Raw genomic sequence first — 56,291 nt, forward strand, 5'->3', positions numbered from 1 at the left:
TGAATGGCACCACGGCAACGCCCTGGCGGGTGGCCCAGCGGCAGAGCGCCGTCACCAGCGTGCTTTTGCCGGCGTCGGAGGTGGTGCCCTGCACCATTAAAGTGGTCATGCTGGTTTGTTTTCCATAGAGCGTTGCAGGGCGAATGCTTGCAGGGCTTGCTCAAGGCGCGCTTCGTCGGCGGCATCGGCGGGCAGCCCGAAACGCAGGCTGCTGTTGTGCGCGAACAGGCGCAGGAGAATGCCGCGGCGGGCCATGAATTCGTGCAACGCGGCGGCCTGTTCGGTGATCAGCCACTGAAACAGCGCGCAGCCGCCCTGCGGCTTGAAACCGGAACGTTCGAGCAGCGCAGCCAGCCGCTCGCTGGCCTCGTCGCTGCGGATGCGCTGGCGGGTGTGGCCTTCGGTGTCTCGCAGGCAAGCCTGACCCAGCACCCGGGTCGGCCCGCTGACTGCCCAGGGCCCAACCTGTTCGGCCAGCAACCTAAGCAACTTGCGCTCGGCCAGCACGAAGCCCAGCCGCACACCGGCCAGACCGAAAAACTTGCCGAACGAACGCAGCACGATCAATCCCACTTGATGCGCATGCGGGGCGAGACTCAGCTGCGGCGTGTTGTCCATGAACGCCTCGTCGACCACCAGCCAGCCGCCGCGCTGGGCCAGCCGCGCATGCCAGTCGAGCAGGCGCGCCGGGGTCAGGTTCAGGCCCGTTGGATTGTTCGGATTGACCACCACCAGCACGTCGAGGCTGTCGAGAAAGAAATCGACTTCCTGCTCCAGCACCTCACGCACGATATAGCCGCTGCGGCGCCAGGCTTCGGCATGCTCGGCATAACACGGCGACAGCACGCCGACCTTGCCGGCGCGACGCAATCGCGGCAGCAGTTGAATGGCCATCTGCGAACCGGCCACCGGCAACACCTGGCTGGCACCGTAATAATCGCAGGCGGCCTGCTCCAGACCGTCATCGTTTTCCGGCAAACGCGCCCAGGCCCGCAACGGAATCTCCGGGACCGGAAACGGCCACGGCGCAAGACCCGTGGACAGGTCGAGCCAGTCTTCTTCCGCGATGCCGTATTCGAGCGCCGCCCTGCGCAACCGGCCACCGTGCTCAAGCATAGAATTCAGCCCCCACGCAGAGAATCAGCAGCCATAACCATACCCCGCGCCGGACCAATTGCCAGCCGCGATCAATGGAATCGGCATCCGCCGGTGCGCCCTCGCCCAGTTGCGGACGCTCGTGCAGCTCGCCGTGGTAAATCGCCGGCCCGCCCAGTTCGACGCCCAAGGCACCCGCGCCGGCAGCCATCACCGGGCCGGCGTTCGGGCTGTCCCATTTCGGCGCCTGGGTCCGCCAGCATTTCAGCGCCAGTCGGGTTTTGCCCAGCAGCGCGTAGGTCAACGCCACCAGCCGCGCAGGAATGTAGTTGAGGACATCGTCGATTTTTGCCGCTGCCCAGCCGAATCGCTCAAAGCGTTCGTTGCGATAGCCCCACATCGCGTCGAGCGTATTGCTCAGGCGATAGAGCACCACGCCCGGCGCACCGGCCACGGCAAACCAGAACAGCGCGGCGAACACCGCATCGCTGCCGTTCTCCAGTACCGATTCAGTGGCGGCGCGGGCGACGGCGGTGCTGTCCAGCTCATCGGTCTGACGACTGACCAGATAACCCACACGCTTGCGCGCCTCTTCCAGATCATCGGCGCGCAAGGCCTTGGCCACCGGCTCGACGTGCTCACCCAGGCTGCGCATGCCGAGGGCGCAATACAGTGCAAGAATCTCGACGATCCAACCCACGTAAGGCGCCCAGGAAAACGCCGTGGCCAGCAGGGTCAGCGGCAGCACCGCGATCACCCACGCCGTGACGCCATGGCTGCGCCAGCCACGACCAGCACTATTGAAACGTTGCTCGATGCGCCCGGCGAAATTGCCGAACGCCACCAGCGGATGCCAGCGTTTCGGTTCACCCAGCAGCGCATCCAGCGCAACCGCGGCGACACTCAACAACGCCACACTCATTGACTCACTCCCCAAAAATTTTCATACAGCAGCTCATTGAGCGGACGCGCCTGCGCCCACCCTTCGAGTACCAGCATCGGCGCCGGATAGAATTCCTTGACCGGCCCCAGGCAAAGCACCGCCAGCGGCTTGGCCCCGGCCGGCAGTTTCAGCAGATCGGCCAGCGCCTGTGGCTCGAACAGCGACACCCAGCCCATGCCCAGGCCTTCGGCACGCGCGGCGAGCCAGAGATTCTGGATTGCGCAGGACAGCGACGCCATGTCCATTTCCGGCAGCGTGCGACGACCGAAAATATGCCGCTCGCGATCGTCCATCAACGCGGCAACCAGCACTTCGGCGCAGTCGTTGATGCCTTCGACCTTAAGCTTCATGAATTCGTCACTGCGCTCGCCGAGGGCTTCGGCGGTGCGCACACGTTCTTCTTCAACAAGGTTCTGGATCTGGCCACGTAGCGCGCGGTCGCTGATACGGATGAAGCGCCACGGCTGCATCAGGCCGACACTCGGCGCCTGGTGCGCGGCTTCAAGCAAACGGCGCAACAGTTCAGGGTCGACCGCGCCACCGCTGAAATGGCGCATGTCGCGGCGTTCGGCGATGGCGCGGTAGACCGCTTCGCGCTCGGCGTCAGTGAAGGCGTTGTCGGTCATGGCACCAACAGCGCGGCAATCGCCGACGGATTCGACGGGAAATAGAAGTGAACGTACGAGGCGGTCATCCGCCCTTCCCGGTAAACCACCTCCGCGCCACGCCCGCCGTTGGGGCTGTGGCCACGGGCAATCGGCGTCAATTCGGTGGTGGTCAGGGAATGGTGATAGGTGTGGCCGCGCAACAGGCCTTCCGGCAGGTCGACCTCTTGCAAGGCCAGTGCGGCGAGGCGCTTTTGCATCACGGCGTCACCACTCAACAGGCCGACCAAATCAGCGCGGGTGCCTTCGACATCGGTTAGCGAGTCGAGCAGATACAGCATGCCGCCACATTCGGCGAGCAGCGGTTTGCCGGCCGCATGATGCGCGCGGATCGCTTTGAGCATGTCGGCGTTCTGCGACAAGGCAACGTGGTGCAATTCCGGATAACCGCCGGGCAGATACAGGCTGTCGGCGTCGGGCAATTGCGCATCGCGGATCGGCGAGAAAAAACTCAATTCCGCACCCATCGCCCGCAGCAAGTCGAGACTGGCGCCGTAGGTGAAAGCAAAGGCTTCGTCGCGGGCGACGGCAATTCGTACGCCTTCGAGCAACCTTTCGGTCTTCACGATTTCTGGGGCGGCGAATTCCACGGCCGGTGGCAGCGCTACCTCGCAAGTGCCGGCCAGTGCTTCGGCGGCGGCGTCGAGGCGCACGTCGAGGTCATTGAGTTCGCTGGCCTGCACCAGACCGAGATGGCGGCTCGGCAGTTCGATCCCGGTTTCCCGGGACAACGCGCCGTACCAGCGCAGGCCTTCGGTGAGGCTGCCTTCCAGCAACTGCGCATGGCGCACGGTGCCGACGCGGTTGGCCAGCACGCCGGCGAACGGCAGGTCCGGCTGATAGCGCGCCAGGCCTAGCGCCAGTGCGCCGAAGGTCTGGGCCATGGCCGTGCCGTCGATCACTCCGAGCACCGGCACGCCGAAATGCCGGGCCAGGTCGGCGCTCGACGGCGTGCCGTCGAACAAACCCATCACGCCTTCGATCAGGATCAGGTCGGCTTCGGCGGCGGCTTCCCACAAAAGACGTCGACTTTCCTGCTCGCCGACCATCCACATGTCCAGTTGATAGACCGGCGCACCGCTGGCGCGCTCGAGGATCATCGGGTCGAGAAAGTCCGGGCCGCACTTGAATACGCGAACCTTGCGCCCCTGATTGCGATGCAGACGGGCCAGCGCGGCGGTGACGGTGGTCTTGCCCTGACCGGAAGCCGGCGCGGCGATAAGTACCGCCGGGCAGTGACGTGGTTGATTCAAAGTTCGACGCCTTTCTGCGCTTTGATGCCGGCCTGGAAGGCGTGCTTGATCATGCCCATTTCGGTGACGGTGTCGCCCATCTCGATCATTTCCGGCTTGGCGGCGCGGCCGGTGACGATCACGTGCTGCATCGGCGGACGGGCCTGCAGATCGCTGAGCACCTGATCCAGATCGAGGTAACCGTGCTTGAGCGCGATGTTCAGTTCATCGAGCACCACCAGACCGATCGATGGATCGCGCAGCAGTTCGCGGGAGACTTCCCACGCTGCCTCGGCGGCGGCGATGTCGCGCTGGCGGTCCTGGGTTTCCCAGGTGAAGCCCTCGCCCATCACATGAAAACGCACTTGCTCGGGGAAACGGCGGAAAAACAGCTCTTCGCCGGTGCTGTTGCGGCCCTTGATGAACTGCACCACGCCGCACTGCATGCCGTGGCCCATGGCGCGAGCGAGCATGCCGAAGGCCGAGCTGCTTTTGCCTTTGCCATTGCCGGTCAGCACCAGCACCAGGCCGCATTCGTCTGGCGAATTGGCGATGCGTTCGTCGATCACGGCTTTTTTGCGCTGCATGCGCGCCAGATGGCGCTCGTCGCGTTCGGGGGAATCAGTCATGGGGGAGCTCTCCGTTGAGGCTGGATAACGGCGGGCAGGCACAAGAATAGACGGCAACAAGCCTGGCATCGCCCACCGTGATGCCGCTGGATGGATCAGGCCGGTCTCCGGGCTCATGAGCGGCGTTGGCCTGGCTGCGCGCCTTCCCGCTTTTAGGCAGTGGCATCAGACGCAGCTTTTACTCATTTACCGTTGCGGGGGCAGCGCCGGGATCGTGAGGGTTCATCGCTTGAAGACCCGCCTCACCGGCTTCCCTGTTTCACTCTGTCGACATGCGCCACAGAGCACCTGAAACAAGCCGCGAAGGTTAGAGGGTTGGGGGTGGAGCGTCAATTGAAGAGGGGCTTGTGCGGCGAATAACTGCCGCCGATCAATTAACTGACGCCAATCTTGTGCCACACTGTCATGAGTGATATCAAAGAGCCATGCTTTTTGACTGCAGAGAGCACATCACAATAACAAGGGAGAGCACCATGCAAGGCATGATCATCAGCAATCCGCGGCTGGAATTCCTGCGCCCGGTGCTGGAACGCTGGTTTGACTGTATCGACCGCTACAACGCCGTGCGCGGCGACAATGACACGCCCTACTGGCACGACGAAAAAGCCAACCTCGGCCTGCTGTCGGCCGCTGCCTGGATGGCCGAACTGGTCACCCTGCGCGACACCGCCACCCGCAAACAGAACGAGGAAGGCGAGCGCAATGCCCGCGCCGACCTGTTCCTGGCTGGCGCTGAAGATCGCGCCTTCATTCAGGCCACCCAACGCTGGCCGCGCGTCACCAGCCTGAATCTGACGCAGGCCCTGGCGGATATCACCAGCGACGCCAAGCGCATCAGCTACGCCAGCGACCTGAAACTCGGCTGCCTGTTCGTCGCCCCGCAAAAGGCCCAGCACAGCGCCAGCCCGGAAGAGTTGCAGGACATGGTCGACGACCTGCAAAAGGAACACACCTGCGCCGTCGCCTGGTACTTTCCCTACGCCTACCGCAAATTGCGCAGCGAGGCCGGCAACTATCACCCCGGCATTGCCGTGCTGTTCAAGGAAGCCCGCGGCTGAGGGTTGAACCATCGGGCTTGTGCGCTTCTCTATGATTAAGAATGCATTCATAGGGAAGATCAGCAATGCGCAAGCCCCAGCTCGTTTTCGTCATCGTGCTCGCCGGAGGGCTCGCCGCCTGTGGTGAATCCTCCAGCCTGCAAGTCTCCGACGGCACCGGCCCGTCTCCCCGATTGCCCGAACCGAACAAGACCCTGATCCCGACGGTGAACATCGCCCCGGCCATCGGCTGGCCGGCCGGCGCGAAACCGACGGCAGCGGCAGGCACGCAGGTGGCAGCCTTTGCCGAGAATCTCGATCACCCGCGCTGGCTGTACGTATTGCCCAATGGCGACGTGCTGGTGGCGGAAACCAACGCCCCGCCCAAACCCGACGACGGCAAGGGCATTCGTGGCTGGGTGATGAAGAAAGTCATGGGCCGTGCCGGTGCCGGCGTTCCCAGCCCGAACCGCATTACCCTGCTGCGCGACGCCGATCATGACGGCGTGGCCGAAACCCGGACGGTGTTCCTGCAGAACCTCAACTCGCCGTTCGGCATGACCCTGGTCGGCAACGATCTGTACGTGGCCGATACCGATCGCCTGCTGCGCTTCAACTACGAGCCCGGCGCGACCGAAATCAAGAGCCAGCCAATCAAGGTCGTGGATCTGCCGGGCGGCACGCTCAACCACCACTGGACTAAAAACGTTATCGCCAGCAAGGACGGCAGCAAGCTGTACGTCACTGTCGGCTCGAACAGCAACGTCGGCGAAAACGGCCTCGATCAGGAAGAAGGTCGCGCAGCGATCTGGGAAGTGGACCGTGCCACCGGCAACCACCGGATCTTCGCCTCGGGCATCCGCAACCCCAACGGCCTGGCCTGGGAGCCTCAAAGCGGTGCGCTGTGGACTGCCGTGAACGAGCGCGACGAAATCGGCAGCGATCTGGTGCCGGACTACATCACGTCGGTCAAGGACGGGGGCTTCTATGGCTGGCCGTTCAGCTACTACGGCCAGCACATTGATGTTCGCGTGGAACCACAGCGGCCGGACATGGTGGCCAAAGCCATCGCTCCCGACTACGCCGTCGGCCCGCACACCGCGTCACTGGGCCTGACTTTCGCCGAAGGCAATCGTCTGCCGGCGCAGTTCAAGGAAGGCGCATTCATCGGCCAGCACGGCTCGTGGAACCGCAAGCCGCACAGCGGCTATAAGGTGATCTTTGTGCCGTTTGCCGCTGGCAAGCCGAGCGGAACGCCCGTGGACGTGCTGACAGGTTTCCTCGACAAGGACGAGAACGCTTTGGGTCGCCCGGTCGGCGTGGTGATCGACCAGCAAGGCGGACTGCTGGTAGCCGATGACGTGGGGAACAAGGTGTGGCGGGTGTCAGCGACCCGCTAGCGTATTGCAGGCATAAAAAAACCCGTGGGAGCCATTCCGCTCCCACGGGTTTTTATGTATTTGGACTACGGGTTGTGCGCCAGATGCTCTGGCTGCAGAACGCGCTTGGCGCTCAGATAAGCCTTCTGCCAATACGCTTTCGAGAGGCTGTCCAGCTTCACCGTGCCGCCGGTGGCGGGCGCATGAACGAAGCGCCCTTCCCCAACGTAGATTCCGGCATGACTGACCTGCGAGCCGCCATTGGTGGCGAAGAAGATCAGGTCGCCGGTTTGCAGCCCTTCCTTGCCGACATTCGGCGCCTGCATGACGATCATTTCGCGGGTTGAACGCGGCAGACTGATGCCGGCGGCATCGCGGTAGACAAACCCGATCAGGCCGCTGCAATCGAAGCCCGAATCCGGCGTATTGCCGCCCCAGCGATAAGGCGTGCCCACCAGCCCGAGCGCGCGGAACAGCACGTCTTCGGCAGCGGGGGAAAAGGCCTGGGAAGATCCGAACACGATCGGAGCGCGAACCACCGGCGCAGGCGGCGGAGTGCGGCTGGCGCAGGCGCTGAGCAGCGCGGCGAAGAACATCAAGGCAAAGCGGGCCGACATCGTCATATGCAGAACATCCTGATCTGGCTGAGGCTTTGACTGCCGATTCGACAGAAAACAAAACCGCCTGCGTTGGGACGCAGGCGGTTTGCCATCAATATAGATCAGGATTCTAGCGGCTACGCGGCAAACTTCAAGTAAGACTTTAACTTCACCTTGTAAAGTTTAAGTCTATTGCCTCTGAAGGGCCGCTTGTCGCCACGAGCGTGGCGACAAAAGCGTGATTACTTGCGAGCGGTAACCACGGTTGGAGCGTTCGCCAAAGCGCGTTTGGCTTCGATGAAAGTCTTGCTCCAGTAGCTGTCGCCCAGGCTGTCGATGCGAACACCGCCGCTGCGACGAGAGCTGGAATGGATGAACTGGTTGTCGCCCAGGTAGATCCCGGCGTGGCTTACACGACCGCGACGACCATTGGTGGCGAAGAACAGCAGGTCGCCCGGCTCGAGGTTGCTGCGCGAAACCAGCGGCGCATCAACGTTGATCATTTCGCGGGTGGAGCGCGGCAGGTTCATGCCGGCTTCTTCGCGGAACAGGTAGCCGATGAAACCGCTGCAATCGAAACCGGCTTCAGAGGTACCGCCGAAACGGTAACGGGTACCGATCAGGGACATGCCGCGTTCGAGGATGCTGTCGGCCAGAACCGGAAGCTGGTAAGGCTTCTTGCCGTTGAAGTCGGCGAGTTCTTTTTCGGTGTCCAGCTCTTCCTGGTAAATAACGGAAGACTGGGCGGTGGCAGAATTTTTAGCCTGTTGTTGCTGCTCTTGATTAACAGGTGAATGAGCAGCGCAACCGAACAACAGGGTGACGAGTGCGAGAGGCACGAGGGGTGCGAAGCGCTTTAGCATGGGCACGACCGTGGCTGATAGTTGTAAAGAAGCCGAGACTATGCCCGCTATCAGCCTCATTTGCAAATTCAATCGATCTTTTTGTGACTTCTCGGTTTCTCGTTAACATCTAAGCGCTTAAGCCTATTTGAATCGAGACGCGGCCTGTGCAACCCACAGGAAAGCGGGTTTTCTGGCGCCTGAAATATGCCGAAACCGGCTGAAAGCCCCCGGTTTTACCAGCCCAGAGTTTCTTTCAGGAAAGGAATGGTCAGCTTGCGCTGAGCCTGCAAAGAGGCCTGATCGAGCTGCTCCAGCAGATCGAAAAGCGCGCTCATGCTGCGAGTACCGCGAGTCAAAATAAAATGCCCGACTTCGTCGGTCAGGTGCAGACCACGACGAGATGCACGCAATTGCAGGGCACGCAATTTGTCTTCATCGGAGAGAGGACGCATCTGGAAGATCAGCGCCAGGGTCAGGCGCGATTTCAGGTCGGCGAGTTTGATCGGCAGTTCACGCGGCGAAGTGGACGCCGCAATCAGCAGACGCCGGCCGCTGTCACGCAGACGGTTGAACAGATGAAACATCGCTTCTTCCCAGTCCGCCTTGCCGGCAATCACCTGCAAGTCGTCCAGACAGACCAGTTCGTACTGTTCGAGGTTGTCGAGGATTTCGATGCCGCGATCCATCAACTCGGCCAGCGGCAGGTACACCGCCGGCTCCCCCATCTGTTCGAAGCGCAGGCACGCGGCCTGCAACAGATGCGTACGCCCTACCCCGTGCTTGCCCCACAGATAGATCAGGCTTTCGGTCCAGCCGGCGTCGGCTTCGCATAGACGCTCGACATAGCCGAGTGCAGCGGCATTGGCGCCTGGGTAGTAGTTGATGAAGGTGGCGTCGTCACGCAGACGCACACCTAGGGGCAGCTGAATCGGTTTCATGCTGACTGAACAGTTCCCAAGGAACCGTTAGTGGCCTCTGTGTAAAGTGAGCGAAGTTTATACCCGTGAAGCGGAGCGCACAATGCGACAGACCCCAAGCAAAATCAAAGGTTTGCGTTAACGTGCTGGTTTTATGACAGTTTCTTTGGCGCCATGGCCTGCATGAGACGGGCCAACCCGGCAATCCACCGGGCAGCCCGCGCGTCACGATTACAACTCCGGCTCATCCACCCCGCTATAGATGTCGGAATCCTTGTACAGATCATGGACATGCCGCACCAACACCATGATCACCGCCGCCACCGGCAACGCCAGCAGCACACCGGTGAAGCCGAACAGCTCGCCACCGGCCAGAATCGCGAAGATCACCGCCACCGGGTGCAGACCGATCCGGTCCCCCACCAGCAACGGCGTCAGCACCATGCCTTCCAGGGCCTGGCCGACCATGAACACCGCGACGATCCCGATCATCGGATACAAATCGCCACCGAACTGGAACAACCCGGCAATCAACGCCGCACCGATGCCGATCACGAACCCCATGTACGGCACAATCGCCGCCAGCCCTGCGATCAGACCGATCAACAGGCCTAGCTCCAGCCCGACAATCATCAGGCCGGCCGCGTAAATCACACCCAACGCCAGCATCACCAGCAACTGCCCGCGCACGAACGCGCCCAGCACTTCATGGCACTCACCCGCCAGCGCCACCACGCGCTCTTCGCGATCACGCGGCAACAGGCCACGGATCTTGGCCATCATCACGTCCCAGTCGCGCAGCAGGTAAAAGCTCACCACCGGGATCAGCACCAGATTCGCCAGCCAGCCGATCAGCGCCAGGCTCGAAGCCGTCGCCTGACTCAGCACCACACCGACGATGTCGGTGGTCTGGCCCATGTGTTCGCTGATCGCGGCCTTGACCTTGTCGAACTTCCAGAAGCCGTCCGACAGTCCCAGCTTCGATTGCGCCCATGGCACGGCGGTGTGCTGCAACCAGTCGAGCATTTGCGGCGCCAGTTCGTAGAGCCGCAGCAATTGCTTGGCGAGCATCGGCACCAGTACCAGCAACAGCGCGGTGACGATCAGGGTGAACAAGGCGAACACCGTGATCACACCCCAAGTGCGCGACAACCCCAGGCGCTCCAGACGATCAACAAGCGGATCGAACAGATACGCGAGCAGCAGCGCCACCAGAAACGGCGTGAGGATCGGATGCAGCAACCAGACAAACGCGCAGAGCAGGAGCACCCCACCGAGCCAGAACCAACGCCGCGTATCGGCCATGTAACACTCCATTGCTTATATATAAGAAAGAAAACCTACCAGCGGAACCGCAACGACGGCGCCACCGGTGTCGGCGTCGGCGCAGCAACTGGCGGCGCCCCGGCGACCGCAGGCTGAGGCGCAGCGACCGGAACCGGCGCCTCGGCCGGCAGCTCCTGCAGCTTCGCCAGCGACAATTGCGCCCGCAACTGATCAGCGCTGCCGTTGACCCGATACAGGATGCGATCGGCATCGACACTCTGCAGACGCACGCCGAACGGTTCGAGTAACCGCAGCAGCGCCGCGTAGTGCTCCAGATTCATGCCCTGCACTTCCAGGGTCTGCTGGCCGGACGCGCCCGGCTTGGCCACAAAGCGTGGCGCCAGGCGTTCAGTGACCGCCAGCATCACCGCATCGGCCACGGCGGCCTGATCCGCGCCCTGCACGTTGCCCGCCTCTTTTTTATCGCCCAGCCACAATTGCCATTTGGCCTGCCATTGCCCGCCGTCTTCGCGGGCATGCACGGCGAGCAAGGCGTCAGCGTTGTAGCGTTCGGAAGCATTGCGCAAGGGCGCCGGGTCGGCACCCTCGATCGCCGGCGCCGTGGCGACCAATTGCTCGCTCAAGTCCGCCAGCGGCAGGCGCAACGGCAAACCACGGTGCTGGGCCGCACGACGCAAAGGCGCGGCGCTGGCCTGACCGTCGCCCACCAGACTCGCCCCCTCGGTCGAATCATTCAGCCACCAGCTCAGGATCGAGGGCCGATTGGCACCCCACAGCGCCAGCCCGGCGCGGCGTAACGCCTGCTCGGTGGTTCCTGGGTCGAAATCGACTTTCAGCACTTCCGGCGGCCCCGCATCGAAACCGAACTGACTGATGATCTGCTGCGGATCCTTGCGAACCGGCGCCAGCCCCGGGTTCTGCGGGGCTTTCGGGTCGCCGGTCAGGCGCAGCACCAGCGTATCCAGCGCAGCCTGGGTCGCGCGATCGCGCTCCTCCGGCGACTGACCCGTGACCGGTTCGCGCACCTGATAAAGACCTTTGAGATTTTCGGCCTGGCTCGCCAGGCTGATCAGAGACAAGCCACCTACTAACAGCCATTTACAAAAACGCATGGAGAATTCCCGTCGACAAGAGCGGCTGGAACAGGCCGCGTGTACAGTTGTGGCAAGCCTGTGACCACAGGCCGTCGCAAAACATTCACACGCGGTCGGTAAGTTTTTGCACAGTCCTAACGATAGACGGTTCCTTATACAGGCACCCGTGATGTCATCCACAGCGTCAATTGCAAAATTTTTCCATCGATATGCCCCTGCCCGTCGGCGTGAGGATGGCCGCTGCCCCTCAAGCCTGATAAAATCGCGCGCCTTCGCAGACCGGCAACAGCCGGGCACCCCGAACTTCGCGTGAGGCAATCGCCCCTGTCGGATTCGGCGCTCCCGCTGAACTCGGTCGTTACCCCTGAATCCCCTCCCCTAAAGGCCTGGATCATGAGCAAGCAACCCTCCCTGAGCTACAAGGACGCCGGTGTAGACATCGACGCCGGTGAAGCATTGGTCGAACGCATCAAGAGCGTCGCCAAGCGCACTGCGCGCCCGGAAGTCATGGGCGGCCTGGGCGGTTTCGGCGCCCTCTGCGAGATCCCGGCCGGTTACAAACAGCCGGTGCTGGTTTCCGGTACTGACGGCGTCGGCACCAAGCTGCGCCTGGCGCTGAACCTGAACAAGCACGACAGCATCGGCCAGGATCTGGTCGCCATGTGCGTCAACGATCTGGTGGTGTGTGGCGCAGAGCCGCTGTTCTTCCTCGACTACTACGCCACCGGCAAACTGAACGTCGACGTAGCGGCCACCGTGGTTACCGGTATCGGTGCAGGCTGCGAACTGGCTGGCTGCTCGCTGGTCGGCGGCGAAACCGCTGAAATGCCTGGCATGTACGAAGGCGAAGACTACGACCTGGCCGGCTTCTGCGTCGGCGTCGTGGAAAAAGCCGAAATCATCGACGGCTCGAAAGTTGCCACCGGTGACGCCCTGATCGCCCTGCCATCGTCCGGCCCGCACTCCAACGGCTACTCGCTGATCCGCAAGATCATCGAAGTGTCCGGTGCCGACATCGAAACCGTTCAGCTCGACGGCAAGCCGCTGACCGAACTGCTGATGGCCCCGACCCGCATCTACGTGAAGCCGCTGCTCAAGCTGATCAAGGACACCGGCGCCGTCAAGGCCATGGCCCACATCACCGGTGGCGGCCTGCTCGACAACATCCCGCGCGTTCTGCCAAAAGGCGCTCAGGCCGTGGTTGACGTGGCCAGCTGGAACCGCCCGGCCGTCTTCGACTGGCTGCAAGAGAAAGGCAACGTCGACGAAACCGAAATGCACCGCGTGCTGAACTGCGGCGTGGGCATGGTGATCTGCGTGGCTCAGGAGCACGTTGAAGTGGCCCTGAACACCCTGCGTGACGCCGGCGAGCAGCCTTGGGTCATCGGTCAGATCGCTGTCGCTGCCGAAGGCGCGGCCCAGGTCGAACTGAAGAACCTCAAGGCTCACTGATGCCAAACACCTGTGATGTCGTGGTGCTGTTGTCCGGCACCGGCAGTAACTTGCAGGCCCTGATCGACAGCACGCGGACCGGCGACAGCCCGGTCCGCATCGCTGCGGTGATTTCCAACCGCGCCGACGCCTACGGCCTGCAACGCGCCAGTGACGCGGGTATCGCCACCCGCTCGCTGGATCACAAGGGATTCGAGGGCCGCGAGGCCTTCGATACCGCTCTGATCGAACTGATCGACGAATTCAACCCCAAACTCGTGGTACTGGCCGGCTTCATGCGCATTCTCAGCGCTGACTTCGTCCGTCACTACCATGGTCGCCTGCTCAACATCCACCCGTCGCTGCTACCCAAATACAAAGGGTTACACACGCATCAGCGCGCGCTGGAAGCCGGCGACGCCGAACACGGCTGCTCCGTGCACTTCGTCACCGAGGAACTCGATGGCGGACCACTGGTCGTACAGGCAGTAATACCGGTAGAGTTGCACGATTCGCCGCAAAGTCTGGCGCAACGGGTTCACGTTCAGGAACACCTGATCTACCCGATGGCCGTACGCTGGTTCGCCGAAGGACGGCTGAGCCTCGGCGAGCAAGGTGCTTTACTGGATGGCCAGCTACTCGGGGCCAGCGGTCACTTGATTCGAAACTAGGAGATTTTATGCGTCGCGCCCTGCTCTTCGCTTGCGCTCTGCTCGCCCTGCCTTTTGCCCAGGCGGCAGACCTTCAACCGTTCTCCGCCAGCTACACCGCCGACTGGAAGCAGTTGCCCATGAGCGGCACTGCCGAACGCAGCCTGACCAAACAGGCCAACGGCGTCTGGAAGCTCAGCTTCAAGGCTTCGATGATGATTGCCAGCCTGTCCGAGGAAAGCACCCTGACCCTGGACAAGGACACCCTGCTGCCACAGTCCTACCACTTCGAACGCGGTGGTCTGGGCAAAGCGAAGAAGGCTGATCTGGACTTCGACTGGGCCAACAAGCTGGTGACCGGCACCGACCGCGGCGACGCGGTGAAAATCCCGCTCAACCGCGGCATGGTCGACAAATCCACCTATCAACTGGCGCTGCAGCATGACGTGGCCGCCGGCAAGAAAAGCATGAGCTATCAGGTGGTCGATGATGGTGAAGTCGATACTTACGACTTCCGCGTGCTGGGTTCGGAGAAAGTCGAAACCAAGGCCGGCCAGATCGATGCGATCAAGGTCGAGCGCGTCCGCGATCCGACACAAAGCAAGCGCATCACCGTCCTGTGGTTCGCCAAGGACTGGGATTACCTGCTGGTTCGCCTGCAACAGGTCGAAACCGACGGCAAGGAGTACAACATCATGCTCCTCGACGGCACGGTCAACGGCAAGACGGTCAAAGGCAGCTGATCCGACGCAAAATCAAAAAGCCCCGCAAACGCGGGGCTTTTTTTCGCCTGTCGAACGCTGATCAGACCGAGAACTTGGCGACCATGCTGTTCAGGTCCACCGCCAGCCGCGACAGCTCCTGACTCGCGGCACTGGTCTGATTGGCCCCGGCAGACGTCTGCATCGCCAGGTCACGGATGTTCATCAGGTTGCGATCCACTTCCCGCGCCACGGCCGCCTGCTCTTCCGACGCACTGGCAATCACCAGATTGCGCTCGTTGATCAAGGTGAATGCCGAAGCAATTTCCTCCAGCGCCACGCCAGCGGCTTTCGCCAGCTCCAGGGTCGAGCGCGCCCGGACGTTGCTCTGCTGCATCGAGCTGACCGCCGAATCGGTGCCTTGCTGAATGCCGCCGATCATCTGTTCGATTTCCTGAGTCGACTGCTGAGTGCGATGGGCCAGCGCCCGCACTTCGTCCGCCACCACCGCAAAACCCCGTCCGGCATCACCCGCCCGGGCAGCCTCGATTGCCGCGTTCAACGCCAACAGATTGGTCTGCTCGGCAATCGAGCGGATCACATCCAGCACTTTGCTGATGCTGTAGACCTTCTGCGCCAGTTCCTCCACCTGCGTGGCATTCGCCGTGACATCGTCCGCCAGCAACTCGATCGACGATACGGTCTGCTGCACCTGCTCGCGGCCATGCTGGGCAATGCGATCAGACTCACGGGAAGCCTCGGAAGTCGCGACGGCATTGCTCGCCACCTCTTCCACGGCGGCGGTCATCTGATTGACCGCCGTGGCGGCTTGTTCAATTTCCAGACTCTGCTGGTGCAGCCCTCGCGTCGCATCTTCGGTGACGCAGCTTAGCTCCTCCGAGGCCGAGGCCAGTTGACTGGAGGACTCCGAGATTCGGCGGATGGTGTCGCGCAGGTTGTGCTGCATGCTCTTGAGCGCGTGCAGCAACCGCGCCGGTTCGTCTTTGCCGGAAATGCTGATATCCCCCGTCAGATCGCCACCGGCCACCACTTCCGCCACATTGAGCGATTGCGACAGCGGCAGCACGATGCTGCGGGTCAGCAACAACGCTAGGGCGATGGTAATCAGCGCGGTGATGCCGATCATCACACCGACCCAGACCCGGGAATTGGTGAACACCAGCCGTGCAGCCTCAGTGGCGAGGTTGGCGTTGTGCTTGTTCAGCTCGACCAGCTCACGCAGGCTCACCGCAATTTCATCCGCCAACGGACTCATCTGTCCGTTGAGAATGGCGGCGGCCTCTTCCACTCGTCCCTGAGCAGATAACGTCATCACCTGCGCCTGAAGCTCCAGGTACTTGTGTTCGGCAACCTTGAAGCGGTCGAACAGCGCGCGCTCTTCGGGCAATACGATCAGGATGTCGTAACGCTGCTGGGCTTCGCTCAGCACACCGCGCAAATCATTGAGCTTGGCGACATTCTGATCCAGCGCCTGCGGATCGCGATTGAGCAACAGGCGCATGGTCAGCGCACGCAAGCGCAACATGTCCTGGCTCATCTCGCCCACCGCCATCACGCTGGGTAGCCAGTTGTTGTCGACCTCGTCGGACTGCGCTCGCATGTTCGACATCTGCAGCAGGGCGAACGCGCCAAGGGCAAACACCATCAGCGCCAGCACGCCAAAACCCAGCCCGGCCCGGGGCGCAATATTGAGACTACGGATACTCATTGCTCTGGTTCCTTCCAAAAGCGCTGCATCAACCCTGCAGCTGGTTGCTCTAGAAGGTATCGGCCCTTTGGAAAATTGCGTAAGATCAAAACGTGATATCAAAAGGCCTCGATACTTCGAACCTGGCGCATTAACGATTCAGCGCGGGTTTGCCGGACTTGAGCGCTGTTCGCGGCAAGATCGCCAGGAAGTTGTCCCGTGCGACTTTTTTCGCGACTGCCTCAGGCAACGCGTCGAGAAACGGCTGGAAGCCATGGATTTCCTTGCCGAGTTTGTTGAACCGCCCGACCACGTCCGAACCGATCATGAAGCGATCCGGATAGCGCTCCACCAAATGCACCCATTCCGCTCGCGGTTGACCTTTTTCGTCCAGCAGATAAGGCGTCAGCAGGCTCCACGACAGATCAATGAACAGGTTCGGGTACGCCTCCAGCATTCGCGTCAGGGTCGGCAGCAGAAAATCCAGTTGCGTCTGATGACGATGGATTTCGGCACTGGTGCCGGCATGCGCCCAGATAAACCGGGTGTGCGGATGATTACGCAGCGGCTCTTCGATTTCCTTCAGGTACAGCGGATTCTTCTCACGCTTGGAGGTGATGTTGGAATGCAGCATCACCGGCAAATCGTTTTCGGCGGCCAGGTGATAGATGCGGGTCATGGCCTCGTTGTTGGCGCGTGGCGTGTCGCCGGAGGTCAGTGCGGTGAGGTCGTCGTGACGGGTGAAGACCTCGCCGATGCCCTGCCACAAGCCGGGATACAGATCGAGCATGCGCTGGATGTGCGCGGCAGAGTTCTTGTCGTTGGGGTTGAAGCCTGAAAGAAACGGGTGAAAGTACTGGCGTTGCTCAGGTGTCAGTTTCTGCACCGCGTCGGCGACGATCACGTCAGTCGCGCTGTACCAATAGGCATCGGCATCATCGCCAGCGTAATAGCGCGGGCGCTTCGGCTCGTCTTCATGCCATTTCTTCGCCACGGGTATGCCGGAAATCATCACGTGCTCGATGGAATTTTCCTTCATGGCCGTCAGCAATTTCGGCATGCCGGCGGTTTCCTGGAAAAAATCCACGTAATGCAGGTGCGCGTCACTGTAGGTGTAATCCCGGGCACTGGCGGCGCCGGTGAAAACCATCAGGCAGGCAAGACTCAAACGAAACACGGACACAAGCATTCTCCGGCAGACAGGCATAGCCTAGACCCTCGCCGGGCAACGAGGGTTCACCCGGCAAGAAAGTGGAACGCGCCTGTGTGGGAATGCTCTATACCTGCAAGGTCTTTTTTGATCGAATCCCTTTTCCTACAGCTTGCGAGGTTCACATGACCGTTACCGTCAATACCGTGTCCGCCGAAGGTTTTCGCCACACCGTACAGATCGATGAGCATGAGCTGTTTGCCGATGTCCCGACCACTGCCGGCGGCGAAGGCTCGGCTCCGGAGCCGCACGATTACTTCGACGCCGCTCTCGGCGCCTGCAAGGCTCTGACCCTGAAGCTGTACGCGAAGAAAAAGGACATCCCGCTGACCGGCGTCGGCGTTGAGGTCAAACGCGACAACAGTCAGGAACAGAAAGGCAAATACGCCCTGCACGTGACCCTCACCCTCAAAGGCGTGCTCACCGATGCCCAGCGCGAAGAACTGCTGCGCGTCGCCGATCGCTGCCCGATCCACAAGCTGATGACCACCAGCGAAGTCACCATCGAAACCCACGCGCCAGTCGGCTTCGACAGCCAGTAATCACCCCGACGACACCGGCGGGTTATGCTCCACGCATCACCCGCCAAGCCTGGAATGGAACATGGACACCCAACCCCTGATCATCCGCCCGCGCGCCGAAGACGTCGAAGGCCAGCCGATTCTGCGCCCGCTGCCGTCAGCCAAATGCCGCAGCGTCGGACCTTTCGTGTTTTTCGACCACATGCTCGAAACGGTTTATCCGGCGGGCAAAGGCATGAACATCCGACAGCACCCGCACATCGGTCTGTCGACCCTCACGTATTTGTTCGACGGGCAGATCCAGCACAAGGACAGCCTGGGCTCGGATCAGGTGGTCAGCGCCGGCGATGTCAGCTGGATGACAGCCGGCACGGCGATCGCTCACGTCGAGCGCACGCCCGAACCGCTATGGGAACAAAGCTTCAAGATGCACGGCCTGCAAATCTGGCTCGCCTCGCCCAAGGATCACGAACAAGGCCCGGGGCATTACAGCCATCACCCGGCCTCGACCTTGCCGGTCAGCGATAACCTCGGCGTGCAGATCCGCATGATCGCCGGGTCAGGCTTTTGCCTGGAATCGCCGGTGCCGGTGCTTTCTCCTACGCTGTACGCCGAATTGAAGATGCAAACCGCGACCACACTACTGATCCCGACCGAGCATGAAGAACGGGCGCTGTACGTGTTGAGTGGTGATGTGCAGCTTAATGGCGAAGCGGTCGAACCCCATGCACTGGTGGTGTTGCCGGCCGGGGAAGAGATGAGCCTGTTTGCCGAGAGCGATAGCCACGCGGTGCTGTTCGGTGGTGCGCCACTGGACGGGCCACGGCGGATCAACTGGAATTTTGTCGCGAGCGATCCGGCGGCGATCGATGAGGCGCGGCGCAAGTGGGCGGCCGGGGATTGGCCGACGGTGCCGGGGGAAGTCGAGCGGATCGAGCTGCCTAAATCGCGCAGCGAGCCGACACCGCTGTAAACCAGCACTCCCACGCCAGGCGTGGGAGTGCGTTCAGCCGATTCAGCCCTTGAACACTTCTTCCAGCAAGTCATGCATCGACTTGAACGCCCGCGCTGCGGTCTTCGCGTCGTACATCATCTTGCCCGGCACATTCGCGTGCGGATCGGTGAACGAGTGCACCGCGCCGCCGTAGCTCAGCAACTGCCAGTCCACGCCAGCCGCATTCATCTCGTCCTCGAATGCCGGCAACTGCTCTTTCGGCACCAGCGGGTCGGAAGCACCGTGCAACACCAGTACCGAGCCCTTGATGTTCTTCGCGTCCGCCGGGTTCGGCGAATCCAGCGTGCCGTGGAACGACACTGCCGCTTTCACCGGCGCACCGGTGCGCGCCAGATCCAGCGCACAGCAGCCGCCGAAGCAGAAACCGAACACCGCCAGTTTCGAGGTATCGACCGCCGCCTCGCCCTGCTTCTGCAATTGTTCGAACGCGGCCTGCATACGCTTGCGCAGCAGCGCGCGGTCATTCTTCAGCGGCATCATTGCCGCACCGGCCTGATCGGCATTCTGCGGACGCACGGCCTGGCCGTACACGTCAGCGATCAGCACCACATAACCCTTGGCCGCCACCGATTTGGCGATCTCTTCAGCGCCAGCGCTGACACCCATCCAGTTCGGCGCCATCAACAGACCCGGACGCGCGCCTTTGTGCTCGGCGTCGAACGCCAGGCGACCTTCATAAGGCTGGCCGTCAATCTGATAGACCACGGAACGTACAGTGACTTGGCTCATTTCTGACTCCTGATTGGTTGAACACCAGAATGAAAAAACCCGCCGAAGCGGGTTTTTCTACAGTTTGATCAAGCGGACAGCTCGACCAGCAGCTTGTTCAGGCGGCTCACGTAAGCGGCCGGGTCTTTCAAGCTGTCGCCAGCCGCCAGCGCGGCCTGGTCGAAGAGGATGTGCGACAGGTCGCCAAAACGCTCTTCGCTGGTTTCGTTGTCGAGCTTCGCGATCAGCGGGTGGCTCGGGTTGAATTCGAAGATCGGCTTCGAATCCGGCACCTTCTGCCCGCTGGCCTCGAGGATCTGACGCATTTGCAGACCCAGGTCCTGCTCGCCGATGGCCAGAATGGCCGGCGAATCCGTCAGGCGATGGGAAACCCGGACTTCGGCAACGGAGTCGCCCAGTGCGGTTTTTAGACGCTCGACCAGACCTTCTTTCGACTTGGCGACTTCTTCTGCGGCCTTCTTGTCCTCTTCCGAGTCCAGGTTGCCCAGATCCAGGTCACCGCGCGCGACGTCGACAAAGCTCTTGCCGTCGAACTCGCTGAGGTAGCTCATCAGCCACTCGTCGATACGGTCGGTCAACAGCAGCACTTCGATGCCTTTCTTGCGGAAGACTTCCAGGTGCGGGCTGTTCTTGACCTGCGCGTAGGTTTCGCCGGTGAGGTAGTAGATCTTGTCCTGACCTTCCTTGGCGCGCGCCAGGTACTCGGCCAGACCGACGATCTGCTCGCCATCGGTGCCGTTGGTCGATGCGAAACGCAGCAGACCGGCAATTTTTTCCTTGTTGGCGAAATCTTCTGCCGGGCCTTCTTTCATGACCTGACCGAAGTTTTTCCAGAAGCCCTTGTATTGCTCAGGCTCGTTCTTCGCCAGTTTTTCCAGCATGTCCAGCACGCGCTTGGTCAGCGCCGACTTCATCGAGTCGATGATCGGGTCTTTCTGCAGGATTTCCCGCGACACGTTCAGCGACAGGTCGTTGGAGTCGACCACGCCCTTGATGAAGCGCAGGTAAAGCGGCAGGAACGACTCGGCCTGATCCATCACGAACACGCGCTGCACGTACAGCTTCAGGCCTTTTGGCGCTTCACGCTGGTACAGATCGAACGGTGCGCGGGCCGGCACGTACAGCAGCGAGCTGTACTCGAGCTTGCCTTCGACCTTGTTGTGGCTCCACGACAGCGGGTTTTCGAAGTCGTGAGCGATGTGTTTGTAGAACTCCTGGTATTCCTCGTCCTTCACTTCAGTGCGGGGACGGGTCCACAGGGCGCTGGCGCGGTTGACGGTTTCCCACTCGGCTTCTGGCTTCTCTTCGCCTTCGGCAACGGCCACTTCTTTCGGCAGCTCGATCGGCAGCGCGATGTGGTCGGAGTACTTCTTGATGATGTTGCGCAGACGCCAGCCATCGGCGAACTCGTCTTCACCGGATTTCAGGTGCAGGACGATGCGAGTGCCGCGCTCCGGCTTGTCGATGGTGGCGACTTCGAATTCGCCCTCGCCTTTCGACGACCAGTGCACGCCTTCGCTGGCGGCGGTGCCGGCGCGACGGCTGTACACGTCAACTTTGTCAGCGACGATGAAGGCCGAGTAGAAGCCCACACCGAACTGGCCGATCAGGTGCGAATCCTTCTTCTGATCGCCGGACAGGTTTTTCATGAAATCGGCGGTGCCGGATTTGGCGATGGTCCCCAGGTGGGTGATCACATCGTCGCGGTTCATGCCGATGCCGTTGTCTTCGAGGGTGACGGTCTTGGCGTCCTTGTCGAAGCTCACACGGATTTTCAGTTCAGCGCCACCTTCGAGCAACTCAGGCTTGGCCAGGGCTTCGAAGCGCAATTTGTCGACAGCGTCAGAGGCGTTCGAGATCAATTCGCGAAGGAAGATTTCCTTGTTGGAATACAGCGAATGGATCATGAGGTGCAGCAGTTGCTTCACCTCGGTCTGGAAGCCCAGGGTTTCCTTTTGAGTTTCCACACTCATGGTCATCAAACTCCAATCAGATGGCATTGGCCGCGACCTTGCTGGTCGGCGGCGGGTTGTTCTGTGAGTTGGGGGCGTGCTTCAGGATTTCAAGGGCTCATCGATTTTGAAGTGCGCGCGGGCGGTGGCAATCGGTTCGCTTTCGGTGCTTTGCCAGGCCGTGACCGCGACGTTGGCCACCCGCCGGCCCTGACGGCAGACCTGACACCGGGCCCACGTATCGCGAAACTGCCCGGCCCGCAGGTAATCGAGGGAGAAATCGATAATCTTCGGCACACCCGGCGCGCCGGTGAAAATCAGCAGGTGCAGGGCGGCGGACAGCTCCATGAACCCGGCAATCACCCCGCCGTGGATCGCCGGCAATAAAGGGTTACCAATGTTGTCCTTGTTGGCTGGCAGCTTGAACAGCAAGTCATCACCGACTCGCGAACACTCGACGCCGATGAGTCCGGCATAGGGGATCAGCTTCAGCAACGGCGCGTAGTCACCCTTCTCGTGCGCCTCTTGCAGTTGCTGCTTGAAATCATCGCTCATGGGTTTTCTCCCTTGATCGCGCCACCAAAGCCTTTGGTGCCTTTTAGGCCCTTGCCCATGCGCATGAAGGTGCCGACGACGTGGGCAATCGGTTGCTCGGGATCTTCCTGATAGGCAAAGCCGCGAGCGAAGATCACATCGGTGGTGACCCGATAACATTGGGCGAAGCCATACACATCTTTATGCGGCTCGGCGGCGTGCATGTAGTCGATGCGCAGATCGAGGGTCGGGCAGACTTCGAATTCCGGCAGAACGCACAGGGTCGACATGCCGCACGCGGTGTCCATCAGCGACGTGATCGCCCCGCCGTGGATGACACCGGTCAGCGGGTTGCCAACGATTTGCGCACTGTACGGCAGCATCACCGTCAGGCCTTCGCTACTTGCGCTGTGCACCCTCAATCCCAGCACCTGACAGTGGCGCAAGGCCGAGAGAAACCGTGTCGCACGCTCAAAAACGGGGTTTTCGGCCATTTGATAATTACTCTTGTTAGTCGCCATTCCCAGTAGTGGAAAGAACAGCAAAAGTTCCATTGCAAAACAAACTTATATATCTGAAAGAAATGAGGAACTTAAGCCTTGGGCCTGAGCTCTTAAGGCCAGTAGTTATTTTCCATAAGGAGAAACACCCCATGCGTAAGACTTTAGCTATTGCCTTGATGTTGACCGCTTCCCTCGGTCTCGCTGCCTGCGATAAAAAATCCGAGGACAAAGCTCAAGATGCCAACCAACATGCTGAACAAGCTCAGCAAGACATGAACAAAGCTCAGGATAAAGTGAACGACGCAGCGAAAGAAAACGCCGAAGCTGCCAAAGCTCAGGCCGAATCGAACGCTGCAGCGCAAGAAGAAGCTGCCAAGAAGCAATAAGCCGCTTCTGGCTGGCAAAAAAGAAAACCCGCCAAGTGCGGGTTTTCTTTTGCCGGTCATTTTTTGCCAATGCCGCCTTAGAGCAAAACAGTTCTAAAAGTCGGACTAATCATCAGCAACAATGAACACACTAAGCCGACCAGCCAGACCAGACTGCGCAGCGTGGGAATATCCGCCAGGTAAAACCACAAATAGAAAATCCGCGAGATCACGAAGATGATCGCCAATGTATCGATCAGCCATCCCGCCGTCTGCGTGGTATGCGCCATCAGCACGCCAACGGCAAACAGGATGAACGCTTCGATGCTGTTCTGATGTGCCGCCAGCGCCCGGGCCCCGTAACCGGTGAGTTGCGCCTGTTGCTGACGCGGCAGATGGTTGTTGTAACCACCCTGCTCTTTCATGGCCTTGCCGAGCGGCATCCGCGCCACGTAGATCAACAATGCACTGATAAACACACACCAGAACGGAATACTCATCAAGCAGCCTCTTTGTTCGCTTCGGGCATTGGCGCCTCTGTAGGGGTATAGACCATTACATCGAGCACGTCGGAATGAAACTCCCGGCGATACAACACCAGCACCACGCCGGCGCTCATCAACATGAACAGCCACGGGCTGACGAACCACGCCAGCATGCTCATGCCGAAGTAGTAGGAACGCAGACCGAAGTTGAACTGGTTGGCCGCCATCGAAATCACCCGAGCAGCACGTGAGGCGAACGCCTTGCGCTCCTGCTCCGAGACTTGCCGCTCACCGATCATCGGGGCCGAGCCGACCAGAATGGCGGCGAAATTGTATTGGCGCATGCACCAGCTGAAGGTGAAGAAGGCGTAAACGAACACCAGCGCCAGGCACAGCAACTTGATCTCCGACATGCCCTGCGAGGCCTGTTGCACCATCGGAATGTCCGCCAACAGCGACACCGCGCGTTCGGACGCGCCAAGCACGGTCAGAATGCCCGCCAGGATAATCAGCGTGCTGGAGGCGAAGAACGAGGCGTTGCGTTCAAGGTTGCCGATCACGCTGGCGTCGGCGATGCGGTTGTCACGCAGCAGCATGCGGCGCATCCAGTCTTCGCGGTACAGATGCAGCACGCTGGCCAGGCACGCGGTGTCACGAGCCTTCCAGGTGGCATAACGGGTGTAACCGCCCCAGCAGATGACAAACCAGAGCGCGGCCAGCAGATGGATCAGGTTGGCTTGGATGAACGACATGCAATTCCCTGTGATGAAGATTTCGGCTCCCCTTCGACGTTAGTCGAGGGAAAAAGACACTGCCTGAAGCCCATAAAAAATGCCCCGTATCGATTGATACGGGGCATTTCTGTTTAATCGCTCGGGAGCCGCTTGTGGCGGCCCGGCAATCTTAGGCGAGTGCTTCGGCGCGCTTGCCCAGCAGGCGGTCGCAAACCACAGCAACCACCAGGGTCATTACGCATGGCACCAGCCACGCCAGACCTTGCTCGCTCAGCGGCAGGTGGGCCAGTTGCGATGGCATCCAGTCCGCCAGACCGGCGCCTTTCAACGCATCGATGGTGCCAAACACGAACGACACCAGCATCACCGGGCCCATGATACGGCTCTGCTCATGCCAGAACGCAGCGCAGAAGCTCAGGGCCACCAGCACGATGCACGGCGGGTAGATCGCGGTCAGCACCGGAATCGAGAACGCGATCAGCTTGGTCAGGCCCAGGTTGGACACCAGCAGCGAGAACGCCGCGAGGATGATCACCAGGGTCTTGTACGACAGCGGCAGTATGCGGCTGAAGTATTCGGCACAGGCGCAGGTCAGGCCAACCGCAGTCACCAGGCACGCCAGGGAAATCAGCACGGCAAGGAAGCCACTGCCCAGCGAACCGAAGGTGTGTTGCACGTAAGCGTGCAGCACCGCCGCGCCGTTGGTCGCGCCCGCCGCCACTTCATGGCTGCCGGAACCCAGACGAAACAGGCTGACATACACCAGCGCCAGACCGACGCCGGCAATCAGCCCGGCGATGATCGCGTAACGGGTGATCAGTGCCGGCGACTCGACGCCACGGGAGCGGATCGCGTTGACGATGACGATGCCGAACACCAGTGCGCCCAGGGTATCCATGGTCAGGTAACCATTGATGAAGCCTTGGGAGAACGGTGCCGCAACGTATTCCGGAGTGGCAACGCCGATATCACCGGCCGGCAGTGCGAACGCGGCGATGCCGAGCACGGCCAGGGCGATGATCTTCAGCGGCGCGAGGAAACGACCGACGGTGTCCAGCAGACGCCCAGGGTAGAGCGAGATGAAGAACACCAGCAGGAAGTACACCGAACTGTAGAGGAACAGTGCCAGCGGGCTCTCGCCGGTCAACGGCGCCAGACCCACTTCAAAGGAAACGGTCGCGGTACGCGGGGTGGCGAACAGCGGGCCGACTGCCAGGTAGCAAGCCGCTGCCAGTACGCCGCCAGCGATCTTGCCGATCGGGCTGCTCAGGGCGTCCATGGCGCCACCGACCTTGGCCAGTGCGACCACGGTGACCACCGGCAAACCGACCGCCGTGATCAGGAAGCCCAGCGCCGCCATCCAGACGTTTGGCCCGGACTGCAAACCGACGATAGGCGGGAAGATGATGTTGCCGGCCCCGACGAACAGGGCGAATGTCATAAAGCCAAGTGCCAGGATGTCCTGACCTTTCAAAACTTTCATTAAGGAAATACCACACTACTGAATCGGAATTTAGAGGGGGATTTCCCTGTGGGGTTAGGGAAATGCTGTCAATCCGTATAAGACTGACCCGTTTAGCGCGTTGCATGCCTTGTGGGCGGCAGACGCAAAAATGGCTGCTAGCCTAACGAATTTGCCTGACAAACGCACTGTTAGAGGGCGAACTATCCGATACGCGACGTTTCCGTGTCGCGTTTTTGCATGTTATTGGGTGAGTGCTTATAAGTTGCCATCGTCCACCCGAACCCCAGAAACGACAAAGGCCACCCGAAGGTGGCCTCTGTTGCTGGAGCAGAGAAGTCAGCCGAAGCTTACTTCTTCACTTCCCAGCCAGTCAGCTCGGCCAGGGCCTTGCCGATGTCTGCCAGCGAACGCACGGTTTTCACGCCTGCGTCTTGCAGAGCAGCGAATTTCTCGTCTGCAGTGCCTTTGCCGCCGGAGATGATTGCGCCAGCATGGCCCATGCGCTTGCCCGGAGGAGCAGTCACACCAGCGATGTAGGAAACAACCGGCTTGGTCACGTGTGCCTTGATGTAGGCAGCCGCTTCTTCTTCAGCCGAACCGCCGATCTCGCCGATCATTACGATCGCTTCGGTCTTCGGGTCTTCCTGGAACAGCTTCAGGATGTCGATGAAGTTCGAACCCGGGATCGGGTCACCGCCGATGCCGACGCAAGTCGACTGACCGAAACCGGCGTCAGTAGTCTGCTTCACAGCTTCGTAGGTCAGGGTGCCGGAACGGGAAACGATACCGACCTTGCCTGGCAAGTGAATGTGACCTGGCATGATGCCGATCTTGCATTCGCCTGGGGTGATCACGCCTGGGCAGTTAGGGCCGATCAGGGTAACACCCAGCTCGTCGCACTTAACTTTGGCGTCCAGCATGTCCAGGGTAGGAATGCCTTCGGTGATGCAGACGATCAGCTTGATGCCGCCGAAAGCAGCTTCCAGGATCGAGTCCTTGCAGAAAGGAGCCGGAACGTAGATGACGCTGGCGGTGGCGCCAGTGGCTTCTACAGCTTCTTTCACGGTGTTGAACACTGGCAGGTTCAGGTGAGTGGTGCCACCTTTGCCTGGAGTCACGCCGCCAACCATTTTGGTGCCGTAGGCAATGGCTTGTTCGGAGTGGAAAGTACCCTGCGCACCGGTGAAGCCCTGGCAGATTACTTTGGTGTCTTTATTGATCAGGACGCTCATTACTTGCCCTCCGCAGCTTTAACGACTTGTTGAGCAGCGTCGGTCAGGCTGGTAGCAGCGATGATGTTCAAACCGCTTTCTGCCAGTACTTTAGCGCCCAGTTCAGCGTTGTTGCCTTCAAGACGAACAACAACCGGGATTTTCACGCCGACTTCTTTCACTGCACCGATGATGCCTTCGGCAATCATGTCGCAACGAACGATGCCGCCGAAGATGTTAACCAGTACTGCAGCGACATTGCTGTCGGACAGAATGATTTTGAAAGCTTCGGTTACGCGTTCTTTGGTAGCACCACCGCCTACGTCGAGGAAGTTGGCTGGCTTGCCGCCGTGCAGGTTGACGATGTCCATGGTACCCATGGCCAGGCCGGCACCGTTCACCATGCAGCCGATGTTGCCTTCCAGCGCTACGTAGTTCAGTTCGAACTTGGCAGCGTGCGCTTCGCGCGGATCGTCCTGCGACGGATCGTGGAAAGTCTTCAGCTTAGGCTGACGGTACATTGCGTTGGCGTCGATGTTGATCTTGGCGTCCAGGCAGTGCAGATCGCCATCAGCCTTGATCACCAGCGGGTTCACTTCCAGCAGAGCCAGGTCGTGATCCTTGAACAGCTTGGCCAGACCTACGAAGATCTTGGCGAACTGAGCAACCTGCTTGCCTTCCAGACCCAGCTGGAATGCCAGCTCGCGACCCTGGAATGGCTGAGCGCCAACCAGTGGATCGATAGTGGCTTTCAGAATTTTTTCTGGAGTGTCGTGAGCGATTTTCTCGATGTCCACGCCACCTTCGGTGGAAGCCATGAACACGATACGACGGCTCGAACGGTCAACGACAGCGCCCAGGTACAGCTCTTTAGCGATATCAGTGCACGATTCAACCAGGATCTTGGTGACTGGCTGGCCGTTGGCGTCAGTCTGGTAAGTCACCAGACGCTTGCCCAGCCACTGCTGTGCGAAGGCTTTGGCGTCTTCTTTGCTGCGAACCAGCTTGACGCCGCCCGCTTTACCGCGACCACCGGCGTGAACCTGGGCTTTGACAACCCACTCGTTGCCGCCGATTTTGTCGCAAGCTTCTGCTGCTGCTTCCGGGGTGTCTACTGCGAAACCAGTGGAAACTGGCAGGCCGTATTCAGCGAACAGCTGCTTACCCTGATACTCGTGAAGATTCATGCTTTTTACCGTCTTCGTTAGGTACTGCGCATTCGGCGCTGCGCTCTTTATGAGTGCCGCGCCACCTGTGACTGCTGCTTGCGTAGCCTTTCCGGATACCCGGTGCAGCTACGCAAGGCTGCGTCCAGCGGACATTCCGCGGTGAGTCTTGCACGCAAGGCTCACGACGGGCCGTACCGCCGTGGTTTCTTATTGTGTCTTAACGCTTCTTGCGGTTGGCAATGTGGATGGCGCCGCCATTCACTGCCAAAGCTGCTTCGTGCAAGGCTTCAGACAGGGTCGGATGGGAGAAAACCATCATGCCCAGGTCTTCAGCGCTGGTGCCGAATTCCATACCGATCGCGCCCTGCTGAACCAGTTCTGCAGCGCTCGGGCCAATCACGTGCACGCCCAATACGCGGTCAGTCTTGGCATCGGCGATGACCTTGACGAAACCACCGGTATCGTTGGCGGCCATGGCACGGCCGGATGCTGCGAACGGGAAGGTGCCGACGTTAACTTCAACGCCTTCAGCTTTCAAGGCCTGCTCGGTTTTACCGACCCATGCGATTTCCGGGTGAGTATAAATAACCGAAGGGATCAGGTCATAGTTCATCTGGGCCTTGTGGCCCTTGATGCGCTCGACAACCATGATGCCCTCTTCCGAGGCCTTGTGAGCCAGCATCATGCCGCGAACCACGTCACCGATGGCGTAAACGCCCGGTACGGTGGTGGCGCAGTGATCGTCAACGTGCACGAAACCGCGCTCGTCCAGGGTCACGCCGCTGTCGGCAGCCAGCAGATCAGTGGTCACCGGACGGCGACCAACGGCTACGATCAGCTTGTCGAAAGTGATGGTCTGTTCGCCGTTGGCGTCGGTGTAGTTCACAACGACTTCGTCGCCGTTCACTTTCGAGCCGGTTACGCGAGCGCCCAGTTTGATGTCCAGACCCTGTTTGGTCAGGGTTTTCAGCGCTTCCTTGGAAACAGCGGTGTCCGCTGCCATCAGGAAGGTGTCCAGTGCTTCCAGAACAACCACTTCGGAGCCCAGACGCGACCATACCGAACCCAGTTCCAGACCGATCACGCCAGCGCCGATCACGCCCAGACGTTTAGGTACGGATTGGAATTCCAGAGCGCCAGTCGAATCAACGATGACTTTCTGATCGACCGGAGCCGGTGGAATGTCGATCGGACGCGAGCCTGGAGCCAGGATGACGTTTTCGGCTTCGATGACTTCAACCGAGCCGTCCGGCTTGGTGACTTCGACTTTCTTGCCGGCCAGCAGTTTGCCGTGGCCCTGGATCGAAGTAACGCCGTTGGCCTTGAACAGGGTGGCAACACCGCCGGTCAGGTTCTTGACGATGCCAGCCTTGCGGCCAACCATCGCTGCGACGTCCATTTTGACTTCGCCGGTCGAGATACCGTGGACGTTGAAGCTTTCTTTCGCTTCCTTGTATTTCCAGGAGCTGTCCAGCAGCGCCTTGGAAGGAATGCAGCCTACGTTCAGGCAGGTGCCGCCCAGGGCTTGCTTGCCTTCAGCATCGGTGTACTTCTCGATGCAGGCAGTGCTCAGGCCGAGTTGCGCGGCCTTGATGGCTGCCACGTAGCCGCCAGGGCCCGCACCGATCACTACTACGTCAAATTTCTGCGACATTCAAAAAATCCTCTTTAGCGAAAAGCTTCAAGCCACAAGCTTCAAGCCAAGCCGCCCTTTCTTGCGGCTTGTTGCTCGAAGCTTGCAGCTGCTTCTATCAGATATCCAGCAACAGACGAGCCGGATCTTCCAGCAGGTTCTTGATGGTCACCAGGAAGGTTACAGCTTCTTTGCCATCGATCAGACGGTGATCGTAGGACAGCGCCAGGTACATCATCGGACGGATCACGACCTGACCGTTGATGGCCATCGGACGCTGGATGATGTTGTGCATGCCCAGAATCGCTGCCTGCGGCGGGTTGACGATCGGGGTCGACATCATCGAACCGAAGGTACCACCGTTGGTGATGGTGAAGGTACCGCCGGTCATTTCGTCCATCGACAGTTTGCCGTCACGGGCTTTCTTGCCGAAGGTTGCGATGCCGCCTTCGATTTCAGCCAGGCTCATGTGTTCGGCGTTACGCAGAACCGGAACTACCAGGCCACGGTCGCTGGAAACAGCGACGCCGATGTCGGCATAACCGTGGTAAACGATGTCGTTGCCGTCGATCGAAGCGTTGACCGCCGGGAAGCGTTTCAGCGCTTCGGTGGCAGCCTTCACGAAGAACGACATGAAGCCCAGGCGTACGCCGTTGTGGGACTTCTCGAACAGGTCCTTGTACTTCGAACGCAGGGCCATGACTTCGGTCATGTCGACTTCGTTGAAAGTGGTCAGCATCGCCATGTTCGATTGAGCTTCAACCAGACGCTTGGCAACGGTGGCACGAACGCGGGTCATCGGAACGCGCTTCTCGATGCGGTCGCCAGCGGCGAACACAGGAGCGGCGGCGGCCGGAGCAGCAGCCTTGGCAGGCGCGGCAGCCGGAGCGGCTTTCTTGGCAGCAACGGCTGCAACCACGTCTTCCTTGGTCACGCGACCGCCTTTGCCGGTGCCGGCAACGGAAGCGATGTTGATGCCGTTCTCTTCAGCCAGCTTGCGCGCGGCTGGAGCTGCGATCGGGTCGTCTTCGCCATCGGCGGCTGGAGCAGCGGCAGCAGCGGCCGGAGCAGCAGCGGCAGCCGGGGCGGCAGCAGCAGCGCCGCCTTCAACGATGGAGCCCAGCACTTCGTCGGACAGGACGGTTTCGCCCTCGCCCTTGACGATTGCGCCCAGCACGCCGTCGGCGGTAGCCAGCACTTCCAGTACGACTTTGTCGGTTTCGATGTCGACGATCAGTTCGTCACGCTTGACGGCGTCGCCCGGTTGTTTGTGCCAGGTGGCAACGGTGCCATCGGCAACCGATTCCGGGAAAGTGGGGGCTTTGATCTCGATAGCCATTATCTGTGGTTCCTTAAATTCGGTTTCAGGTGCGCGAAGGCGTTAAACGGTAAACGCGGCTTGCAGCAGTTGTTCCTGCTGCTCGGCGTGCATCGATGCGTAACCACATGCAGGTGCAGCAGAAGCCTCACGGCCCGCGTACTCGAGTACGAGAGATTTGTTGAGGTTGCTGATGCTGCGACGCAGGTGGTGCTGGCTGCAGTACCAGGCGCCCTGGTTCATCGGCTCTTCCTGACACCACACGGCCGCTTTGGCGTTGGTGTAAGGAGCCAGGACTTCTTTCAAGTCGTCCTCAGGGAACGGGTACAGCTGCTCGATACGCACGATGGCGATATCTTCGCGGCCTTCGGCACGACGTTTTTCCAGCAGGTCGTAGTAGACCTTGCCGCTGCACAGAACAACGCGCTCGACCTTTTTCGGGTCCAGTGCATCGATTTCCGGGATAACGGTCTGGAACGAACCTTCGGCCAGATCTTCCAGGGTCGAGATGGCCAGCTTGTGGCGCAGCAGCGACTTTGGAGTCAGAACGACCAATGGCTTGCGCAGCGGGCGAATCACCTGACGGCGCAGCAAGTGGTAGATCTGGGCCGGGGTGGTCGGCATGCACACCTGAATGTTGTGCTCGGCGCACAGCTGCAGGTAACGCTCAAGACGTGCCGAGCTGTGCTCAGGGCCCTGACCTTCGTAGCCGTGTGGCAGCAGCATGGTCAGACCGCAGAGACGGCCCCACTTGTGCTCGCCGCTGGTGATGAACTGGTCGATAACGACCTGCGCACCGTTGGCGAAGTCGCCGAACTGGGCTTCCCAGATCACCAGCGCGTTCGGCGTGGTGGTCGAGTAACCGTATTCGAACGCCAGTACGGCTTCTTCCGACAGGAACGAGTCGTACAGGTCGAAGCGTGGCTGACCTTCATACAGATGCTTGAGCGGAATGTAGGTACCGGCATCTTTCTGGTTGTGCAGCACAGCGTGACGGTGCGAGAACGTACCGCGGCCGATGTCCTGACCGGTCATGCGGATCGGGTGACCTTCGAACGCCAGGGTCGCGTACGCCATGGTTTCGGCGTAACCCCAGTTGATCGGCAGGCCGCCGGCTTGCATCTTCTGACGGTCTTCGTAGATCTTCGCGACCTGACGCTGAACCACGAAGCCTTCCGGAATTTCCAGCAGCTTGGCGGACAGTTCCTGCAGGGTCTTGAGGTCGAAACGAGTGTCGTGACGCGCAGTCCAGGCGTGGCCCAGATACGGACGCCAGTCCACGAACAGCTCTTTGTTCGGCTCTTTGACCAGCGATTTCACTACGTGCAGACCGTTGTCCAGCGCGTTGCGGTATTCGTCGACTTTCGCCTGAACACGCTCTGCGTCCAGCACACCGGCCTGGGTCAGACGATCAGCGTACAGCTCACGGGTGGTGCGCTGCTTGGTGATCTGCTGATACATCAGAGGCTGGGTGCCGCTTGGCTCGTCGGCCTCGTTGTGGCCGCGACGACGGTAGCAGACCAGGTCGATCACCACGTCACGCTTGAACTGCATGCGGTAGTCGATGGCCAGCTGGGTCACGAACAATACGGCTTCCGGATCATCACCATTCACATGGAGGATCGGCGCCTGGATCATTTTCGCAACGTCGGTCGCGTACTCGGTGGAACGCGAGTCCAGCGGGTTGCTGATGGTGAAACCGACCTGGTTGTTGATCACGATGTGCACGGTACCGCCGGTCTTGAAACCGCGGGTCTGCGACATCTGGAAGGTTTCCATCACCACGCCTTGACCGGCGAATGCCGCGTCACCGTGGATGGAGATCGGCAGAACCTTCTCACCGGTAGGGTCGTTGCGACGATCCTGACGGGCGCGAACCGAACCCTCGACCACCGGGGAAACGATTTCCAGGTGGGACGGGTTGAACGCCATGGCCAGGTGAACTTCACCGCCGGTGGTCATTACGTTGGACGAGAAGCCCTGGTGGTATTTAACGTCACCGGAACCCAGCTCGACCTTCTTCTTGCCTTCGAACTCGTCGAACAGCTCGCGCGGGTTCTTGCCGAAGGTGTTGACCAGTACGTTCAGACGGCCACGGTGGGCCATGCCGATGACGACTTCCTTGGTGCCGTAGGAACCGGAACGCTGGATCAGTTCGTCGAGCATCGGAATCAGGCTTTCGCCGCCTTCCAGACCGAAACGCTTGGTGCCCGGGTATTTGGTGCCCAGGTATTTTTCCAGGCCTTCACCGGCAGTCACGCGCTCGAGCAGGTGGCTCTTGATGTCCGCGGAATATTCCGGACGGCCACGCACGCTTTCCAGACGCTGCTGGAACCACTGGCGCTGCTCGGAATCGGTGATGTGCGTAAATTCAGCGCCGATGGTGCGGCAATATGTCTGCTGCAACGCTTCGTGAATTTCGCGTAGGCTCGCTTCCTCTTTGCCGATGAACAGGTCGCCGGCACGGAAGGTCGTATCAAGATCGGCATTGGTCAAGCCGTAGTGATTGATCGACAGGTCTGCAGGTGCAGGACGCTGCCACAGCCCCAGCGGGTCAAGCTGGGCTGCCTGGTGGCCACGCATACGGTAGGCCTGGATCAATCGCAGCACTTCAACTTGCTTCTTCTCGTGCTCACTGCTCACGCTGCCGGCGGAAACCGGTTGGGCGCGGCGCTGGTTCTTTGCCAGCAGCACGAAATGATCGCGAATTGTGGAGTGCGAAACATCGGTGGCAGAGCTGCCGTCGGCAGGCAGCTTCTGAAAGTAGGTGCGCCACTCTTCTGGCACAGCGTTAGGGTCGTGCAGGTAGAGCTCGTAGAGCTCTTCCACATAGGCAGCGTTTCCACCTGAAAGGTAGGCGCTGTTCCACATGCGCTGCATCACGCTTTCTTGCATGCTTGGTCACCCTCGGTTAGGGGAACACCATCGGTGTCGACACCGAGCAAGCTTGCAGAAGTCCGAATGCAGCGACCAAAACAAGCCACTTAGGATCACACTGATAGTCCGGGTACCAGCCCGGATGCCCCTGCTTGTCTCATTTCTTCAAAATAAGAGCCGCAGCTTATGGCTGCTGCTCTGGTTATAGCCATGGCGCGGGTTGAAGCCCGCGCCTAAGCCCTCTGCGGGTACAGCGGTTACAGCAGCTGAATCACACGCCGCTCGAAAGCAGCATGTTACGGATGTGACCGATGGCCTTAGTCGGGTTCAGGCCTTTCGGACATACGTTGACGCAGTTCATGATGCCCCGGCAGCGGAAGACGCTGAACGGGTCATCGAGGGACGCCAGACGCTCGGACGTCTTGGTGTCACGGCTGTCTGCCAGGAAGCGGTACGCTTGCAGCAGGGCAGCTGGACCCAGGAACTTGTCCGGGTTCCACCAGAAGGACGGGCAAGAGGTCGAGCAGCAAGCGCACAGGATGCACTCGTACAGACCGTCGAGCTTTTCACGCTCTTCAGGGGACTGCAGACGCTCGATGGCCGGAGCCGGCGTGTCGTTCTGCAGGAATGGCTTAACCTTCTCGTATTGCTTGTAGAAGATGCTCATATCGACAACCAGGTCACGGATAACCGGCAAACCTGGCAGCGGACGAACGATCAGCTTGTTACCTTTTACGACAGCGGACAGCGGCGTGATGCACGCCAGGCCGTTCTTGCCGTTGATGTTCATGCCGTCGGAGCCGCAGACGCCTTCACGGCAGGAGCGACGATAGGAGAAACCCTCGTCCTGCTCTTTGATCAGGGCCAGCACGTCCAGCACCATCAGGTCTTTACCACCGGTATCGACCTGGAATTCCTGCATGAACGGCGCAGCGTCCTGATCAGGGTTGTAACGATAAACACTGACTTGCAACATGGCGGTCACCCTTAATAAGTCCGGACTTTAGGTTCGAAAGTCGGAACAGTCTTCGGCGAGAAGTTCACGGCACGCTTGGTGACGCGCTTGTCACCCGGGAAGTACAGGGTGTGGCACAGCCAGTTTTCGTCGTCACGGTCTTCGAAGTCTTCACGGGCGTGAGCGCCGCGGGACTCTTTACGTACTTCGGCAGCGATGGCGGTAGCTTCAGCCACTTCCAGCAGGTTTTGCAGTTCCAGCGCTTCGATACGTGCAGTGTTGAACGCCTGCGACTTGTCGTTGATCTTCACATTCGCGATGCGCTTGCGCAGATCAGCCAGCTGGGCAATACCTTTCTGCATGTATTCGCCGGTACGGAATACACCGAAGTAGTTCTGCATGCAGCTTTGCAGCTCGCGACGCAGGGTAGCGACGTCTTCGCCGTCGGTACGGTTGTTCAGGGCGTTCAGACGCGCCAGGGCAGCTTCGATGTCGGCTTCGGTAGCGTCGTCGTATTCGATGCCGTCGGTCAGCGCCTTCTCCAGGTGCAGGCCGGCAGCGCGGCCGAATACCACCAGGTCGAGCAGCGAGTTGCCGCCCAGACGGTTGGCACCGTGAACCGATACGCAAGCCACTTCACCTACCGCGAACAGACCAGGAATGATCTGATCCACGCCTTCGGCGTCCTGGGTGATCGCTTGGCCGTGAATGTTGGTGGCAACGCCGCCCATCATGTAGTGGCAAGTCGGAACAACCGGAACCGGAGCAACCACCGGGTCAACGTGCGCGAAAGTCTTCGACAGTTCGCAGATGCCTGGCAGACGGCTGTGCAGCACTTCCTCGCCCAGGTGGTCGAGCTTGAGCATCACGTGGTCGCCATTCGGACCGCAACCGTTGCCGGCGATGATCTCTTTAACCATCGAACGGGCAACAACGTCACGACCGGCAAGGTCTTTGGCGTTCGGAGCATAACGCTCCATGAAACGCTCGCCGTGCTTGTTGATCAGGTAACCACCTTCACCACGGCAACCTTCGGTCACCAGTACACCGGCGCCGGCGATACCGGTCGGGTGGAACTGCCACATTTCGATGTCTTGTACCGGCACGCCAGCACGCAGAGCCATGCCGACGCCGTCACCGGTGTTGATCAGGGCGTTGGTAGTGGACGCATAGATACGACCTGCACCGCCGGTAGCCAGTACGGTGGCTTTGGCGCGGATGTAGGTGGTTTCGCCGGTTTCGATGCAGATTGCAATCACACCGACGAATTCGCCTTCCTGGTTTTTCACCAGGTCGACAGCGTAGTACTCGTTCAGGAACGTGGTACCGGCTTTCAGGTTGCCCTGATAAAGGGTGTGCAGCAGTGCGTGACCGGTACGGTCGGAAGCGGCGCAAGTACGGGCAGCCTGCCCGCCTTTACCGTAATCCTTCGACTGACCGCCGAATGGGCGCTGGTAGATACGGCCTTGCTCGGTACGCGAGAACGGCAGACCCATGTGGTCCAGCTCGAAAACGGCAGCCGGGCCTTCCTGACACATGTATTCGATAGCGTCCTGGTCACCGATGTAGTCGGAACCCTTGACGGTATCGTACATGTGCCAGCGCCAGTCATCGTTCGGGTCGGCCGAAGCGATGGCGCAGGTGATGCCGCCCTGTGCGGACACAGTGTGCGAACGGGTCGGGAAAACCTTGGTGATCACGGCAGTCTTGTGACCGCCCTGTGCCAGTTGCAGCGCTGCGCGCATGCCCGCACCGCCGCCACCAATAATGATGGCGTCGAAAGAAATCGTTGGAATGTTAGCCATGAATCAGATACCCCAGAGAATCTGCACACCCCAGACGAAGTAAGCGAACATCGCGACGCCGCATACTGCCTGGAAAAGGAAACGTACTGCAGTCGCGGACTTGCCCAGCGCCATTGGCGTCAGGTAGTCGGTCGCGATGGTCCACATGCCGACCCAGGCGTGAGCGCCCAGGGCAACCAGTGCCAGCAGACTGAAGATACGCATTCCGTTGTGGGCGAACAGGCCGTGCCATTGGTCGTAGCCAATGCCCGGGTTCGCGACGAGGTAGCCGATCAGGAAGATGAAATAAGCCGCGAGAACGACCGCAGACACACGCTGTGCCATCCAGTCATAGAGGCCCGAACGCGAAAGGTTTGTAACGCTGGTTACCATATCCAAACTCCTGCCAGAACGATCAGCACCACGGAAACGGCGATGATCAGTTTCGAGCCCAGGCGGCCGCCTTCCAGCGTCTCACCGATGCCCATGTCCATGATCAAGTGGCGCACACCGGCAACCAGGTGATACAGAAGAGCGGACAGGAGGCCCCATGCTACGAACTTGGCCAGCGGACTGGTCAAGCATGCCTTCACCTCGACATAACCTTCCTCGGAACCCAGGGATTTGCCCAATGCATAAAGCATGATGCCAAGGCCCAGGAAGAGGATGATGCCGGAAACACGGTGAAGAAACGACGTAACGCCGGTGATGGGGAGTTTGATGGTCCTTAGGTCTAGGTTTACAGGTCGTTGGCTTTTCACGGCTTTTTTTTCACACTGAAGAGCCCCTAACAATCAGGGCAAAGTTGTTGGGGAGTGCACTGGTCAGGTAACCACCACCCAGGGATGCGACCCCCAATGAAAGCAAGCCCAAAAGCCCTTGGCGGTCGGTCGCCGAGTATAGACAGTTAGGCTACTAATGACAACGCAATCGCCTACCCCCAATAGCGGATTGCACAAGTCGTATAAAAGGCGTAAATGGCAGGCAATTTCGAGGAAAAAGTACGGTTAAAGCCTTCTGGAGCAAGACTTTAGGCAAATTGACATTCGAATTTATCTCACTATAGTGGTGCGGGCCCTGCGTGGGGGGTCTGTCTGATGATTTCAAGCATAAATAGGAGGCCACATGGCTGACAAAAAAGCGCAGTTGATCATCGAGGGCGCAGCCCCCGTCGAGCTGCCCATTTTAACCGGCACCGTTGGTCCCGATGTTATCGATGTTCGGGGCCTGACGGCCACGGGCCGCTTCACTTTCGACCCCGGTTTCATGTCGACCGCTTCCTGCGAATCGAAGATCACCTATATCGACGGCGACAACGGCATCCTGCTGCACCGCGGATACCCGATCGAACAGCTGGCTGAAAAGTCGGACTACCTGGAAACCTGCTACCTGCTGCTGAACGGCGAACTGCCGACTGCAGAGCAAAAGGCCCAGTTCGTCGGCACCGTGAAGAACCACACCATGGTTCACGAGCAGCTGAAAACCTTCTTCAACGGCTTCCGCCGTGACGCCCACCCGATGGCCGTCATGTGTGGTGTAGTCGGCGCCCTCTCGGCCTTCTACCACGACTCCCTCGACATCAATAACCCGCAGCATCGCGAAATCTCCGCGATCCGCCTGGTTGCCAAGATGCCGACCCTGGCCGCGATGGTTTACAAGTACTCCATGGGCCAACCCATGATGTACCCGCGCAACGACCTGTCGTACGCGGAAAACTTCCTGCACATGATGTTCAACACCCCGTGCGAGATCAAACCGATCAGCCCGGTACTCGCCAAGGCCATGGACCGGATCTTCATCCTCCACGCCGACCACGAGCAGAACGCTTCGACCTCCACCGTGCGTCTGGCAGGCTCTTCGGGTGCCAACCCGTTTGCCTGTATCGCCGCCGGCATCGCCGCACTGTGGGGCCCTGCCCACGGCGGTGCGAACGAAGCCGTGCTGACCATGCTCGATGAAATCGGCGATGTTTCGAACATCGACAAGTTCATCGCCAAGGCCAAGGACAAGAACGATCCGTTCAAGCTGATGGGCTTCGGTCACCGCGTCTACAAGAACCGCGACCCTCGCGCGACTGTCATGAAGCAGACCTGCGACGAAGTGTTGAAGGAACTGGGTATCCAGAACGATCCGCAACTCGAACTGGCCATGCGCCTGGAAGAGATCGCCCTGACCGATCCGTACTTCATCGAGCGCTCGCTGTACCCGAACGTCGACTTCTACTCGGGGATCATCCTCAAGGCGATCGGCATTCCGACCAGCATGTTCACTGTGATTTTCGCCCTGGCACGTACTGTCGGCTGGATTTCGCACTGGAAGGAAATGCTCTCCAGCCCGTACAAGATTGGCCGTCCGCGCCAGCTTTACACGGGTTATGAGTCGCGGGATATCACCAAATTGGAAGACCGCAAATAAGAGCTTTCTTGCGATAGCGTCTTAGCGTTGTACCGGGAACGGCCTCCATGAGAATGGGGGCCGTTTTTTTGTGGTTTTTTTATTGGGGGCAGATCCGTTGCTTCGGGTGCTGCCGCTGGCGGTTTCGCTCTTACAGCGAGTCACTTTTGACAAACGCCTCAAAAGTAACCAAAAAGTCTACGCCCCGGCGTACGGCACTTCGCTTAGGCTCAGTGTTCCCTCGCTACGGTGTCCATCAGGGGGCATCGCCTACGGTTTGCTTCGCTGCACCTCCTCTCGATGTATGCGGCTTCGCCGCACGGCGCTGCGCGCCTACCCCCTGATGGACACCTCCGCTCGGCCTGCCGAAGGGGCTGGAGATCAAAAGCCAGAGCAAAAGCCAGATCAAGAGCCCCCCTAGCCCTCTCCCGAAGGGAGAGGGAACTGATCGAGTGGTTTGGGAGAGGTTCGCCGACGTGCGATACCGCGTCGAACTCAGACTTTGAATAGCACAAAAATCGGCTCCCTCTCCTCGGGGAGAGGGCTGGGGTGAGGGGTGAATCCACCACAAAACAAAAGCCAAACACCCGCCCTTCACCACTCACCACGATGAGCGTTAGCTCGAGTACCGCTTTTGATCGCAGGGCCCGTCGGCAGGCTGAGTGGAGGGATTGATCCGGGGGTGGGAGCGCAGCGACCGTGCGGCGCAGCCGCATGCATCGAGAGGAGGTGCAGCGAAGCAAACCGTAGGCGATGCCCCCGGATCGATCCCGGAGCGAAGGAACCCCGAGCCTCAGCGAGGGGCCGTACGTCAGGGTTAGAGACTTTTTGGTTACTTTTGGGGCGTTTGCCAAAAGTGACCCGCCGTAAGGGCGGAACCCCAAGAAGCCGTTACCGCAGCAACGGATATACACACAAACCAAAACCACCCCAAAGAAAGCCCGATAACCGCCCACAAAAAAAACGCCCCAATCTCTCGACCAGGGCATTTTCCATTCAACTCAACCTACAAAGCCTCAGTGCGAAACCGCCCCACTAGCCCCCAACCCAGTCTGCGAACGCACAAACTGCGGGAAGAACGCCGCACGCTCGTTCTCAGCCGCCGCCGACTTGTCGGTAACCGAGAAGAACCAGATCCCGATAAACGCAATGATCATCGAGAACAACGCAGGATACTCGTAAGGGAAAATCGCCTTCTCATGATGCAGAATCTGCACCCAGATGGTCGGGCCAAGAATCATCAGCCCCACCGCACTCACCAGACCCAGCCAGCCGCCAATCATGGCGCCACGGGTGGTCAGCTTCTTCCAGTACATCGAAAGCAGCAACACCGGGAAGTTGCAGCTCGCCGCGATGGAGAACGCCAGGCCAACCATGAACGCAATGTTCTGGCTTTCGAACAGGATGCCCAGGCCGATGGCCAGAACGCCCAGTGCGATGGTGGTGATCTTCGAAACGCGGATTTCATCCTTCTCGTTGGCCTTGCCCTTCTTGATCACACTGGCGTACAGGTCGTGAGACACCGCCGAAGCACCGGCCAGGGTCAGGCCGGCCACTACCGCCAGAATGGTCGCGAACGCCACCGCCGAGATGAAGCCGAGGAACACGCTGCCGCCCACGGCGTTGGCCAGGTGCACCGCCGCCATGTTGTTGCCGCCGAGCAGAGCGCCCGCCGCATCTTTGAAGGCCGGGTTGGTGCTGACCAGCAGGATCGCGCCGAAGCCGATGATGAAGGTCAGGATGTAGAAGTAGCCAATGAAACCGGTCGCGTACAGCACGCTCTTACGGGCTTCTTTCGCGTCGCTAACGGTGAAGAAGCGCATCAGGATGTGCGGCAGGCCGGCGGTACCGAACATCAGCGCCAGACCCAGGGAGAACGCCGAGATCGGATCTTTTACCAGACCGCCCGGGCTCATGATCGCTTCGCCCTTGGCGTGAACCTTGATGGCTTCGGAGAACAGGGTGTTGAAGTCGAAGTTGACGTGCTTCATCACCATCAGTGCCATGAACGAGGCACCGGACAGCAACAGTACCGCCTTGATGATCTGCACCCAGGTGGTCGCCAGCATGCCGCCGAACAGCACGTACATGCACATCAGGATACCGACCAGAATCACCGCAACGTGGTAGTCGAGACCGAACAGCAGCTGGATCAGCTTGCCGGCGCCAACCATTTGCGCGATCAGGTAGAACGCCACCACCACCAGCGAACCGCAGGCAGAAAGGGTGCGGATCTGGGTTTGCCCGAGGCGGTAGGACGCCACGTCGGCAAAGGTGTATTTACCCAGGTTGCGCAGGCGCTCGGCGATCAGGAACAGAATGATCGGCCAGCCCACCAGGAAGCCGATCGAGTAGATCAGGCCGTCGTAGCCGGAGGTGAACACCAGCGCGGAAATACCCAGGAAGGACGCCGCCGACATGTAGTCACCGGCGATCGCCAGACCGTTCTGGAAACCGGTGATCTTGCCGCCCGCTGCATAGTAGTCGGCGGCCGAGTTGTTGCGCTTGGACGCCCAGTAAGTGATGCACAGGGTCGCGCCAACGAACGCCACGAACATGACGATCGCGGAAACGTTGAGTGGTTGTTTGTGGACTTCGCCGGTCAGGGCGTCAGCGGCCCAGACGGCCGGAGCAAATGCTGCGATGCTCAAAAGAGCCAGTAGACGCCGGATCATTGCTGAGCCTCCTTGAGAATCGCGTTGTTCAGGTCGTCGAACTCGCCATTGGCGCGGCGCACGTAAATGCCGGTCAGGATGAAGGCCGAGATAATCAGCCCGACACCGATCGGAATGCCCCAGGTGATGGACGATTCGGGACTGATTTTCGTGCCGAGCACTTGCGGCCCGTACGCGATCAGAAGGATGAAGCCGGAGTAGAGCCCGAGCATGATCGCCGAGAGTATCCAGGCGAACCTTTCCCTTTTCTTGACCAGCTCCTTGAAGCGCGGGCTGTTCTGAATAGAGAGGTAAATGCTGTCGTTCATTGTTTTTATCCTCGCAGCACAGATTTTTATTTTTGGAACATATCCACTGTATGCGGCTGCGAGCCGGGTTCCAGACGACCTTAGTAGTAGAACGCCATGACGTTTTTGCCAATTTCCAGACAAGCCGAAAACGGCCAACGCTACTTATTAATAGTGGGCAAACAAAAAAGGCCGCCCGACTGTGATGTCGGGCGGCCCTGGGAAGCGCAGATTAGACGCTTCGGCTTAAATCACTTGGTCCAGTCGGCAACACGTTCCGGGTGCTTGGAAACCCAATCCTTGGCCGCTGCGTCAGGTTTTGCACCGTCCTGAATCGCCAGCATGACTTCGCCGATTTCGTCTTTCGAAGCCCATTGGAAGTTCTTCAGGAACTTGGCCACTTCCGGCGCCTTGGTCGCCAGCTCCTTGCTGCCGATGCTGTTCACGGTTTCAGCCGCGCCGTACACGCCTTTCGGGTCGTCGAGGAAGCGCAGTTTCCACTTGGCGAACATCCAGTGCGGCACCCAGCCGGTGACGGCGATGGATTCGTTTTTCTTCTCGGCGCGGGTCAGCTCGGCAATCATGCCGGCGCCGGAACTGGCCTTGAGTTGATAGCCGGTCAGGTCGTAATCCTTGATCGCCTGATCGGTCTTGAGCATCACGCCTGAACCGGCGTCGATGCCGACGATGCGTTTCTTGAAGGAGTCGTCGGTTTTCAGGTCTTCGATGGTCTTGGCCTTGACGTACTCCGGCACGATCAGACCGATTTTCGCGTCCTTGAAGTTCGGGCCGTAATCAACGACCTGATCCTTGTTCTTGGTCCAGTAGTCGCCGTGGGTCACGGGCAGCCAGGCCGAGAGCATGGCGTCGAGTTTGCCGGTGGCAACGCCCTGCCACATGATGCCGGTGGCGACGGCTTGCAGTTTCACGTCGTAGCCGAGTTTCTGCTTGATCACTTCGGCCGCCACGTGGGTGGTCGCGACGCTGTCGGACCAGCCGTCAACGTAACCGATGTTCAGGGTCTTGGTTTCAGCACTGGCGAGTGTGGAGCCCATCGCAAGCACCAGAGCGGCACCTGCGCCTAAAAGTCGTCGCATCTTCATCGTTACTTCCCCGAAATGCTGCGCCCGACGGATGCCGGGCATCGTCAACGTATTGTTATGGTGCACAGCGCCCCCATCACGCCTGACCGCAAACTCGTTAGTACATCAGCCGGATTATCAATAAGGGTACTGACGGTTTCGATCATCAACCTGACGCCCGATAAGACCTGCTCTGCCAGCGACCTCGAAGCAACGAGAAACGACATCAGAAAGCCATTAACTGCCTCCGGATATTTGGCGCCAGACAATCCGCCCGAACTTTGCATGTCAAAATCGTGCGGGCCACCAACCTGCTTATAAATGCAGGTAACATGCGTCGCTTTGCAGCCACTCGGCCTGACCATGTCCGCGACTTCCCGCTTCCCCTTTCTTCCTTATGTGTTCGCCTGCCTGCTCGGGCTGTTTGCCCTGTGCGGCTTCTGGTACGGCCTCGGCAAACCGGTGATCCTGCCGGACGTCGCCACCCCGACCCACAAACTGCAATGCGCCTCCTACACCCCGTTCGACAAAGACCAGTCGCCGTTCGACGTGCCGTTCAAACTGCGCCCGGAGCGCATGGACGCCGACCTCGCCCTGCTCGCCACCCGCTTCGAATGCATCCGCACCTACTCCATGACCGGCCTCGAAGCGCTGCCAGATCTGGCGCGCAAGCACGGCTTGAAGTTGATGATCGGCGCGTGGGTCAACAGCAATCCGGTGGACACCGAGAAAGAAGTCGATCTGCTGATCGCTTCGGCCAATGCCAACCCGGACGTGGTCAGCGCCGTAATCGTCGGCAACGAGGCCTTGCTGCGCAAAGAGGTCACCGCGACCCAGCTGGTGAAGCTGATCAACAAGGTCAAGAGCCACATCAAGCAGCCGGTGACCTACGCCGATGTCTGGGAGTTCTGGCTCAAGCACCCGGAAGTCGCGCCGGCGGTGGATTTCCTGACCATTCACTTGCTGCCGTACTGGGAAGACGATCCGTCGAACATCGACGCCGCGCTGCATCATGTGGCGGAAGTGCGTCAGGTGTTCGGCAACAAATTCGCGCCCAAGGACGTGATGATTGGCGAAACCGGCTGGCCGAGCGAAGGCCGCCAGCGTGAGACCGCGCTGCCGAGCCGGGTCAACGAGGCCAAGTTCATTCGTGGTTTTGTCACCCTCGCCGAGCAGGAAGGCTGGCGTTACAACCTGATCGAAGCGTTCGACCAGCCGTGGAAGCGCGGCAGCGAAGGCGCGGTCGGCGGTTACTGGGGGCTGTTCGATGCCGATCGCCAGGACAAGGGCGTGCTGGCCGGTCCGGTGTCGAACGTGCCGTACTGGTCGCAGTGGCTGGCCGTCGGCGGGCTGATTTTCCTCGGAACATTGCTGCTGGGCGGTTGGGTTCGTACGACGCGTTCGGCACTGATCCTGCCGCTGCTCGGCGCCCTCGCCGCCTGTTCGATCGGCGCCTGGGGTGATCTGGCACGGGTGACCACGCGGTTTGCCAGCGAATGGCTGTGGGTCGGGTTGCTGACGGCTCTGAATCTGTTGGTGCTGGCCCATGCCGCGCTGAGCTTGAGCGCCCGCAATGGCTGGCGTGAACGGGCGTTCAACGCTTTCGAGCGACGGGCCGGCTGGCTGGTCGCGGCAGCGGGTTTCGCCGCTGCGGTGATGATGCTCGAGTTGGTGTTCGATCCGCGCTATCGCAGTTTTCCGAGCGTGGCGTTCATCCTGCCGGCGCTGGTTTACCTGTGCCGCCCGGTGCCCGTGGCCCGGCGGGAGATCGCGCTGCTGACCTTCATCATCGGCGCCGGCATTGCGCCGCAGTTGTTCCGTGAAGGACTGCAGAATCAGCAGGCGTGGGGCTGGGCGCTGGTCAGCGTGCTGATGGTGGCTGCACTTTGGCGCTGCCTGCGGGTTCGCAAGGGCTGATTCACAGGGAATGCCCGCGATGACTGACGATCAGGCCTCGCGGGATTCCCGGACCAGTCGCAACCCGGCAATCACCACCGCAAACACCGCCAGTGTCGTGTTGTACAACGCCAGCGCCGGCAACCCGAACACCAGCGCCAGCACCGCCAGCCACCACCCTGCCCGTCCCGGCACGACAAAACCGATCACCGCAGCCGCGATCGCCGCCCAGCCCAGCATCTGGAAATGAATCATCAGGCCCAGGTTCGAGCGCACCGAACATTCCCAACGGCTCGCCTCATCCACGCAGATGCCCACCCACTGCGCGTCCTCCATGAAGCCATAACGCGCGCCATAACTGGCGGCCAGCCACAACGGCAACAGAACGAGCAACAGAATCACGGGCAAGCGGCGGGACATGGAACACTCCAATCGATGAAATCGGCGGCCAGCTTAATCTGCCGCCGCGCATACGCAAGGGCTAACAACTCTTAACTGGTCATTCATTCCGTGCAAAGTGTATCGTCCGGCTACTATTACTCCGAATTCCGTCAGTTTGGTGCCGTGGCATGGCACTTTGGCGCAAACCCGGTGGTCATAGCCTGCGAACCTCATTCGGCACCTTCCTCTAAGGGATCTAGTCATGCTCCGTTCCTTGCGCTTCGCCGCCCTGTTTGGCGGCCTTATTCTGAGTGCGTCCGCGCTGGCGGTGGATATCGACGCCGCCAGCTATGGCTATCCCCTGACCAACCCGTTCGAGGCGACCATCGCCACCACGCCGCCGGACTTGCGCCCTGAACTGCCACTGGACGACGACATCGATCAGACCGATCGCAGCGTCACTCTGCGCCCCGAGCGCGAATTCATCCTGCCGGACAATTTCTGGCCGGTGAAAAAACTCACTTACCGCATCGCCACCCAGGACAAGGCCGCGCCGCTGATCTTCCTGATCGCCGGCACCGGCGCGCGCTACGACAGCACGCTCAACGAATACCTGAAGAAGCTTTATTACAAGGCCGGCTACCACGTGGTGCAGCTGTCATCGCCGACCAGCTTCGACTTCATGAGCGCCGCCTCGCGCTTCGCCACCCCCGGTGTGACCAAGGAAGACGCCGAAGACATGTACCGGGTGATGCAGGCCGTGCGGGCGCAGAACCCGAAACTGCCGGTCACCGACTATTACCTCAGCGGTTACAGCCTCGGCGCACTGGACGCAGCGTTCGTTGCCCATCTGGATGAAACCCGTCGCAGCTTCAACTTCAAGAAAGTCCTGCTGCTCAATCCGCCGGTCAACCTCTACACCTCGATCACCAACCTCGACAAGCTGGTGCAGACCGAGGTCAAGGGCATCAACAACAGCACCACCTTCTATGAACTGGTGCTGAGCAAACTGACCCGCTACTTCCAGCAAAAAGGCTACATCGACCTCAACGATGCACTGCTCTACGACTTCCAGCAGTCCAAGCAGCACCTGAGCAACGAGCAGATGGCGATGCTGATCGGCACTTCGTTCCGCTTCTCGGCGGCGGATATCGCGTTCACTTCGGACCTGATCAACCGCCGCGGCCTGATCACCCCGCCGAAATTCCCGATCACCGAAGGCACCAGCCTCACACCGTTCCTCAAGCGTGCGCTGCAATGCGACTTCGACTGCTACCTCACCGAACAGGTGATCCCGATGTGGCGCGCCCGCACCGACGGCGGCAGCCTGCTGCAACTGATCGATCAGGTGAGCCTGTACGCATTGAAGGATTACCTGCACGACAGCCCGAAAATCGCCGTCATGCACAACGCCGACGACGTGATCCTCGGCCCGGGCGACCTCGGTTTCCTGCGCCGGACTTTCGGCGATCGCCTGACCGTTTACCCGCTGGGCGGCCATTGCGGCAACCTTAACTACCGCGTCAACAGCGACGCCATGCTGGAGTTCTTCCGTGGCTAAATATCTCCTGCTGATTGCAGCGCTCCTCAGTGCAGGTATGGCCCAGGCCGACAACAGCAAAGCCAATGCACCGGTGGTCATCGACAGCGACGGCTTCAAGGAGCCGCTGTCCAAACTCAAGTTCAACCCGGGGCTGGATCAGCGCGAATTCGAGCGCTCGACCCTCAGCGCGCTGAACGTCTATGACCCGCTGGAAGAGTGGAACCGCCGCGTCTACCACTTCAACTACCGCTTCGACCAATGGGTGTTCCTGCCGGTGGTCGATGGCTACCGCTACATCACCCCGAGCTTCGTGCGCACCGGCGTGAGCAACTTCTTCAACAACATTGGCGACGTACCGAACCTGGTCAACAGCCTGTTGCAGTTCAAGGGCAAGCGCTCGATGGAGACCACTGCGCGCCTGCTGCTCAACACCACCATCGGCATCGCCGGGCTCTGGGATCCGGCCACCGCCATGGGCCTGCCACGTCAGAACGAAGACTTCGGCCAGACCCTGGGCTTCTACGGCGTACCGGGCGGTGCTTACTTCGTGCTGCCGATTCTCGGCCCGTCGAACCTGCGCGACACCGCAGGCCTGGCTGTGGACTACACCGCCGAGTCCGCGATCAACTTCCTCAATGTCTCGGAAGTCAGCTCCAACCACCCGGAAGTGTGGGTACTGCGTGGCGTCGACAAGCGTTACCAGACCAGCTTCCGCTACGGTCAGCTGAACTCACCGTTCGAGTACGAAAAGGTGCGCTACGTCTACACCGAGTCGCGCAAGTTGCAGATCGCCGAGTAAAAACGCCGGCCACAAAAAAGGCCATTCGATGCGAGTCGAATGGCCTTTTTGTTTGCCTCAGGATTTAGCCTTTCAGGGCTTTCCAGACTTTGCCGATCACGGACACGCCCGCCAGCACCACCGCACCCGCGATGATCCCCGCCACGCCGTTCAACAGCATCGGCACCACAAACCCGGCGCCACCGGCCGCTGCGCCGACGCTTTCGATCCAGTGATGCACCACCGGTACGCCGTGGGTCAGGATGCCGCCACCGACCAGGAACATCGCTGCGGTGCCGATCACCGACAGGCTTTTCATCATGTACGGCGCCGCACGCAGGATGCCGTTGCCGATACTTTTGGCCATCTGCCCAGGCTTCTGAGTCAGCCACAGGCCGAGGTCATCGAGTTTGACGATGCCGGCCACCAGACCGTAAACGCCCACGGTCATGACAATGGCGATGCCCGACATCACGATCACTTGCTGAGTCAGCGAAGCATCGGCCACGGTGCCGAGGGTGATGGCGATGATTTCCGCAGAAAGGATGAAGTCGGTGCGGATCGCGCCTTTGATCTTGTCCTTCTCGTACGCCACCAGATCGGTTGCCGGATCAGCCACGGCTTCAACCAACTGGGCGTGCTCGGCTTCGTCTTCAGCCTTGCTGTGCAGGAACTTGTGCGCGAGTTTTTCGAAACCTTCGAAACACAGGTAGGCGCCACCGACCATCAACAGCGGCGTCACCAGCCACGGCACGAACGCACTGATCGCCAGCGCCGACGGCACCAGGATCAATTTGTTGACGAAAGAACCCTTGGCCACCGCCCAAACGACGGGAATTTCCCGCTCCGCACGTACGCCGGAGACCTGCTGGGCATTGAGCGCCAAGTCGTCGCCGAGCACACCGGCGGTCTTCTTGGCAGCCATTTTGGTCATCAACGCAACGTCGTCCAGAACGGTAGCGATGTCGTCGATCAGCACCAGCAAACTGCTTCCTGCCATGAATCTTGTTTCCTTATGTGAATAATGCCGCGCAGCATACCGCGACTGCAGGCCACACGGGGCATTGTTGAGCGCCGCGCGAGGCCGGTGCTACCATGCGCAACCGCCAGAACAGGCAAGGAACCACCGGGTTTATGAGCACAATCCGCGAGCGCAACAAAGAACTGATCCTGCGTGCAGCCAGTGAAGAGTTTGCCGACAAGGGCTTCGCTGCCACCAAAACCAGCGACATCGCCGCCAAGGCAGGACTGCCCAAGCCCAACGTCTATTACTACTTCAAGTCCAAGGAAAACCTCTACCGCGAGGTGCTGGAAAGTATCATCGTGCCGATCCTGCAGGCCTCGACTCCGTTCAACCCGGACGGCGTACCGAGCGAAGTGCTGAGCGGTTACATCCGCTCGAAGATCCGCATCTCCCGCGACCTGCCCTTCGCCTCCAAGGTGTTCGCCAGCGAAATCATGCACGGCGCCCCGCACCTGAGCGCCGACCTGGTCGAGCAGCTCAACGGCCAGGCCAAGCACAACATCGACTGCATCCAGACCTGGATCGACCGCGGCCAGATCGCCCCGATCGACCCCAACCACCTGATGTTCAGCATCTGGGCCGCAACCCAGACCTACGCCGACTTCGACTGGCAAATCTCCGCCGTCACCGGCAAGGACAAGCTCGACGAAGCCGACTATGAAGCGGCAGCACAAACCATCATCCGGTTGGTGCTCAAGGGCTGCGAGCCGGACTGAAGACTCCGGCGACCTCATCGCTAGCAGGCTAGCTCCCACTCTCCTGTATCCGCAAACTCTCCTGTGGGAGCTAGCCTGCTAGCGATGAAGGCGACTCGATTTTGGCTTGAGCCCAAATGGCATCCCACAACGGATAGTCAGACAGCTTTTCCACCAGTCCAGCCCGCAATGGGTTAGCCACGACATACCGTGCCATTTTCACCAAGTCATCTTCTCGGCGCAGAGCCTGGTCATAAAACCCCTTTTGCCAAAGATTGATTTTTCCGCCATTGGACTGGTTCACGGCTTTGGTACTGAATGATTTAGTTCGTTGCATCAATTCACCGAGCGATCCCCTCTTCAGTTCAACGAGCCAGTGAAAGTGATCGGGCATAACCACCCAAGCCAGAGAGTTCACATGACCCTGTTTCTGCGCGCAGACAAACTGATTGGCCACTAACCTGCCCAAAGCAAAATCTCTGAAAAACGGTTTTCTCTGGCAAGTATTGGAAGTGAGCAAATAAATGCGATCAGGTTCGGCATAGCGGCCGATCCTTAGGCGGTGTGAAGCGGGTGAATTGGACATTGATGAGCCTCCTCCATGATTGCAGTCATGAAAAAAGCTAGCCCTGAAAAGGCTGGGGTGCGGTTCAGATCCTTATCAGGTTGTGTCTGCCAGGCAGCCATCGCGAGCAGGCTCGCTCCCACAGGGGCTTTAAGGTGGCCACAGAAATGTGTCTACCTGTGACCACCTGTAGCAGTAAGCCTGCTCGCGATGGCGTCAGTTCAACCGCCGTAAATCACGCGGCCACCCCCGCATCCGCCCGCAGGTCCAGGGCCTCTACGGCCTTGATTGCCACCTGCTCATCGATGTCCGACAGATCGCCGCTGATGCCGATCGCACCCAGCACGTTCCCCGCCTGATCACGAATCAGCACACCACCCGGTGCCGGCACGACGCTGCCCTGCCCCATGCTGTTAAGTGCGGCGATGAACGCCGGGCGTTGTTGTGCGTCCAGCGCCAGCAGGCGTGAGCCCTTGCCCAGGGCGATGGCGCCCCAGGCTTTGCCGATGGCGATGTTCGGGCGCAGCAGACTGGCGCCGTCTTCGCGTTGCAGAGTGACCAGATGGCCACCGGTATCCAGTACTGCGATGGTCAGCGGCGCAGCTGAGATGGCCCGCCCTGCATTGATGGCTTCGTTGACCAGCTTGACTGCGACTTTCAAGGTTAAAGCGCTCATGGTGCCGTCCTCATTTTGTTATTGGGAAAGTCGTTGGGCTGCGCTTTTCTGCCGCAGCCCGATGCAACAAATAGAACACAATGAATTATTTTTTTGTATACAATAATTCTCGAAAAGCGCCTCATGCGACGAAAAGCCACAGCAGAACAGGCTTCCGACGAATGAAACAGGCGCTTGAGAAAATGGATTGACCTGCGCCGTCCGCCGTGAATACACTCTGCGCAAAGCCACTTGTATACAATTACAAAACGTAAAGAGGCACAAAACCATGAGCAAAATGAGAGCAATCGAAGCCGCCGTTCTGGTGATGCGCCGTGAAGGGGTTGATACCGCTTTTGGCATTCCAGGCGCTGCAATCAACCCGCTGTACTCCGCCCTGCAGAAAGTCGGTGGCATCGATCACGTCCTTGCTCGCCACGTTGAAGGCGCCTCGCACATGGCCGAGGGCTACACCCGCACCAAGGCCGGCAACATCGGCGTGTGCATCGGTACTTCCGGCCCGGCCGGTACCGACATGGTCACCGGTCTGTACAGCGCCTCCGCGGACTCGATCCCGATCCTCTGCATCACCGGCCAAGCACCCCGCGCCCGTATGCACAAGGAAGACTTCCAGGCCGTCGACATCACCAGCATCGTCAAGCCGGTGACCAAGTGGGCGACCACCGTTCTGGAGCCGGGCCAGGTGCCTTACGCCTTCCAGAAAGCCTTCTACGAAATGCGCTCCGGCCGTCCAGGCCCGGTGCTGATCGACCTGCCGTTCGACGTGCAGATGGCTGAAATCGAATTCGACATCGACGCTTACCAGCCACTGCCGCTGGCCAAGCCGAGCGCCACCCGCGTGCAAGTTGAAAAAGCGCTGGCCCTGCTCGATCAGGCCGAGCGTCCATTGCTGGTGGCCGGCGGCGGCATCATCAACGCCGATGCCAGCGATCTGCTGGTTGAGTTCGCCGAGCTGACCGGCATTCCGGTCATCCCGACCCTGATGGGCTGGGGCACCATTCCTGACGATCACCCGCTGATGGTCGGCATGGTTGGTCTGCAGACTTCGCACCGTTACGGCAACGCCACGATGCTGAAATCCGACGTGGTACTGGGCGTCGGCAACCGCTGGGCGAACCGCCACACCGGCTCGGTCGACGTTTACACCGAAGGCCGCAAGTTCATTCACGTCGACATCGAACCGACCCAGATCGGCCGCGTGTTCACCCCGGACCTGGGCATCGTTTCCGACGCCGCTGCCGCGCTGACCGTGTTCATCGAAGTCGCCCGTGAATGGCAAGCCGCCGGCAAGCTGAAAAACCGCTCTGCCTGGCTGCAGGATTGCCAGCAGCGCAAGGCCAGCCTGCATCGCAAGACCCACTTCGACAACGTACCGGTCAAGCCGCAGCGCGTTTACGAGGAAATGAACCAGGTGTTCGGCAAGGACACCTGCTACGTCAGCACCATTGGTCTGTCGCAGATTGCCGGCGCGCAGTTCCTGCACGTCTACAAGCCGCGTCACTGGATCAACTGCGGCCAGGCAGGCCCGTTGGGCTGGACCATTCCGGCAGCGCTGGGCGTGGTGAAGGCCGATCCGAACCGTAAAGTCGTGGCCCTGTCGGGGGACTATGACTTCCAGTTCATGATCGAAGAACTGGCGGTCGGCGCTCAGTTCAAACTGCCGTACATCCACGTCGTGGTGAACAACTCGTACCTGGGGCTGATCCGTCAGGCCCAACGCGGGTTCGATATGGACTACTGCGTGCAGCTGTCCTTCGATAACCTGAACGCGCCGGAACTCAACGGTTATGGTGTCGACCACGTCGCAGTCGCCGAAGGCCTGGGCTGTAAAGCGCTGCGTGTGTTCGAACCGGCTGACATCGCCCCTGCCCTGCGCAAGGCCGAACAGCTGATCGAAGAGTTCAAGGTGCCGGTGATCGTCGAGATCATTCTGGAGCGTGTGACCAACATCTCCATGGGGACCGAGATCAACGCCGTCAACGAATTCGAAGACCTGGCGCTGGTCGGCAACGATGCGCCTACGGCGATTTCGTTGCTCGATTGATTGCTATTGCTTGATCGTTCCCACGCTCTGCGTGGGAACGCAGCCGGGGACGCTCTGCGTCCCAAAGCGGACGCAGAGCGTCCATAGAGGCATTCCCACGCAGAGCGTGGGAACGAGAATCTAGAACGGGAGACCACCATGCCGCGTTTCGCAGCCAACCTGTCCATGCTGTTCACCGAACAGGATTTCCTTGCCCGTTTCGACGCCGCCGCCAAGGCTGGCTTCAGCGGTGTCGAGTACCTGTTCCCGTACGATTTCAGCTCCGCCGAAATCAAGGCCAAACTCGACGCCAACGGTCTGACCCAAGTGCTGTTCAACCTGCCGGCCGGCGACTGGGCCAAGGGCGAGCGCGGTATCGCGTGCCTGCCGGACCGGGTCGAAGAGTTCCGTGCCGGGGTCGATCTGGCCATCGCTTACGCACAGGTTCTGGGCAACACCCAGGTCAACTGCCTGGCCGGCATCCGTCCGCAGGGCGTGGACGATGCCACCGTTGAAAAGACCTTCGTCGCCAACCTCAAGTACGCCGCCGACAAGCTGCAAGCCGTCGGCATCAAACTGGTGATGGAAGCGATCAACACCCGCGACATCCCGGGTTTCTACCTGAACAACACGGCGCAAGCCCTGTCGATTCGCGAACAGGTGGGCAGCGCCAATCTGTTCCTGCAATACGACATCTATCACATGCAAATCATGGAAGGCGATCTGGCCCGTACCCTGCAATCGCACCTGGCCGAGATCAACCATGTGCAACTGGCCGACAACCCGGGCCGCAACGAGCCGGGCACTGGCGAGATCAACTACCGCTTCCTGTTCGAACACCTCGATCGCATCGGTTATCAGGGTTGGGTCGGCTGCGAGTACAAACCGCTGACCACCACTGAAGCAGGCCTCGGCTGGCTGAAGACCCACAACGCGATTTAAGAACAATGCAAAAAACCCTGTGGGAGCGAGCCTGCTCGCGATGAGATCTCCTCGGTACAACTGATGTACCGCAGCGCCTGAATCGCGAGCAGGCTCGCTCCCACAACAGCCCCTTATTTGCTTGAGCAAGACAAAAACAAGAGGATTTTCTCATGGCTAAAATCGGATTCATCGGCACCGGCATCATGGGCCACCCAATGGCGGCGAACCTGCAGAAAGCCGGTCACAGCCTGTTCCTGTCGGCGCACCACGACGCCGCCCCTGCCGACCTGGTCGCCGCTGGCGCCGTCGCTCTGGCCAACCCACGCGAAGTGGCCCAGGAAGCCGAATTCATCATCGTCATGGTGCCGGATACCCCGCAGGTCGATGACGTGCTGTTCCGCGCCGACGGCGTCGCGGCCGGCATCGGCAAAGGCAAGGTCGTGATCGACATGAGCTCGATCTCGCCGACCGCCACCAAGGCCTTCGCCGCGAAGATCAACGAGAAAGGCGCGCAGTACCTCGACGCCCCGGTGTCCGGTGGTGAAGTCGGTGCCAAGGCCGCGACCCTGAGCATCATGGTCGGTGGCGACGCCGATGCCTTCGAACGCGCACTGCCGCTGTTCCAGGCCATGGGCAAGAACATCACCCTGGTCGGCGGCAATGGCGACGGTCAGACCGCCAAGGTGGCGAACCAGATCATCGTTGCGTTGAACATCCAGGCCGTGGCCGAAGCCCTGCTGTTCGCTTCGAAAAACGGTGCCGATCCGGCCAAGGTGCGTGAAGCGCTGATGGGCGGTTTCGCCTCCTCGAAGATCCTCGAAGTGCACGGCGAGCGCATGATCAAGGGCACCTTCGATCCGGGCTTCCGCATCAGCCTGCACCAGAAGGACCTGAACCTGGCCCTGCAAGGCGCCAAGGAGCTGAACATCAACCTGCCGAACACCGCCAACGCCCAGCAAGTGTTCAGCACCTGCGCGGCCATCGGTGGCAGCAACTGGGACCACTCGGCACTGATCAAGGGCCTGGAACACATGGCCAACTTCTCGATTCGCGACAAGAAGTAAGCCCTGCCCCAACCTGCATCAAACCTGTGGGAGCCAGCCTGCTGGCGATGGAATCGACGCGGAGTGTCTGCCAGACCTCAGCGCCTGAATCGCTAGCAGGCTAGCTCCCACAGGGTTCCGAGTTGCCCTTTCGAATAACAAGAATTCCGGGAGCCCGCCATGTCGGTCGATCCGCAACAACTGCTGCGCGAGCTGTTTGCCACAGCCATCGACGCGGCCCATCCGAACCAGGTCCTCGAAGCTCATCTGCCGGCTGATCGCACAGGTCGCGTGATCGTCATCGGCGCCGGCAAGGCTGCCGCTGCCATGGCGCAAGTGGTCGAGCGCTGCTGGGAAGGTGAAGTCTCGGGCCTTGTGGTGACCCGCTACGGTCACGGCGCCCCGTGCGAAAAAATCGAAGTGGTCGAAGCCGCGCACCCGGTGCCGGACGCTGCCGGTCTGGCCGTTGCCAAGCGTGTGCTGGAACTGGTCAGCAACCTGACCGAAGACGACCGCGTGATCTTCCTGTTGTCCGGTGGTGGCTCTGCCCTGCTGGCGCTGCCGGCCGAAGGCATCACCCTGGCCGACAAGCAGTCGATCAACAAAGCCCTGCTCAAATCCGGCGCGACCATCGGCGAGATGAACTGCGTGCGCAAGCACCTCTCGGCGATCAAGGGCGGACGCCTGGGCAAAGCCTGCTGGCCAGCGACTGTTTATACCTACGCGATTTCCGATGTGCCGGGCGACCTCGCCACGGTCATCGCTTCCGGCCCGACCGTGGCCGACCCGAGCACCAGTGCCGAAGCGCTGGCCATCATCAAGCGCTACGGCATCGAGATTCCGGCGTCGGTTCGCACCTGGCTGCAAAGCCCGGAATCGGAAACCGTCAAACCCGGTGATCCGAGCCTCGCCCGCAGTCACTTCCAGTTGATCGCCCGCCCTCAGCAATCGCTGGATGCCGCAGCGGTGAAATGCCGTCAGGCCGGTTTCAGCACGCTGATCCTCGGCGACCTGGAAGGCGAATCCCGCGAAGTGGCGAAAGTCCACGCCGGCATCGCGCGCCAGATCATCCATCACGGCCAGCCACTGGCGGCGCCGTGCGTGATTCTCTCCGGCGGCGAAACCACGGTGACCGTGCGCGGCAATGGCCGTGGCGGACGCAACGCCGAATTCCTCCTCAGCCTCACCGACAGCCTGAAGGGCCAGCCCGGCGTTTATGCGCTGGCCGGTGACACCGACGGCATCGACGGCTCGGAAGACAACGCCGGCGCAATCATGACCCCGGACAGCTACGCCCGCGCCGCCGCCCTGGGTCTGAGCGCCAGCGATGAGCTGGATAACAACAACGGCTATGGCTACTTCGAGGCGCTCGATGCGCTGATCGTCACCGAGCCGACCCGCACCAACGTCAACGACTTCCGCGCCATCCTGATCCTCGAGAGCTCTAAATCATGACGCCTGATAAAAAGGTCAAAATCCTCGCCACCCTCGGGCCTGCCGTCGACGGCATCGAAGACATCCGCGAGCTGGTCGAGGCCGGGGTCAATATCTTCCGCCTCAACTTCAGTCACGGCGATCACGCCGACCACGCCAAGCGCTATCAGTGGATCCGCGAAGTCGAGCGCCAGCTCAA

The 56,291-nt window shown here is 60.3% G+C and carries 54 protein-coding genes and 1 riboswitch (2 of these 55 running past the window's edge); of the genes, 18 read left to right on the forward strand and 36 right to left on the reverse strand.

The features are described from left to right. The 6 genes in view from K5E37_RS14345 to cobO are tightly spaced (each overlapping or abutting the next) and all read right to left on the reverse strand, a layout consistent with a single transcriptional unit that may run on beyond the window. Positions 1-109, reverse strand: partial view of a cobyric acid synthase gene (locus K5E37_RS14345; protein ID WP_221534185.1) — the 5' end (the start) only. The gene continues 1,394 nt to the left of window position 1, outside the view; the window shows 109 of its 1,503 coding nt (coding positions 1-109); it begins with the start codon at positions 107-109; the stop codon falls past the left edge of the window. Beyond that, the gene (cobD, locus tag K5E37_RS14350) at positions 106-1,116 is read right to left on the reverse strand and encodes a threonine-phosphate decarboxylase CobD (protein WP_221534187.1); all 1,011 of its coding nucleotides are present in this window, start codon (positions 1,114-1,116) and stop codon (positions 106-108) included. The genes K5E37_RS14345 and cobD overlap by 4 nt, the downstream gene beginning before the upstream one ends. Continuing rightward, positions 1,109-2,017: an adenosylcobinamide-phosphate synthase CbiB gene (gene cbiB, locus K5E37_RS14355; protein WP_221534189.1), complete on the reverse strand. Its 909-nt coding sequence runs from the start codon at positions 2,015-2,017 to the stop codon at positions 1,109-1,111. The genes cobD and cbiB overlap by 8 nt, the downstream gene beginning before the upstream one ends. Continuing rightward, positions 2,014-2,664 (reverse strand): 5,6-dimethylbenzimidazole synthase, encoded by a 651-nt coding sequence (gene bluB, locus K5E37_RS14360; protein ID WP_221534190.1) that lies wholly within the window; start codon positions 2,662-2,664, stop codon positions 2,014-2,016. The genes cbiB and bluB overlap by 4 nt, the downstream gene beginning before the upstream one ends. Further along, on the reverse strand, positions 2,661-3,956 hold the full coding sequence (locus tag K5E37_RS14365) for a cobyrinate a,c-diamide synthase (protein ID WP_221534191.1): 1,296 nt from the start codon (positions 3,954-3,956) through the stop codon (positions 2,661-2,663). Before K5E37_RS14365 ends, bluB begins: the two co-directional genes overlap by 4 nt. After that, the gene (gene cobO / locus K5E37_RS14370) at positions 3,953-4,564 is read right to left on the reverse strand and encodes a cob(I)yrinic acid a,c-diamide adenosyltransferase (RefSeq protein ID WP_007950401.1); all 612 of its coding nucleotides are present in this window, start codon (positions 4,562-4,564) and stop codon (positions 3,953-3,955) included. The genes K5E37_RS14365 and cobO overlap by 4 nt, the downstream gene beginning before the upstream one ends. An 80-nt stretch (positions 4,565-4,644) precedes the next feature. Next, positions 4,645-4,871, reverse strand: a riboswitch (cobalamin riboswitch). 166 nt (positions 4,872-5,037) lie between these two features. Between cobO and K5E37_RS14375 the strand changes: the two genes are divergently transcribed. Both K5E37_RS14375 and K5E37_RS14380 read left to right on the forward strand, forming a co-directional pair. Continuing rightward, positions 5,038-5,622, forward strand: coding sequence for a hypothetical protein (locus K5E37_RS14375; RefSeq protein WP_007950400.1), 585 nt, complete (start codon positions 5,038-5,040; stop codon positions 5,620-5,622). Between the two features lie 65 nt (positions 5,623-5,687). Then, the gene (locus K5E37_RS14380) at positions 5,688-7,001 is read left to right on the forward strand and encodes a sorbosone dehydrogenase family protein (protein WP_221534192.1); all 1,314 of its coding nucleotides are present in this window, start codon (positions 5,688-5,690) and stop codon (positions 6,999-7,001) included. Positions 7,002-7,066: 65 nt separating this feature from the next. Here the strand turns inward: K5E37_RS14380 and K5E37_RS14385 are convergent, their stop codons facing one another. The 5 genes from K5E37_RS14385 to K5E37_RS14405 all read right to left on the reverse strand — a co-directional run bounded on the left by K5E37_RS14385 (position 7,067) and on the right by K5E37_RS14405 (position 11,740). After that, complete coding sequence (locus K5E37_RS14385; protein ID WP_011333136.1) at positions 7,067-7,603, reverse strand: C40 family peptidase; 537 nt, start codon at positions 7,601-7,603, stop codon at positions 7,067-7,069. Positions 7,604-7,821: 218 nt separating this feature from the next. Beyond that, positions 7,822-8,442 carry a C40 family peptidase gene (locus tag K5E37_RS14390; RefSeq protein WP_007950397.1) on the reverse strand — a complete coding sequence of 207 codons (621 nt, stop codon included), beginning with the start codon at positions 8,440-8,442 and terminating at the stop codon, positions 7,822-7,824. Positions 8,443-8,657: 215 nt separating this feature from the next. After that, entirely contained in the window at positions 8,658-9,362 is a 705-nt protein-coding gene (gene hda, locus K5E37_RS14395; RefSeq protein WP_007950396.1) for a DnaA regulatory inactivator Hda, read from the reverse strand. A gap of 210 nt (positions 9,363-9,572) precedes the next feature. Then, complete coding sequence (locus K5E37_RS14400; RefSeq protein WP_007950395.1) at positions 9,573-10,646, reverse strand: AI-2E family transporter; 1,074 nt, start codon at positions 10,644-10,646, stop codon at positions 9,573-9,575. Positions 10,647-10,681: 35 nt separating this feature from the next. After that, on the reverse strand, positions 10,682-11,740 hold the full coding sequence (locus K5E37_RS14405; RefSeq protein WP_085608846.1) for a DUF2066 domain-containing protein: 1,059 nt from the start codon (positions 11,738-11,740) through the stop codon (positions 10,682-10,684). A gap of 375 nt (positions 11,741-12,115) precedes the next feature. Between K5E37_RS14405 and purM the strand changes: the two genes are divergently transcribed. The 3 genes from purM to K5E37_RS14420 are packed head-to-tail and all read left to right on the forward strand — an operon-like array spanning position 12,116 to position 14,546. After that, positions 12,116-13,174, forward strand: a complete 1,059-nt coding sequence (gene purM / locus K5E37_RS14410) for a phosphoribosylformylglycinamidine cyclo-ligase (RefSeq protein ID WP_007950393.1) — start codon at positions 12,116-12,118, stop codon at positions 13,172-13,174. Beyond that, positions 13,174-13,824 carry a phosphoribosylglycinamide formyltransferase gene (purN, locus tag K5E37_RS14415; RefSeq protein ID WP_221534193.1) on the forward strand — a complete coding sequence of 217 codons (651 nt, stop codon included), beginning with the start codon at positions 13,174-13,176 and terminating at the stop codon, positions 13,822-13,824. The genes purM and purN overlap by 1 nt, the downstream gene beginning before the upstream one ends. An 8-nt stretch (positions 13,825-13,832) precedes the next feature. Continuing rightward, positions 13,833-14,546: a DUF3108 domain-containing protein gene (locus K5E37_RS14420; protein WP_007950391.1), complete on the forward strand. Its 714-nt coding sequence runs from the start codon at positions 13,833-13,835 to the stop codon at positions 14,544-14,546. Between the two features lie 61 nt (positions 14,547-14,607). Here K5E37_RS14420 and K5E37_RS14425 read toward each other — a convergent pair whose 3' ends face one another. Together K5E37_RS14425 and K5E37_RS14430 are read right to left on the reverse strand one after the other, a co-directional pair. After that, positions 14,608-16,233 carry a methyl-accepting chemotaxis protein gene (locus tag K5E37_RS14425; protein WP_221534194.1) on the reverse strand — a complete coding sequence of 542 codons (1,626 nt, stop codon included), beginning with the start codon at positions 16,231-16,233 and terminating at the stop codon, positions 14,608-14,610. Positions 16,234-16,363: 130 nt separating this feature from the next. After that, positions 16,364-17,419, reverse strand: a complete 1,056-nt coding sequence (locus K5E37_RS14430) for an amidohydrolase (protein WP_260404192.1) — start codon at positions 17,417-17,419, stop codon at positions 16,364-16,366. 128 nt (positions 17,420-17,547) lie between these two features. On the opposite strand from K5E37_RS14430, the gene K5E37_RS14435 reads away from it, so the two are divergent. After that, positions 17,548-17,964 (forward strand): OsmC family protein, encoded by a 417-nt coding sequence (locus K5E37_RS14435; RefSeq protein ID WP_007959010.1) that lies wholly within the window; start codon positions 17,548-17,550, stop codon positions 17,962-17,964. 61 nt (positions 17,965-18,025) lie between these two features. Continuing rightward, on the forward strand, positions 18,026-18,916 hold the full coding sequence (locus K5E37_RS14440) for a pirin family protein (RefSeq protein WP_221534196.1): 891 nt from the start codon (positions 18,026-18,028) through the stop codon (positions 18,914-18,916). 42 nt (positions 18,917-18,958) lie between these two features. Here K5E37_RS14440 and K5E37_RS14445 read toward each other — a convergent pair whose 3' ends face one another. The 4 genes from K5E37_RS14445 to K5E37_RS14460 all read right to left on the reverse strand — a co-directional run bounded on the left by K5E37_RS14445 (position 18,959) and on the right by K5E37_RS14460 (position 22,667). Then, the gene (locus K5E37_RS14445) at positions 18,959-19,687 is read right to left on the reverse strand and encodes a dienelactone hydrolase family protein (RefSeq protein WP_074687562.1); all 729 of its coding nucleotides are present in this window, start codon (positions 19,685-19,687) and stop codon (positions 18,959-18,961) included. A 68-nt stretch (positions 19,688-19,755) separates the two neighbouring features. Further along, positions 19,756-21,660, reverse strand: coding sequence for a molecular chaperone HtpG (gene htpG / locus K5E37_RS14450; RefSeq protein WP_221534197.1), 1,905 nt, complete (start codon positions 21,658-21,660; stop codon positions 19,756-19,758). 81 nt (positions 21,661-21,741) lie between these two features. Next, positions 21,742-22,194: a PaaI family thioesterase gene (locus K5E37_RS14455; protein WP_007959014.1), complete on the reverse strand. Its 453-nt coding sequence runs from the start codon at positions 22,192-22,194 to the stop codon at positions 21,742-21,744. Continuing rightward, a complete protein-coding gene (locus K5E37_RS14460) occupies positions 22,191-22,667 on the reverse strand; it encodes a PaaI family thioesterase (protein ID WP_221534199.1) in 477 nt (158 codons plus the stop codon). Before K5E37_RS14460 ends, K5E37_RS14455 begins: the two co-directional genes overlap by 4 nt. 158 nt (positions 22,668-22,825) lie before the next feature. On the opposite strand from K5E37_RS14460, the gene K5E37_RS14465 reads away from it, so the two are divergent. Further along, positions 22,826-23,062 carry a hypothetical protein gene (locus K5E37_RS14465; RefSeq protein WP_007959016.1) on the forward strand — a complete coding sequence of 79 codons (237 nt, stop codon included), beginning with the start codon at positions 22,826-22,828 and terminating at the stop codon, positions 23,060-23,062. A gap of 77 nt (positions 23,063-23,139) precedes the next feature. On the opposite strand, the gene K5E37_RS14470 is transcribed toward K5E37_RS14465, so the two are convergent. The 12 genes from K5E37_RS14470 to sdhC form a co-directional block, all read right to left on the reverse strand. Further along, entirely contained in the window at positions 23,140-23,541 is a 402-nt protein-coding gene (locus K5E37_RS14470) for an MAPEG family protein (RefSeq protein WP_085608853.1), read from the reverse strand. Next, positions 23,541-24,278, reverse strand: coding sequence for a DUF599 domain-containing protein (locus tag K5E37_RS14475; RefSeq protein WP_127797327.1), 738 nt, complete (start codon positions 24,276-24,278; stop codon positions 23,541-23,543). Before K5E37_RS14475 ends, K5E37_RS14470 begins: the two co-directional genes overlap by 1 nt. A gap of 151 nt (positions 24,279-24,429) precedes the next feature. Further along, on the reverse strand, positions 24,430-25,743 hold the full coding sequence (gene brnQ / locus K5E37_RS14480) for a branched-chain amino acid transport system II carrier protein (RefSeq protein ID WP_221534201.1): 1,314 nt from the start codon (positions 25,741-25,743) through the stop codon (positions 24,430-24,432). A gap of 329 nt (positions 25,744-26,072) precedes the next feature. Continuing rightward, entirely contained in the window at positions 26,073-26,957 is an 885-nt protein-coding gene (gene sucD, locus K5E37_RS14485) for a succinate--CoA ligase subunit alpha (RefSeq protein WP_007959025.1), read from the reverse strand. Continuing rightward, positions 26,957-28,123 carry an ADP-forming succinate--CoA ligase subunit beta gene (sucC, locus tag K5E37_RS14490; protein WP_007959029.1) on the reverse strand — a complete coding sequence of 389 codons (1,167 nt, stop codon included), beginning with the start codon at positions 28,121-28,123 and terminating at the stop codon, positions 26,957-26,959. The genes sucD and sucC overlap by 1 nt, the downstream gene beginning before the upstream one ends. Before the next feature lie 199 nt (positions 28,124-28,322). After that, on the reverse strand, positions 28,323-29,759 hold the full coding sequence (gene lpdA / locus K5E37_RS14495; protein ID WP_007959030.1) for a dihydrolipoyl dehydrogenase: 1,437 nt from the start codon (positions 29,757-29,759) through the stop codon (positions 28,323-28,325). A 97-nt stretch (positions 29,760-29,856) separates the two neighbouring features. Then, the gene (gene odhB / locus K5E37_RS14500; RefSeq protein ID WP_007959031.1) at positions 29,857-31,077 is read right to left on the reverse strand and encodes a 2-oxoglutarate dehydrogenase complex dihydrolipoyllysine-residue succinyltransferase; all 1,221 of its coding nucleotides are present in this window, start codon (positions 31,075-31,077) and stop codon (positions 29,857-29,859) included. Between the two features lie 42 nt (positions 31,078-31,119). Further along, a complete protein-coding gene (locus tag K5E37_RS14505; RefSeq protein ID WP_085608856.1) occupies positions 31,120-33,951 on the reverse strand; it encodes a 2-oxoglutarate dehydrogenase E1 component in 2,832 nt (943 codons plus the stop codon). A 253-nt stretch (positions 33,952-34,204) separates the two neighbouring features. Next, a complete protein-coding gene (locus tag K5E37_RS14510) occupies positions 34,205-34,909 on the reverse strand; it encodes a succinate dehydrogenase iron-sulfur subunit (protein ID WP_007959035.1) in 705 nt (234 codons plus the stop codon). An 11-nt stretch (positions 34,910-34,920) separates the two neighbouring features. Next, complete coding sequence (sdhA, locus tag K5E37_RS14515) at positions 34,921-36,693, reverse strand: succinate dehydrogenase flavoprotein subunit (protein WP_007959037.1); 1,773 nt, start codon at positions 36,691-36,693, stop codon at positions 34,921-34,923. 3 nt (positions 36,694-36,696) lie between these two features. Further along, complete coding sequence (sdhD, locus tag K5E37_RS14520; RefSeq protein ID WP_007959040.1) at positions 36,697-37,065, reverse strand: succinate dehydrogenase, hydrophobic membrane anchor protein; 369 nt, start codon at positions 37,063-37,065, stop codon at positions 36,697-36,699. Then, complete coding sequence (gene sdhC, locus K5E37_RS14525; protein ID WP_011333113.1) at positions 37,059-37,433, reverse strand: succinate dehydrogenase, cytochrome b556 subunit; 375 nt, start codon at positions 37,431-37,433, stop codon at positions 37,059-37,061. The genes sdhD and sdhC overlap by 7 nt, the downstream gene beginning before the upstream one ends. Before the next feature lie 364 nt (positions 37,434-37,797). Between sdhC and gltA the strand changes: the two genes are divergently transcribed. Beyond that, entirely contained in the window at positions 37,798-39,087 is a 1,290-nt protein-coding gene (gltA, locus tag K5E37_RS14530) for a citrate synthase (RefSeq protein ID WP_007959044.1), read from the forward strand. Positions 39,088-40,082: 995 nt separating this feature from the next. On the opposite strand, the gene K5E37_RS14535 is transcribed toward gltA, so the two are convergent. The 3 genes from K5E37_RS14535 to K5E37_RS14545 form a co-directional block, all read right to left on the reverse strand. After that, a complete protein-coding gene (locus K5E37_RS14535; protein WP_064594474.1) occupies positions 40,083-41,741 on the reverse strand; it encodes a cation acetate symporter in 1,659 nt (552 codons plus the stop codon). Next, complete coding sequence (locus tag K5E37_RS14540) at positions 41,738-42,049, reverse strand: DUF485 domain-containing protein (protein ID WP_007959307.1); 312 nt, start codon at positions 42,047-42,049, stop codon at positions 41,738-41,740. The genes K5E37_RS14535 and K5E37_RS14540 overlap by 4 nt, the downstream gene beginning before the upstream one ends. A gap of 230 nt (positions 42,050-42,279) precedes the next feature. Beyond that, entirely contained in the window at positions 42,280-43,131 is an 852-nt protein-coding gene (locus K5E37_RS14545; protein WP_221534203.1) for a glycine betaine ABC transporter substrate-binding protein, read from the reverse strand. Positions 43,132-43,431: 300 nt separating this feature from the next. Here K5E37_RS14545 and K5E37_RS14550 point away from each other — a divergent pair, with 300 nt between their 5' ends. After that, positions 43,432-45,027 (forward strand): beta (1-6) glucans synthase, encoded by a 1,596-nt coding sequence (locus K5E37_RS14550; RefSeq protein ID WP_221534205.1) that lies wholly within the window; start codon positions 43,432-43,434, stop codon positions 45,025-45,027. 30 nt (positions 45,028-45,057) lie between these two features. Here K5E37_RS14550 and K5E37_RS14555 read toward each other — a convergent pair whose 3' ends face one another. Beyond that, positions 45,058-45,426: a hypothetical protein gene (locus K5E37_RS14555; RefSeq protein ID WP_085605850.1), complete on the reverse strand. Its 369-nt coding sequence runs from the start codon at positions 45,424-45,426 to the stop codon at positions 45,058-45,060. Positions 45,427-45,649: 223 nt separating this feature from the next. On the opposite strand from K5E37_RS14555, the gene K5E37_RS14560 reads away from it, so the two are divergent. Together K5E37_RS14560 and K5E37_RS14565 are read left to right on the forward strand one after the other, a co-directional pair. Beyond that, positions 45,650-46,948 carry a serine protein kinase PrkA gene (locus tag K5E37_RS14560; protein WP_007959293.1) on the forward strand — a complete coding sequence of 433 codons (1,299 nt, stop codon included), beginning with the start codon at positions 45,650-45,652 and terminating at the stop codon, positions 46,946-46,948. Beyond that, complete coding sequence (locus tag K5E37_RS14565) at positions 46,941-47,729, forward strand: VacJ family lipoprotein (protein WP_011333106.1); 789 nt, start codon at positions 46,941-46,943, stop codon at positions 47,727-47,729. Before K5E37_RS14560 ends, K5E37_RS14565 begins: the two co-directional genes overlap by 8 nt. A 64-nt stretch (positions 47,730-47,793) precedes the next feature. Here the strand turns inward: K5E37_RS14565 and K5E37_RS14570 are convergent, their stop codons facing one another. Then, positions 47,794-48,708 (reverse strand): DUF808 domain-containing protein, encoded by a 915-nt coding sequence (locus tag K5E37_RS14570; RefSeq protein WP_007959291.1) that lies wholly within the window; start codon positions 48,706-48,708, stop codon positions 47,794-47,796. Positions 48,709-48,842: 134 nt separating this feature from the next. Between K5E37_RS14570 and K5E37_RS14575 the strand changes: the two genes are divergently transcribed. Then, positions 48,843-49,448, forward strand: coding sequence for a TetR/AcrR family transcriptional regulator (locus K5E37_RS14575; protein WP_007959290.1), 606 nt, complete (start codon positions 48,843-48,845; stop codon positions 49,446-49,448). A gap of 70 nt (positions 49,449-49,518) precedes the next feature. On the opposite strand, the gene K5E37_RS14580 is transcribed toward K5E37_RS14575, so the two are convergent. Together K5E37_RS14580 and K5E37_RS14585 are read right to left on the reverse strand one after the other, a co-directional pair. After that, positions 49,519-50,013: an REP-associated tyrosine transposase gene (locus K5E37_RS14580; protein WP_085605843.1), complete on the reverse strand. Its 495-nt coding sequence runs from the start codon at positions 50,011-50,013 to the stop codon at positions 49,519-49,521. 214 nt (positions 50,014-50,227) lie between these two features. After that, positions 50,228-50,668 (reverse strand): heme-binding protein, encoded by a 441-nt coding sequence (locus K5E37_RS14585; RefSeq protein ID WP_011333104.1) that lies wholly within the window; start codon positions 50,666-50,668, stop codon positions 50,228-50,230. A 268-nt stretch (positions 50,669-50,936) separates the two neighbouring features. On the opposite strand from K5E37_RS14585, the gene gcl reads away from it, so the two are divergent. From gcl to pyk, 5 genes are all read left to right on the forward strand, one after another. After that, a complete protein-coding gene (gene gcl, locus K5E37_RS14590) occupies positions 50,937-52,712 on the forward strand; it encodes a glyoxylate carboligase (RefSeq protein ID WP_221534207.1) in 1,776 nt (591 codons plus the stop codon). A 138-nt stretch (positions 52,713-52,850) separates the two neighbouring features. After that, on the forward strand, positions 52,851-53,633 hold the full coding sequence (gene hyi, locus K5E37_RS14595) for a hydroxypyruvate isomerase (RefSeq protein WP_007959286.1): 783 nt from the start codon (positions 52,851-52,853) through the stop codon (positions 53,631-53,633). A gap of 152 nt (positions 53,634-53,785) precedes the next feature. Further along, positions 53,786-54,679 carry a 2-hydroxy-3-oxopropionate reductase gene (locus K5E37_RS14600; RefSeq protein WP_064594449.1) on the forward strand — a complete coding sequence of 298 codons (894 nt, stop codon included), beginning with the start codon at positions 53,786-53,788 and terminating at the stop codon, positions 54,677-54,679. A gap of 159 nt (positions 54,680-54,838) precedes the next feature. Continuing rightward, a complete protein-coding gene (locus tag K5E37_RS14605) occupies positions 54,839-56,113 on the forward strand; it encodes a glycerate kinase (protein WP_085605834.1) in 1,275 nt (424 codons plus the stop codon). Beyond that, on the forward strand, positions 56,110-56,291 hold the 5' portion of the coding sequence (gene pyk / locus K5E37_RS14610; RefSeq protein WP_096822137.1) for a pyruvate kinase. Its footprint extends 1,234 nt past the window's final position; only the first 182 of its 1,416 coding nucleotides appear in the window; the start codon lies at positions 56,110-56,112; its stop codon lies beyond the right edge, outside the window. Before K5E37_RS14605 ends, pyk begins: the two co-directional genes overlap by 4 nt.

The organism is Pseudomonas sp. RIT778 (assembly GCF_019718735.1).
GTDB classification, from domain to species: Bacteria; Pseudomonadota; Gammaproteobacteria; order Pseudomonadales; family Pseudomonadaceae; genus Aquipseudomonas; species Aquipseudomonas aphyarum.

Coding starts and splice junctions, on each gene's coding strand:
- K5E37_RS14505 (WP_085608856.1), bottom strand. CDS start 33,951: ATGCAAGAAAGCGTGATGCAGCGCATGTGGAACAGCGCCTACCTTTCA.
- K5E37_RS14510 (WP_007959035.1), bottom strand. CDS start 34,909: ATGTTGCAAGTCAGTGTTTATCGTTACAACCCTGATCAGGACGCTGCG.
- sdhD (WP_007959040.1), bottom strand. CDS start 37,065: ATGGTAACCAGCGTTACAAACCTTTCGCGTTCGGGCCTCTATGACTGG.
- K5E37_RS14585 (WP_011333104.1), bottom strand. CDS start 50,668: ATGAGCGCTTTAACCTTGAAAGTCGCAGTCAAGCTGGTCAACGAAGCC.
- K5E37_RS14540 (WP_007959307.1), bottom strand. CDS start 42,049: ATGAACGACAGCATTTACCTCTCTATTCAGAACAGCCCGCGCTTCAAG.
- gcl (WP_221534207.1), top strand. CDS start 50,937: ATGAGCAAAATGAGAGCAATCGAAGCCGCCGTTCTGGTGATGCGCCGT.
- purM (WP_007950393.1), top strand. CDS start 12,116: ATGAGCAAGCAACCCTCCCTGAGCTACAAGGACGCCGGTGTAGACATC.
- K5E37_RS14430 (WP_260404192.1), bottom strand. CDS start 17,419: ATGCCTGTCTGCCGGAGAATGCTTGTGTCCGTGTTTCGTTTGAGTCTT.
- sucD (WP_007959025.1), bottom strand. CDS start 26,957: ATGAGCGTCCTGATCAATAAAGACACCAAAGTAATCTGCCAGGGCTTC.
- K5E37_RS14560 (WP_007959293.1), top strand. CDS start 45,650: ATGCTCCGTTCCTTGCGCTTCGCCGCCCTGTTTGGCGGCCTTATTCTG.
- cobD (WP_221534187.1), bottom strand. CDS start 1,116: ATGCTTGAGCACGGTGGCCGGTTGCGCAGGGCGGCGCTCGAATACGGC.
- K5E37_RS14405 (WP_085608846.1), bottom strand. CDS start 11,740: ATGCGTTTTTGTAAATGGCTGTTAGTAGGTGGCTTGTCTCTGATCAGC.
- htpG (WP_221534197.1), bottom strand. CDS start 21,660: ATGAGTGTGGAAACTCAAAAGGAAACCCTGGGCTTCCAGACCGAGGTG.
- K5E37_RS14420 (WP_007950391.1), top strand. CDS start 13,833: ATGCGTCGCGCCCTGCTCTTCGCTTGCGCTCTGCTCGCCCTGCCTTTT.
- K5E37_RS14550 (WP_221534205.1), top strand. CDS start 43,432: ATGCAGGTAACATGCGTCGCTTTGCAGCCACTCGGCCTGACCATGTCC.
- bluB (WP_221534190.1), bottom strand. CDS start 2,664: ATGACCGACAACGCCTTCACTGACGCCGAGCGCGAAGCGGTCTACCGC.
- K5E37_RS14390 (WP_007950397.1), bottom strand. CDS start 8,442: ATGCTAAAGCGCTTCGCACCCCTCGTGCCTCTCGCACTCGTCACCCTG.
- K5E37_RS14580 (WP_085605843.1), bottom strand. CDS start 50,013: ATGTCCAATTCACCCGCTTCACACCGCCTAAGGATCGGCCGCTATGCC.
- K5E37_RS14385 (WP_011333136.1), bottom strand. CDS start 7,603: ATGACGATGTCGGCCCGCTTTGCCTTGATGTTCTTCGCCGCGCTGCTC.
- K5E37_RS14400 (WP_007950395.1), bottom strand. CDS start 10,646: ATGGCCGATACGCGGCGTTGGTTCTGGCTCGGTGGGGTGCTCCTGCTC.
- K5E37_RS14375 (WP_007950400.1), top strand. CDS start 5,038: ATGCAAGGCATGATCATCAGCAATCCGCGGCTGGAATTCCTGCGCCCG.
- K5E37_RS14465 (WP_007959016.1), top strand. CDS start 22,826: ATGCGTAAGACTTTAGCTATTGCCTTGATGTTGACCGCTTCCCTCGGT.
- sdhA (WP_007959037.1), bottom strand. CDS start 36,693: ATGGCTAACATTCCAACGATTTCTTTCGACGCCATCATTATTGGTGGC.
- odhB (WP_007959031.1), bottom strand. CDS start 31,077: ATGGCTATCGAGATCAAAGCCCCCACTTTCCCGGAATCGGTTGCCGAT.
- K5E37_RS14445 (WP_074687562.1), bottom strand. CDS start 19,687: ATGAGCCAAGTCACTGTACGTTCCGTGGTCTATCAGATTGACGGCCAG.
- sucC (WP_007959029.1), bottom strand. CDS start 28,123: ATGAATCTTCACGAGTATCAGGGTAAGCAGCTGTTCGCTGAATACGGC.
- K5E37_RS14435 (WP_007959010.1), top strand. CDS start 17,548: ATGACCGTTACCGTCAATACCGTGTCCGCCGAAGGTTTTCGCCACACC.
- cbiB (WP_221534189.1), bottom strand. CDS start 2,017: ATGAGTGTGGCGTTGTTGAGTGTCGCCGCGGTTGCGCTGGATGCGCTG.
- cobO (WP_007950401.1), bottom strand. CDS start 4,564: ATGACTGATTCCCCCGAACGCGACGAGCGCCATCTGGCGCGCATGCAG.
- K5E37_RS14535 (WP_064594474.1), bottom strand. CDS start 41,741: ATGATCCGGCGTCTACTGGCTCTTTTGAGCATCGCAGCATTTGCTCCG.
- K5E37_RS14600 (WP_064594449.1), top strand. CDS start 53,786: ATGGCTAAAATCGGATTCATCGGCACCGGCATCATGGGCCACCCAATG.
- brnQ (WP_221534201.1), bottom strand. CDS start 25,743: ATGAAAGTTTTGAAAGGTCAGGACATCCTGGCACTTGGCTTTATGACA.
- K5E37_RS14545 (WP_221534203.1), bottom strand. CDS start 43,131: ATGAAGATGCGACGACTTTTAGGCGCAGGTGCCGCTCTGGTGCTTGCG.
- K5E37_RS14570 (WP_007959291.1), bottom strand. CDS start 48,708: ATGGCAGGAAGCAGTTTGCTGGTGCTGATCGACGACATCGCTACCGTT.
- K5E37_RS14440 (WP_221534196.1), top strand. CDS start 18,026: ATGGACACCCAACCCCTGATCATCCGCCCGCGCGCCGAAGACGTCGAA.
- lpdA (WP_007959030.1), bottom strand. CDS start 29,759: ATGTCGCAGAAATTTGACGTAGTAGTGATCGGTGCGGGCCCTGGCGGC.
- K5E37_RS14605 (WP_085605834.1), top strand. CDS start 54,839: ATGTCGGTCGATCCGCAACAACTGCTGCGCGAGCTGTTTGCCACAGCC.
- gltA (WP_007959044.1), top strand. CDS start 37,798: ATGGCTGACAAAAAAGCGCAGTTGATCATCGAGGGCGCAGCCCCCGTC.
- K5E37_RS14455 (WP_007959014.1), bottom strand. CDS start 22,194: ATGAGCGATGATTTCAAGCAGCAACTGCAAGAGGCGCACGAGAAGGGT.
- K5E37_RS14460 (WP_221534199.1), bottom strand. CDS start 22,667: ATGGCCGAAAACCCCGTTTTTGAGCGTGCGACACGGTTTCTCTCGGCC.
- K5E37_RS14380 (WP_221534192.1), top strand. CDS start 5,688: ATGCGCAAGCCCCAGCTCGTTTTCGTCATCGTGCTCGCCGGAGGGCTC.
- purN (WP_221534193.1), top strand. CDS start 13,174: ATGCCAAACACCTGTGATGTCGTGGTGCTGTTGTCCGGCACCGGCAGT.
- K5E37_RS14470 (WP_085608853.1), bottom strand. CDS start 23,541: ATGAGTATTCCGTTCTGGTGTGTGTTTATCAGTGCATTGTTGATCTAC.
- hyi (WP_007959286.1), top strand. CDS start 52,851: ATGCCGCGTTTCGCAGCCAACCTGTCCATGCTGTTCACCGAACAGGAT.
- K5E37_RS14555 (WP_085605850.1), bottom strand. CDS start 45,426: ATGTCCCGCCGCTTGCCCGTGATTCTGTTGCTCGTTCTGTTGCCGTTG.
- K5E37_RS14475 (WP_127797327.1), bottom strand. CDS start 24,278: ATGTCGTTCATCCAAGCCAACCTGATCCATCTGCTGGCCGCGCTCTGG.
- K5E37_RS14575 (WP_007959290.1), top strand. CDS start 48,843: ATGAGCACAATCCGCGAGCGCAACAAAGAACTGATCCTGCGTGCAGCC.
- K5E37_RS14425 (WP_221534194.1), bottom strand. CDS start 16,233: ATGAGTATCCGTAGTCTCAATATTGCGCCCCGGGCCGGGCTGGGTTTT.
- hda (WP_007950396.1), bottom strand. CDS start 9,362: ATGAAACCGATTCAGCTGCCCCTAGGTGTGCGTCTGCGTGACGACGCC.